The 55,116-nt window shown below is 59.7% G+C and carries 54 protein-coding genes and 4 tRNA genes (2 of these 58 running past the window's edge); 44 read left to right on the forward strand and 14 right to left on the reverse strand.

All coding sequences use genetic code 11. The features are described from left to right. Positions 1-75 carry the beginning of an outer membrane protein assembly factor BamD gene (locus tag MRK42_RS01340; RefSeq protein ID WP_042025307.1) on the reverse strand. It extends 681 nt beyond the left edge of the window, so only the first 75 of its 756 coding nucleotides appear in the window; the start codon lies at positions 73-75; the stop codon falls past the left edge of the window. A gap of 118 nt (positions 76-193) precedes the next feature. On the opposite strand from MRK42_RS01340, the gene rluD reads away from it, so the two are divergent. From rluD to clpB, 3 genes are all read left to right on the forward strand, one after another. Then, positions 194-1,174, forward strand: coding sequence for a 23S rRNA pseudouridine(1911/1915/1917) synthase RluD (gene rluD, locus MRK42_RS01345; RefSeq protein WP_042072517.1), 981 nt, complete (start codon positions 194-196; stop codon positions 1,172-1,174). A gap of 118 nt (positions 1,175-1,292) precedes the next feature. Further along, positions 1,293-2,030 (forward strand): peptidoglycan editing factor PgeF, encoded by a 738-nt coding sequence (gene pgeF, locus MRK42_RS01350; RefSeq protein ID WP_354688786.1) that lies wholly within the window; start codon positions 1,293-1,295, stop codon positions 2,028-2,030. 169 nt (positions 2,031-2,199) lie between these two features. Further along, positions 2,200-4,773: an ATP-dependent chaperone ClpB gene (clpB, locus tag MRK42_RS01355; RefSeq protein ID WP_354688787.1), complete on the forward strand. Its 2,574-nt coding sequence runs from the start codon at positions 2,200-2,202 to the stop codon at positions 4,771-4,773. 296 nt (positions 4,774-5,069) lie between these two features. Here the strand turns inward: clpB and asnA are convergent, their stop codons facing one another. Beyond that, the gene (asnA, locus tag MRK42_RS01360; RefSeq protein ID WP_354688788.1) at positions 5,070-6,062 is read right to left on the reverse strand and encodes an aspartate--ammonia ligase; all 993 of its coding nucleotides are present in this window, start codon (positions 6,060-6,062) and stop codon (positions 5,070-5,072) included. 155 nt (positions 6,063-6,217) lie between these two features. Here asnA and asnC point away from each other — a divergent pair, with 155 nt between their 5' ends. After that, the gene (gene asnC, locus MRK42_RS01365; RefSeq protein ID WP_042025306.1) at positions 6,218-6,679 is read left to right on the forward strand and encodes a transcriptional regulator AsnC; all 462 of its coding nucleotides are present in this window, start codon (positions 6,218-6,220) and stop codon (positions 6,677-6,679) included. 112 nt (positions 6,680-6,791) lie between these two features. Here asnC and MRK42_RS01370 read toward each other — a convergent pair whose 3' ends face one another. Continuing rightward, a complete protein-coding gene (locus MRK42_RS01370) occupies positions 6,792-7,556 on the reverse strand; it encodes a transporter substrate-binding domain-containing protein (RefSeq protein ID WP_042025208.1) in 765 nt (254 codons plus the stop codon). Between the two features lie 86 nt (positions 7,557-7,642). Between MRK42_RS01370 and MRK42_RS01375 the strand changes: the two genes are divergently transcribed. Beyond that, a complete protein-coding gene (locus tag MRK42_RS01375) occupies positions 7,643-8,179 on the forward strand; it encodes a DUF2301 domain-containing membrane protein (RefSeq protein WP_042072510.1) in 537 nt (178 codons plus the stop codon). A 50-nt stretch (positions 8,180-8,229) separates the two neighbouring features. Here MRK42_RS01375 and MRK42_RS01380 read toward each other — a convergent pair whose 3' ends face one another. Continuing rightward, entirely contained in the window at positions 8,230-8,634 is a 405-nt protein-coding gene (locus MRK42_RS01380; protein WP_354688789.1) for a CBS domain-containing protein, read from the reverse strand. Between the two features lie 148 nt (positions 8,635-8,782). Between MRK42_RS01380 and MRK42_RS01385 the strand changes: the two genes are divergently transcribed. After that, positions 8,783-9,487: an SDR family NAD(P)-dependent oxidoreductase gene (locus MRK42_RS01385; protein ID WP_354688790.1), complete on the forward strand. Its 705-nt coding sequence runs from the start codon at positions 8,783-8,785 to the stop codon at positions 9,485-9,487. On the opposite strand, the gene MRK42_RS01390 is transcribed toward MRK42_RS01385, so the two are convergent. Further along, complete coding sequence (locus tag MRK42_RS01390; RefSeq protein WP_354688791.1) at positions 9,413-9,970, reverse strand: 2-amino-4-hydroxy-6-hydroxymethyldihydropteridine diphosphokinase; 558 nt, start codon at positions 9,968-9,970, stop codon at positions 9,413-9,415. The genes MRK42_RS01385 and MRK42_RS01390 overlap by 75 nt on opposite strands. A 123-nt stretch (positions 9,971-10,093) precedes the next feature. On the opposite strand from MRK42_RS01390, the gene MRK42_RS01395 reads away from it, so the two are divergent. The 4 genes from MRK42_RS01395 (at position 10,094) to MRK42_RS01410 (ending at position 13,489) form a co-directional block, all read left to right on the forward strand. Continuing rightward, the gene (locus MRK42_RS01395; protein WP_124239460.1) at positions 10,094-10,186 is read left to right on the forward strand and encodes a YnhF family membrane protein; all 93 of its coding nucleotides are present in this window, start codon (positions 10,094-10,096) and stop codon (positions 10,184-10,186) included. A gap of 101 nt (positions 10,187-10,287) precedes the next feature. Then, on the forward strand, positions 10,288-11,688 hold the full coding sequence (locus MRK42_RS01400; protein ID WP_354689038.1) for an ATP-binding protein: 1,401 nt from the start codon (positions 10,288-10,290) through the stop codon (positions 11,686-11,688). A gap of 5 nt (positions 11,689-11,693) precedes the next feature. Next, positions 11,694-12,212, forward strand: coding sequence for a hypothetical protein (locus MRK42_RS01405; protein WP_026456990.1), 519 nt, complete (start codon positions 11,694-11,696; stop codon positions 12,210-12,212). Continuing rightward, on the forward strand, positions 12,209-13,489 hold the full coding sequence (locus tag MRK42_RS01410) for a sigma 54-interacting transcriptional regulator (protein ID WP_026456989.1): 1,281 nt from the start codon (positions 12,209-12,211) through the stop codon (positions 13,487-13,489). Before MRK42_RS01405 ends, MRK42_RS01410 begins: the two co-directional genes overlap by 4 nt. A 79-nt stretch (positions 13,490-13,568) precedes the next feature. Here MRK42_RS01410 and MRK42_RS01415 read toward each other — a convergent pair whose 3' ends face one another. After that, the gene (locus tag MRK42_RS01415; RefSeq protein WP_042072502.1) at positions 13,569-14,042 is read right to left on the reverse strand and encodes a DUF1097 domain-containing protein; all 474 of its coding nucleotides are present in this window, start codon (positions 14,040-14,042) and stop codon (positions 13,569-13,571) included. Positions 14,043-14,410: 368 nt separating this feature from the next. Here MRK42_RS01415 and msrP point away from each other — a divergent pair, with 368 nt between their 5' ends. Together msrP and MRK42_RS01425 are read left to right on the forward strand one after the other, a co-directional pair. After that, the gene (msrP, locus tag MRK42_RS01420; RefSeq protein ID WP_354688792.1) at positions 14,411-15,415 is read left to right on the forward strand and encodes a protein-methionine-sulfoxide reductase catalytic subunit MsrP; all 1,005 of its coding nucleotides are present in this window, start codon (positions 14,411-14,413) and stop codon (positions 15,413-15,415) included. Between the two features lie 20 nt (positions 15,416-15,435). Beyond that, on the forward strand, positions 15,436-16,062 hold the full coding sequence (locus tag MRK42_RS01425) for a protein-methionine-sulfoxide reductase heme-binding subunit MsrQ (RefSeq protein ID WP_354688793.1): 627 nt from the start codon (positions 15,436-15,438) through the stop codon (positions 16,060-16,062). Here MRK42_RS01425 and MRK42_RS01430 read toward each other — a convergent pair. Further along, positions 16,059-16,307: a PepSY domain-containing protein gene (locus tag MRK42_RS01430; RefSeq protein ID WP_042025202.1), complete on the reverse strand. Its 249-nt coding sequence runs from the start codon at positions 16,305-16,307 to the stop codon at positions 16,059-16,061. The two genes, MRK42_RS01425 and MRK42_RS01430, sit on opposite strands and share 4 nt — an antisense overlap. A gap of 63 nt (positions 16,308-16,370) precedes the next feature. Between MRK42_RS01430 and MRK42_RS01435 the strand changes: the two genes are divergently transcribed. From MRK42_RS01435 to MRK42_RS01450, 4 genes are read left to right on the forward strand one after another with little or no spacing between them, the layout of a single operon-like run. Then, a complete protein-coding gene (locus MRK42_RS01435) occupies positions 16,371-16,706 on the forward strand; it encodes a hypothetical protein (protein ID WP_026458645.1) in 336 nt (111 codons plus the stop codon). A gap of 21 nt (positions 16,707-16,727) precedes the next feature. Then, positions 16,728-17,384, forward strand: coding sequence for a response regulator transcription factor (locus MRK42_RS01440; RefSeq protein WP_042025200.1), 657 nt, complete (start codon positions 16,728-16,730; stop codon positions 17,382-17,384). After that, positions 17,381-18,730 carry a sensor histidine kinase gene (locus tag MRK42_RS01445; RefSeq protein WP_042025199.1) on the forward strand — a complete coding sequence of 450 codons (1,350 nt, stop codon included), beginning with the start codon at positions 17,381-17,383 and terminating at the stop codon, positions 18,728-18,730. The genes MRK42_RS01440 and MRK42_RS01445 overlap by 4 nt, the downstream gene beginning before the upstream one ends. A gap of 41 nt (positions 18,731-18,771) precedes the next feature. Then, positions 18,772-19,233: a hypothetical protein gene (locus MRK42_RS01450; protein ID WP_026457286.1), complete on the forward strand. Its 462-nt coding sequence runs from the start codon at positions 18,772-18,774 to the stop codon at positions 19,231-19,233. Positions 19,234-19,320: 87 nt separating this feature from the next. Here MRK42_RS01450 and torA read toward each other — a convergent pair whose 3' ends face one another. Both torA and MRK42_RS01460 read right to left on the reverse strand, forming a co-directional pair. Further along, positions 19,321-21,801 carry a trimethylamine-N-oxide reductase TorA gene (gene torA / locus MRK42_RS01455; protein ID WP_354688794.1) on the reverse strand — a complete coding sequence of 827 codons (2,481 nt, stop codon included), beginning with the start codon at positions 21,799-21,801 and terminating at the stop codon, positions 19,321-19,323. 23 nt (positions 21,802-21,824) lie between these two features. Beyond that, positions 21,825-22,955, reverse strand: a complete 1,131-nt coding sequence (locus tag MRK42_RS01460) for a NapC/NirT family cytochrome c (protein WP_354688795.1) — start codon at positions 22,953-22,955, stop codon at positions 21,825-21,827. 278 nt (positions 22,956-23,233) lie between these two features. On the opposite strand from MRK42_RS01460, the gene MRK42_RS01465 reads away from it, so the two are divergent. The 3 genes from MRK42_RS01465 (at position 23,234) to MRK42_RS01475 (ending at position 27,790) form a co-directional block, all read left to right on the forward strand. Beyond that, positions 23,234-25,198 carry an ATP-binding protein gene (locus MRK42_RS01465; RefSeq protein WP_354688796.1) on the forward strand — a complete coding sequence of 655 codons (1,965 nt, stop codon included), beginning with the start codon at positions 23,234-23,236 and terminating at the stop codon, positions 25,196-25,198. Positions 25,199-25,257: 59 nt separating this feature from the next. Continuing rightward, positions 25,258-25,752: a response regulator gene (locus MRK42_RS01470; RefSeq protein WP_201942202.1), complete on the forward strand. Its 495-nt coding sequence runs from the start codon at positions 25,258-25,260 to the stop codon at positions 25,750-25,752. 67 nt (positions 25,753-25,819) lie between these two features. Continuing rightward, positions 25,820-27,790, forward strand: coding sequence for a DNA topoisomerase III (locus tag MRK42_RS01475; protein WP_354688797.1), 1,971 nt, complete (start codon positions 25,820-25,822; stop codon positions 27,788-27,790). Between the two features lie 40 nt (positions 27,791-27,830). On the opposite strand, the gene MRK42_RS01480 is transcribed toward MRK42_RS01475, so the two are convergent. Together MRK42_RS01480 and MRK42_RS01485 are read right to left on the reverse strand one after the other, a co-directional pair. Continuing rightward, complete coding sequence (locus tag MRK42_RS01480) at positions 27,831-28,271, reverse strand: DUF417 family protein (RefSeq protein WP_042072494.1); 441 nt, start codon at positions 28,269-28,271, stop codon at positions 27,831-27,833. 13 nt (positions 28,272-28,284) lie between these two features. Then, complete coding sequence (locus tag MRK42_RS01485; protein WP_042025191.1) at positions 28,285-28,818, reverse strand: carboxymuconolactone decarboxylase family protein; 534 nt, start codon at positions 28,816-28,818, stop codon at positions 28,285-28,287. Positions 28,819-28,921: 103 nt separating this feature from the next. Between MRK42_RS01485 and MRK42_RS01490 the strand changes: the two genes are divergently transcribed. Beyond that, on the forward strand, positions 28,922-29,755 hold the full coding sequence (locus tag MRK42_RS01490; protein ID WP_354688798.1) for an AraC family transcriptional regulator: 834 nt from the start codon (positions 28,922-28,924) through the stop codon (positions 29,753-29,755). A gap of 39 nt (positions 29,756-29,794) precedes the next feature. On the opposite strand, the gene MRK42_RS01495 is transcribed toward MRK42_RS01490, so the two are convergent. Both MRK42_RS01495 and MRK42_RS01500 read right to left on the reverse strand, forming a co-directional pair. Beyond that, a complete protein-coding gene (locus tag MRK42_RS01495) occupies positions 29,795-31,150 on the reverse strand; it encodes a TrkH family potassium uptake protein (RefSeq protein ID WP_042025189.1) in 1,356 nt (451 codons plus the stop codon). Then, the gene (locus tag MRK42_RS01500) at positions 31,147-31,800 is read right to left on the reverse strand and encodes a TrkA family potassium uptake protein (RefSeq protein WP_026457411.1); all 654 of its coding nucleotides are present in this window, start codon (positions 31,798-31,800) and stop codon (positions 31,147-31,149) included. The genes MRK42_RS01495 and MRK42_RS01500 overlap by 4 nt, the downstream gene beginning before the upstream one ends. Before the next feature lie 127 nt (positions 31,801-31,927). On the opposite strand from MRK42_RS01500, the gene murB reads away from it, so the two are divergent. Continuing rightward, on the forward strand, positions 31,928-32,965 hold the full coding sequence (gene murB, locus MRK42_RS01505; protein ID WP_354688799.1) for a UDP-N-acetylmuramate dehydrogenase: 1,038 nt from the start codon (positions 31,928-31,930) through the stop codon (positions 32,963-32,965). After that, positions 32,962-33,927 (forward strand): bifunctional biotin--[acetyl-CoA-carboxylase] ligase/biotin operon repressor BirA, encoded by a 966-nt coding sequence (gene birA, locus MRK42_RS01510; RefSeq protein ID WP_354688800.1) that lies wholly within the window; start codon positions 32,962-32,964, stop codon positions 33,925-33,927. Before murB ends, birA begins: the two co-directional genes overlap by 4 nt. Before the next feature lie 74 nt (positions 33,928-34,001). Here birA and coaA read toward each other — a convergent pair whose 3' ends face one another. Beyond that, entirely contained in the window at positions 34,002-34,940 is a 939-nt protein-coding gene (coaA, locus tag MRK42_RS01515) for a type I pantothenate kinase (RefSeq protein ID WP_026457408.1), read from the reverse strand. A gap of 263 nt (positions 34,941-35,203) precedes the next feature. On the opposite strand from coaA, the gene MRK42_RS01520 reads away from it, so the two are divergent. The 22 genes from MRK42_RS01520 to tuf (MRK42_RS01625) all read left to right on the forward strand — a co-directional run. Beyond that, positions 35,204-35,288 (forward strand) — tRNA-Tyr (locus tag MRK42_RS01520). Between the two features lie 38 nt (positions 35,289-35,326). Further along, a tRNA-Gly gene (locus tag MRK42_RS01525) sits at positions 35,327-35,401 on the forward strand. A 4-nt stretch (positions 35,402-35,405) separates the two neighbouring features. Continuing rightward, positions 35,406-35,480, forward strand: a tRNA-OTHER gene (locus tag MRK42_RS01530). A gap of 93 nt (positions 35,481-35,573) precedes the next feature. Beyond that, positions 35,574-36,758, forward strand: coding sequence for an elongation factor Tu (gene tuf, locus MRK42_RS01535; protein WP_061476754.1), 1,185 nt, complete (start codon positions 35,574-35,576; stop codon positions 36,756-36,758). Positions 36,759-36,811: 53 nt separating this feature from the next. Next, positions 36,812-36,888, forward strand: a tRNA-Trp gene (locus MRK42_RS01540). 60 nt (positions 36,889-36,948) lie between these two features. Then, positions 36,949-37,320 carry a preprotein translocase subunit SecE gene (gene secE, locus MRK42_RS01545; protein ID WP_026456245.1) on the forward strand — a complete coding sequence of 124 codons (372 nt, stop codon included), beginning with the start codon at positions 36,949-36,951 and terminating at the stop codon, positions 37,318-37,320. Between the two features lie 9 nt (positions 37,321-37,329). Further along, positions 37,330-37,881 (forward strand): transcription termination/antitermination protein NusG, encoded by a 552-nt coding sequence (gene nusG / locus MRK42_RS01550; RefSeq protein WP_005306318.1) that lies wholly within the window; start codon positions 37,330-37,332, stop codon positions 37,879-37,881. 134 nt (positions 37,882-38,015) lie between these two features. Then, entirely contained in the window at positions 38,016-38,444 is a 429-nt protein-coding gene (rplK, locus tag MRK42_RS01555; protein ID WP_026456244.1) for a 50S ribosomal protein L11, read from the forward strand. Between the two features lie 4 nt (positions 38,445-38,448). Next, positions 38,449-39,150: a 50S ribosomal protein L1 gene (gene rplA, locus MRK42_RS01560; protein WP_026456243.1), complete on the forward strand. Its 702-nt coding sequence runs from the start codon at positions 38,449-38,451 to the stop codon at positions 39,148-39,150. A gap of 258 nt (positions 39,151-39,408) precedes the next feature. Next, a complete protein-coding gene (rplJ, locus tag MRK42_RS01565; RefSeq protein ID WP_005339895.1) occupies positions 39,409-39,909 on the forward strand; it encodes a 50S ribosomal protein L10 in 501 nt (166 codons plus the stop codon). A gap of 51 nt (positions 39,910-39,960) precedes the next feature. After that, entirely contained in the window at positions 39,961-40,326 is a 366-nt protein-coding gene (rplL, locus tag MRK42_RS01570; protein WP_026456242.1) for a 50S ribosomal protein L7/L12, read from the forward strand. A 224-nt stretch (positions 40,327-40,550) separates the two neighbouring features. After that, positions 40,551-44,579, forward strand: coding sequence for a DNA-directed RNA polymerase subunit beta (gene rpoB, locus MRK42_RS01575; RefSeq protein WP_042025333.1), 4,029 nt, complete (start codon positions 40,551-40,553; stop codon positions 44,577-44,579). Positions 44,580-44,670: 91 nt separating this feature from the next. Beyond that, on the forward strand, positions 44,671-48,975 hold the full coding sequence (gene rpoC / locus MRK42_RS01580) for a DNA-directed RNA polymerase subunit beta' (RefSeq protein ID WP_042025334.1): 4,305 nt from the start codon (positions 44,671-44,673) through the stop codon (positions 48,973-48,975). 194 nt (positions 48,976-49,169) lie between these two features. Then, complete coding sequence (locus tag MRK42_RS01585; protein WP_042025337.1) at positions 49,170-49,886, forward strand: transcriptional regulator; 717 nt, start codon at positions 49,170-49,172, stop codon at positions 49,884-49,886. Positions 49,887-49,909: 23 nt separating this feature from the next. Next, on the forward strand, positions 49,910-50,290 hold the full coding sequence (locus tag MRK42_RS01590) for a RidA family protein (RefSeq protein WP_042070366.1): 381 nt from the start codon (positions 49,910-49,912) through the stop codon (positions 50,288-50,290). A gap of 84 nt (positions 50,291-50,374) precedes the next feature. Further along, complete coding sequence (gene tusD / locus MRK42_RS01595; RefSeq protein WP_354688801.1) at positions 50,375-50,767, forward strand: sulfurtransferase complex subunit TusD; 393 nt, start codon at positions 50,375-50,377, stop codon at positions 50,765-50,767. A 9-nt stretch (positions 50,768-50,776) separates the two neighbouring features. Then, positions 50,777-51,136 (forward strand): sulfurtransferase complex subunit TusC, encoded by a 360-nt coding sequence (tusC, locus tag MRK42_RS01600; protein WP_224210837.1) that lies wholly within the window; start codon positions 50,777-50,779, stop codon positions 51,134-51,136. A gap of 7 nt (positions 51,137-51,143) precedes the next feature. Continuing rightward, positions 51,144-51,422, forward strand: coding sequence for a sulfurtransferase complex subunit TusB (tusB, locus tag MRK42_RS01605; protein WP_216993219.1), 279 nt, complete (start codon positions 51,144-51,146; stop codon positions 51,420-51,422). A gap of 182 nt (positions 51,423-51,604) precedes the next feature. Further along, positions 51,605-51,979 carry a 30S ribosomal protein S12 gene (gene rpsL, locus MRK42_RS01610; protein WP_026456685.1) on the forward strand — a complete coding sequence of 125 codons (375 nt, stop codon included), beginning with the start codon at positions 51,605-51,607 and terminating at the stop codon, positions 51,977-51,979. A gap of 93 nt (positions 51,980-52,072) precedes the next feature. Then, positions 52,073-52,543 carry a 30S ribosomal protein S7 gene (gene rpsG / locus MRK42_RS01615; RefSeq protein ID WP_026456684.1) on the forward strand — a complete coding sequence of 157 codons (471 nt, stop codon included), beginning with the start codon at positions 52,073-52,075 and terminating at the stop codon, positions 52,541-52,543. A gap of 75 nt (positions 52,544-52,618) precedes the next feature. Next, on the forward strand, positions 52,619-54,724 hold the full coding sequence (gene fusA, locus MRK42_RS01620) for an elongation factor G (RefSeq protein ID WP_026456683.1): 2,106 nt from the start codon (positions 52,619-52,621) through the stop codon (positions 54,722-54,724). 54 nt (positions 54,725-54,778) lie between these two features. After that, positions 54,779-55,116: the beginning of an elongation factor Tu gene (gene tuf / locus MRK42_RS01625; RefSeq protein ID WP_061476754.1), read on the forward strand. The gene runs 847 nt beyond the window's last position; 338 of the gene's 1,185 nt are visible here — the first part of the coding sequence; it begins with the start codon at positions 54,779-54,781; its stop codon lies beyond the right edge, outside the window.

Here is a 55,116-nt window from a genome sequence, read left to right on the forward strand (position 1 = left end):
TTTGGTGCTGGAACAGCCTGTGATCAAGGTAGCGACCAAGGCGAGCGACATCAGCAGGTGAGACTTCTTTCCCATCAACAACATCCGGTCCATTTCCACGAAATTGGCAAAGTATCCGTTATGCTTGGCTAAAAGAAAAGCTAGAATACCCGGATTATTTCGAATTAACACCCCCCCGCTCAAGAGACCTTACATGAGCCAGCATATTGAACTGACAGGCGAATTCCAGGATCACCAATTCGGGCAGCGACTCGATCAGGCCCTGGCTGAAATGTTTCCAGACTACTCCCGTACTCGTATCAAGGAGTGGATTTTACAGGACAGAGTGACCCTGGATGGTCAGGTTGCCAACACCCCGCGCGAGAAAATTCTGGCCGGGCAGAAGGTGCATGTGAATGTCGAACTGGCAGACGATACCCGCTTCGATGCGCAGGATATCGAGCTCAACATCGTTTACGAAGATGAACATATTCTGGTGATCGACAAGCCGGCCGGCTTGGTTGTTCACCCGGGGGCAGGCACGCCGGATGGCACCATCCTCAATGCCCTGCTGCACCGTTACCCCGGCATTGCCGAGGTGCCCCGTGCCGGCATCGTCCACCGTCTGGATAAAGACACCACAGGCCTGATGGTAGTGGCCAAGACGGTACCGGCCCAGACCCACCTGGTGGAAGCGTTGCAGGCGCGTCAGATCACTCGTGAATACGAGGCGATCGCCATCGGTCACATGACCGCCGGCGGTACCGTCGATGCGCCCATCGGCCGTCACCCGACCCAGCGTACCCACATGGCCGTGGTGCCCAATGGCCGCCCCTCCGTCACCCACTACCGGGTACACGAGAAGTTCCGTGGTCACACCCGTCTGCGTCTGCGTCTGGAAACCGGTCGTACCCACCAGATCCGTGTGCACATGGCCCACATCAAGCACCCGCTGGTGGGCGATCCCGCCTACGGTGGTCGTCTGCGCCCGCTGCGCAACGCCACCCCGGAACTGACTCAGGCACTGCGCAACTTCCACCGTCAGGCCCTGCACGCCACCATGCTGCAGCTGGCCCACCCCATCACCGGTGAGGTGATGCAATGGCACTCTCCCACGCCCCAGGACATGGTGGAGTTGATGGAAGTGCTGCGCGCCGACACCCTGGCCAACCCGGACGAGCTGGTCTGGAAATGATGAAGAGGGCGGGGACGGGCTGACGCCGATTGTCGCGCTGCCTCCTGCCGAAACGGGGCCCCTTGACTTGTAGCCAGGGGCCCCGTTTCTATATGAACGAATGCAAAAGGAGCCACAGATGAAATGGATTGAACCCGACTGGCCGGCACCGGCTCATATCCGGGCCCTCTCGACCACCCGGGACGGGGGCGTAAGTGAAGGGGTCTTCGCCGGTCTCAACCTGGGGGCCCATGTTGGCGATGAAATGGCGCGAGTCGAGGCCAATCGGGCCCGCCTGCAACAGGAGGCCGTGATCCCCGGGCCACTGAACTGGCTCAATCAGGTGCATGGTATCGTCGTTCATCCGGTCAGCCATCAGTATGAGAGTGCGCCAGATGCTGACGCCGCCTGTGCCCATGAGGCGGGGCTGGCCTGTATCGTGATGACCGCCGACTGCCTGCCTGTGCTGTTCTGCGATCGTGCCGGCACCCGGGTGGCCGCCGCCCATGCCGGTTGGCGCGGACTGCATGCTGGTGTACTGGAGGCGAGCATCGCGGCCATGGGCTGCGAGCCTGCCGAGATCCTGGCCTGGCTCGGCCCGGCCATCGGCCCGCAAGCCTTCGAGGTGGGTGGCGAGGTGCGCGAGGCCTTCATGGTGGAACAAGCCGAGGCGGCGGCCGCGTTCGTCCCTTCGCCCAACGAGGGAAAATGGCTGGCGGATATCTACCAGCTGGCCCGACTGCGCCTCGCCCGCGCCGGTGTGACCGCCGTCTATGGCGGTGGCTGCTGCACCTTCAGCGATGGGGAGCAATTCTACTCCTACCGTCGTGACGGCCAGACCGGCCGCATGGCCTCGATTATCTGGCTCGCCGAGTAAAGCTTCACCGGCTCCCTCCTCATGAGGGGGCCGGGATCTTGTTAATCCCTCATTTGAAGAAAAAATAACCACCCCTGCCCCTTGAAATAGTCCGTACGGGCCTCATCTTTCATCTCAGAAAGTTATGTTGTTTGCCGCGCACGCGGCGTCTGTTTGAAGGGGGAGTGCAATGCGCCTCGATCGCCTGACCAGCAAATTCCAGATTGCTATTTCCGATGCCCAGTCTCTGGCACTGGGTCGTGACCATCAATTTATCGAACCCGTCCATCTGATGTCTGCCCTGGTCAACCAGGATGGCGGTTCCATTCGTCCGCTGCTGACCCTGACCGGGATGGATATCAATGCCCTGCGCTCGCGCCTGGGTGAAGAGCTCGATCGCCTGCCTCGCGTCAGTGGTGTGGAAGGGGACGTGCAACTGTCCAATGGCCTCGGCCGGCTGCTCAATGTCTGTGACAAGCTGGCCCAGCAGCGCAAGGATCAGTTCATCTCGTCCGAACTCTTTGTGCTGGCGGCCCTCGACGAGAAGGGGACCCTCGGCGAGCTGCTGCGCGCCCAGGGGCTGACCAAGGAGAAACTGGAAGCCGCCATCGACAAGGTGCGCGGTGGCAAGAAGGTGGACGACGCCAACGCCGAGGAGAACCGCCAGGCGCTGGAGAAGTACACCATCGATCTCACCGAGCGGGCCGAGATCGGCAAGCTCGACCCGGTGATCGGCCGCGATGACGAAATTCGCCGCACCATCCAGGTGCTGCAGCGCCGCACCAAGAACAACCCCGTGCTGATCGGCGCCCCCGGCGTCGGCAAGACCGCCATCGTCGAGGGGTTGGCCCAGCGCATCGTCAACGGCGAAGTGCCGGAAGGGCTCAAGAACAAACGGGTATTGTCGCTCGACATGGGGGCCTTGGTGGCCGGTGCCAAGTACCGCGGCGAGTTCGAGGAGCGGCTCAAAGCCGTGCTGAACGATCTCGCCAAGGAGGAGGGCAACGTCATCCTCTTCATCGACGAGCTGCACACCATGGTCGGCGCCGGCAAGGGCGAGGGGGCCATGGATGCGGGCAACATGCTGAAACCTGCGCTGGCCCGTGGCGAGCTGCACTGCGTCGGGGCCACCACCCTGGATGAGTATCGCCAGTTCATCGAGAAGGATGCCGCGCTGGAGCGTCGCTTCCAGAAGGTGTTGGTGGAGGAGCCGAGCGTGGAGGACACCATCGCCATCCTGCGCGGCCTGAAAGAGCGTTACGAGCTGCACCACCATGTGCAGATCACCGACCCTGCCATCGTGGCGGCGGCCCAGCTGTCCCACCGCTACATCGCGGATCGCCAGCTGCCGGACAAGGCCATTGACCTCATTGACGAAGCGGCTGCCAGCATCCGGCTGCAGATCGACTCCAAGCCCGAGTCTCTTGATCGTCTCGAGCGGCGCATCATCCAGCTGAAACTCGAACAGCAGGCGCTGATGAAGGAGGACGACGACGCCAGCCGCAAGCGTCTGGAGCTCATCAATCAGGAGATCGGCGAAAAGGATAGGGAATACAACGAGCTGGAAGAGGTGTGGAAGGCCGAGAAGGCGGCCCTCGCCGGCACCCAGCACATCAAGGCGGCGCTGGAGCAGGCCCGTCAGGATCTGGAAGTGGCACGCCGCGCCGGGGATCTGGGCCGCATGTCCGAGCTGCAGTACGGCCGAATTCCCGAGCTGGAGAAGCAACTGGATCTCGCCACCCAGGCGGAGATGCAGGAGACCAGCCTGCTGCGCAACCGGGTCACCGATGTGGAGATTGCGGATGTGCTGGCGCGCTGGACCGGGATTCCGGTCGCTCGCATGCTGGAAGGTGAGCGCGAGAAACTGCTGCGGATGGAAGATCAGCTGCACAGCCGGGTGATCGGTCAGGAGGAGGCAGTCGACGCCGTCTCCAACGCCATCCGCCGCTCCCGCGCCGGGCTGTCTGACCCGAACCGTCCCATCGGCTCCTTCCTGTTCCTCGGCCCCACCGGGGTGGGCAAGACCGAGCTATGCAAGGCGCTGGCCGAGTTCCTGTTCGATACCCAGGACGCCATGGTGCGCATCGACATGTCGGAGTTCATGGAGAAACACAGTGTGGCCCGTCTGGTGGGGGCGCCTCCCGGATACGTGGGCTATGAGGAGGGGGGCTATCTCACCGAGGCGGTACGCCGTCGCCCCTATTCGGTGATCCTGCTAGACGAGGTGGAGAAGGCTCATCCGGATGTGTTCAACATCCTGCTGCAGGTGCTGGATGACGGTCGCCTGACCGATGGTCAGGGTCGCACTGTGGACTTCCGCAATACCGTGGTGATCATGACCTCGAACCTCGGCTCGGATCTTATCCAGGAGCACCACAGCGAGAAGGACTACGACGAGATGAAGGCCATGCTGATGGAGGTGTTGACCCGCAGCTTCCGTCCCGAGTTCATCAACCGGATCGACGAGACCGTGGTGTTCCACCCGCTGGGCGAGGAGCACATCAAGTCCATCGCTCGCATCCAGCTCAAGAGCCTGATGGGCCGCCTGGAGGCCCAGGGTTACGAGGTGGAGGTGACCGAGGAGCTGCTGACCAAGCTGGTTCACGCCGGGTTCGACCCCGTCTACGGGGCGCGTCCCCTCAAGCGGGCGATCCAGCACAAGGTGGAGAACCCGCTGGCCCAGGCGCTGCTCTCCGGCCGCATCGTTCCGGGCAAGAAGCTGGTGCTTGGGGCCGACAGCAACGGCCTGACCATGTGTCAGTAACCTCTCCTTTGTCCGTGTTTACAACGCCAGCCCTCGGGCTGGCGTTGTCATATCCATGAAATGGAAATAAAAAAACGGCAATCCTAGGATTGCCGGGAGGAATGTATTCAATGCGACCTGACGTGGGTTGAGCGGGTCGCAGGGGCTAGCCCCGGTTTCGCAGAGGGACAGGATGGCCGCTCTGCTTACAGCCTGCCCGAGATGCGCTCTCTCATCCCGGATGACCACACACCTGTTGAACCTGAACCGTGTCCCGCTTTGCCGCAGCACAAGGTTCAGGTGAAATGACTCTGGCTTTACAGCATGCCCTGAACGGCTGCCTTCATCTCGGCCGGCCAGACACCAACTTGCACCTGACCGATATGTTCCTTTTGCAGCAACAACATGGCCAGACGGGATTGGCCGATACCGCCGCCGATGGTCTGGGGCATCCGCTCTGCCAGCAGATCCTGGTGCCAGTCGTACTGCAGGCGATCCTCGTCGCCAGTGATAGCGAGCTGACGGCGCAGCGCCTCGGCGTCTACCCGGATCCCCATGGAAGAGATCTCGAAGCTGTCTTCCAGCACCGGGTTCCACACCAGGATGTCGCCGTTGAGACCCGCCAGGCCCAGCTCGCTGTGGCTGCTCCAGTCGTCGTAGTCCGGGGCGCGCACGTCGTGGCGCTCACCGTGGGACAGTGCTCCGCCGATGCCGATCAGGAACACGGCACCCAGCTCCTTGGCGATGGCTCGCTCGCGCCCCTTGGCATCGAGATCCGGGTAGCGGGTCAGCAACTCTTCGCTATGCAGGAACTGAATTTCGCTCGGCAGGAAGGGGGTCAGTTCGTGCTCGGCACAGACGGCGCGCTCGGTGGCCTTGATGGCGGCCCAGATACCGCGCACGGTTTCCTGCAGATAGGCCAGATCGCGGCGCTCGCTCGGCATCACCTTCTCCCAGTCCCACTGATCCACATAGACGGAGTGGATGGGGCTGAGTCTGTCTTCGTCCGGGCGCAGGGCCTTCATGTGGGTGTAGATCCCTTCGCCTGGCGCGAAACCGAAGCGACCCAGGGTCTGGCGCTTCCATTTGGCCAGGGAGTGCACCACCTCGTAGCTGTGCTCCGGCAGAGTCTTCACCTTGACCTGCACTGCATTCTCGCTGCCGGACAGGTTGTCCTGGGTACCGTCACCGACCCGGCTCAGGATGGGGGCTTGCACCTCCATCAGACCCAGCTGTTGGGCGAGTTGGCGGGAGAACATCTCCTTGACGAAGCTGATCTGCTGTTGGCTGCGAATGTAGTGCTGTTTCATTGCTGAATTCCTGTTTCAAACCCCGTTGGATGTGGTGATTCTTCAACAGTCAGCAAGCTAAATTCAATATTCGATAATAAAAATAGGTTTTGTATGTTTTTTTCTTCAAAATATGCCGGCTTTTAATGAAAGATCGTCAACGGGAGTAGAAAAAAGTGCCGGAAAATTATCGGATCGATAATCTCGATCAGGCCATCCTCACCGCATTGATGGACAATGCGCGAATCCCATACGCCGAATTGGCCAAGCAACTGGCGGTCAGCCCGGGCACCATCCATGTGCGGGTGGAGAAGATGAAGCAGGCGGGGATCATCGAGGGTACCCGGGTGCAGGTGAACCCCAAGAAGCTGGGTTACGACGTCTGCTGCTTCATCGGCATCAATCTCAAGAGCGCCAAGGATTACCCGTCGGCCCTGGCCAAGCTGCAGGCGCTGGACGAGGTGGTGGAGGCCTACTACACCACGGGCCACTACAGCATCTTCATGAAGGTGATGACCCGTTCCATCGATGAGCTGCAGATCGTGCTGATCAACAAGATCCAGACCATTGACGAGATCCAGTCCACAGAAACGCTCATTTCGCTGCAAAACCCCATTCTGCGGGACGTGAAGCCTTGAGTCGGGTTGCATGAGAGGGGCGTAGAGATCCCTCTCCCGCGTGAGACGCTGCTTTCGCTGTAGAGCCCGATCTTGCGGGATGTGAAGCCCTGATTAAGCTGGTTGGCCGGGATCAGGGCTCGATATAGGGGATACCGTACTTGTTGTAGAGGGCCTTGAGGCGGCCATCCCGCTTCATGTGCAGCAGTTCGTTATCATAGGCGGCCATCTGGGCAGGGGTCTGTGCGTCGGCGCGGGCACGGGCCCAGGTATTGAAGTAGGGGCTGCTCTTGAGCGGCCTTGGCAGGTAATCCACCAGATCGCCGAGTTTCTCCTCATGGATCTGGGCGAAGGCGGTGACCAGCGGCATGGGGACGACATCGATGCGATTGGCGATCAGCTTGCGCAGTTGCAACTGGTTCATGGTGACTTCCTGGAAGTGATAGGCTGGGTCTGCCATGGCTGCGGCCAGCTCGGGGGTGTAGGAGAAGTCTTTGGTGACGCCGATGCGCCAGGGTTTGAGGTCGGCCAGGGTTTCATAACGGATCGTCAGCAGATCGCTCTTGCGCACAAAAAAGTGCCAGCTGTGGCGCAGGTGTGCCTGCTGCGGATAGAGCAGATAGCTCTCTCGTTCAGGCTTGTAGGAGTGGGTCATCACCACATCGCAGACACCGCTCTCGGCATTGCGGGTGAGACGGGCACCGGAGTCGGTCAGTTCTATCTTGATGGGGAGCCCAAGCTTGCCAAAGATGGCGGTCACTATGTCGATATCGAGCCCCTGCGGCTGCCCGGCGGCATTCATGAACTTGAGCGGGGCTTCCAGAGTGCCGCAGATCACCAGCTCTCTGGCGTTAAGCCAGAGCGGGAAGAGTAGCCACAGCAGGGGGATCACGCGCACACTATGCCTCCTGACCCCGCAGGAAGATGATGTTGGGGGCCTGCTCCCAGTATATTGGTTTATAAGGTGTAAAGAGGTGATCCCGCATGGCAAACCCTGAAATCGAAAGCCCGCTCGATGGAGTCGACAAGCTGACGGTGCTGCTCTACCGCATCGGCCTGAGTGGTGCCGCCCTGTTGCTGCTCGGGCGCGGGGCGTCGCTGCTGAGTGGTATCGAGGTCATCGCTCCTGCTCGCTGGTTGAGTCTGTTGGCGCTGACCAGTGCGCTGTGCAGTTTCTCCATCCATCTCTACGACAAGCGTATCCGTCTGATGCTGCAGGGTTTTGGCTGGGGGGCGCTGGCGTTCGCCGCGCTGGGGGCGCCGGATGCTCTGGTGCTGGGGGCGGCACTGGCCACCCTCTCAGGTTTGGCATTCAAGGAGCAGTTCTGCTTCGCCATCCCGGGGATCAGGTTGGTACCCGTGTTGTTGCCGCTGTTATGGTTGCTGGAGTGGGGTCGGCTGGAGTGGGCCGCTGCCCTGGCAGCGCTGGTCAGCGGGGCCTTGTTAACCCTGCTGGCGCTGGCCAAGTGGCGAATGCCCCTGCACTTCGACATCGGTGACAAGGGGCGTTACCAGATTTAGAAGGGATGGTTGGCGCAGCCACTGGAGTTGCGCCAACTTGCCGGCGGTCTTTAGGTCTGCTGGCAGACTTTGAGCTGCTGGTTGAGGGCCTGCATGACCTGGCGACGGCTGATGATGCCGATCACCTTGTCCTGCTGCAGCACGGGGTAGATCTTGGGTTTGGCTCCCGTCATCTGGCGTGCCAGCTCCAGTATGCTCTCGTCTGGGCCCACCGAAAGCGGTGCCCGGTTCATCATGTCTTCCACCCGGGTTCGGGTATCGCAGTGGTAGCTGCCGGTGAGCAGGCTGGGAATGCAGTCTTGTTCCGACAGAAAGCCGATCAGCTGCTTCTCGTCGCCCAGCACCGGCAGGCCGCTCAGGCCCGAGTGATGCAGGCGATCGAGCGCTTCTGCCAGGCTCAGTCCGGCGGTGAGCGAATGGGTCAGGCGGCTCATATGATGGTGAACTTTCAGCATGGTGGTGGCTCCCTTGGTGTGCATGGGGGCTACTATGGCGGAGCCGTGGGGCGGTGCGCCAATGGCTTGTACCGCAGGGATTGATAGGCGGCGGAAATGGCTGCTGAAGCGGTGGGATTGCCGGGGTATTCATGGAAGAGGAGATCTTATGAGGGCATTGGTGACGGGCTGTGGTCGGCGACTCGGCTTCTATCTGTGCGAACAACTGGTGACGGCGGGATGGCGGGTGACCGGCAGTTATCGCAGCGAGCGGCCCGAACTGGCGCGGCTGCGCGAACTCGGGGTCGAACTGGTGCAGGCGGACTTTGGCTGTGAGGAGGAGGTCAGCCGACTGATTGAGGTGCTGGCCACCCACCGCGATCTGGTACTGGTGATCCACAACGCCTCGGCCTTCGAGCCCCAGGCGGCAGATCCTGCCGCACAGCTGGCCCAGTTCGAACAGTACTACCGGGTGCACATGGCGGCCCCCTTCCAGCTCAATCGGGCACTGGCCCCCCAGCTGGCGCGCAACGACAACGCCAGCATCATCCACATCACGGATATCTACATCCATGCCCCGCCCCCGCATTTTGCCAGCTATGTGGCCACCAAGGCGGGAGCCCATTCGCTTGCCATGAGTTTTGCCCGCGAACTGGCGCCGGCCGTGCGGGTCAATACCATAGAGCCCGGCCCCATCCTGTTTCTCGATGAGCATGACGAGGCATGGCGTCAGCAGGTGCTGGCCAGGACGCCGCTGGCTCGTGAAGGGGGGCTTGAGCCCATCTGGCAGGCGGTGCAACTACTGATGCAGAACAGTTACATGACGGGGGCCAGCATCAAGGTGGATGGGGGCCGTGCCCTGGCCACCCTGTGAGGCCAGCAGCAGGGTGACTGGGTGCAGGCCAATCTGCTGATTATGGCCGTGGCCCGCCGCCAGCGGGCTGTGTAGGGAGAGCGCCACCTTGGCGGCGTGCACCTCGCCGGTGCCATACCATTCGGCCAGCAGGGGGGCCAGGTAGCTGTCGACCCCGGCCGTCGCAAAATCAGCGATCGGGCTGCTGGCCAGGATATCGATATCGAGCGGTCGGTCATGCACCTTGCACAGAGGGTCATTGCGATCCCGTCCGTGGGCGACTTCAAGGGTGACAAACCACTGCTTGAGTACTGTGGTTTCCAGCCGGCTTTCAATGACAAACAGGCAGTTGAGAAAATCGTGGCGGGAGTGCATGCCCACCGGTTTGGTCCGGATCACCGAGCTTAGCTGTAGCCAGCCAAACTGGGTGATCAGCTCGTCCAGCGCCTGGCCGACATGGCGCTGGGGCTCGAGATTGGATCCTATGCTGCACAGATAGAACATGCTCACCTTCCCTGGGTTGGGCTCATCTGAAATGTATACGCAGTTCACGGTTATCGTATTAACTATGACGTAACATGGATTTATCTATTGTGATCCGGCACTGATTGGCAGAAGGAGACTTGCATGAGTGTGGAACTGAAATGGGCACTGCTGACGGCTGCAGGCGCGCTGGCGATGATCCTGGTTATCTGTGTGGCCTCCGTCGGTCTGGCGTGAATCACGCTTTCGTTCGTAGCATCAACCGGCCTTTGGGCCGGTTTTGTTTTTTGGGTTGTGCGGCTATGCTGGCGCACCGGTGAAAATGAAGAGAAGAGATGATGGCCAAGGTTCGCCCGCGTTCCCTGCTGCAGGTGGTGTTGATGGGATTTGTGCTGGTACTGATGCCGCTTGGCGGCATGATTTGGCATAACAGCAATGCCCTTTCCCACCTCAGCAAGCTGACCAGCGACGAGATGGAGAGGGCGGTCAAGGATACCCGCCGTGCCACCTTGCTGACGGCGCAGGCCATCGATATCGAGCGAACCCTGCGTCGTTATGTGGTGCTGGGGGATATCAGGAGCCTGGCCAGCTACCGGCAGCAGCTGTCGAGTTACCGCGAGCTGCTGGCGGAGCATCGCCACTCCATCGCCGACAGCGATGTTTACGGCGGGCTTGAACAGGCGATCGAGTGGCTCGGTAGCCTGCAGGATATGGCTCAGGCCAGGGCGGCGGTGGAGAACGACAAGCTCGTCCATTTCAATCAGCTCGGCCAGCTGCTCGAACAGGTTACCCGCAGCCGGGTTGATGAGCGGATGGATCGGGTCCGCCTTACCATCGCCGGGCTGACCCGCGAGATCTGGTGGGTGAGCGGTGTAGTGGCCGTGCTCAGCCTGCTGCTGGTGCTGATCTTCACCTACCTTATTATTCACCCGGTGCGACAGATTGAGTCGCGCATTCTGAGCCTGGGGGCCGGCGTCGAACCGGATGCGGAGCCGGTGGATGGGCCGGCCGAACTGGTCTTGCTGGGAGAGCGGATCGTCTGGTTGCACGGCAAGCTCAAGGAGTTGGAACAGCAGAAGTACCAATTCCTGCGTCATGTCTCCCACGAGCTCAAGACGCCGCTGGCGGTGCTGCGGGAAGGATCGGATCTGCTCTGTGAACAGGTAGTTGGGCCGCTCACGCCTGATCAGCTGGAGATCTGCCAGATGCTGGACGAGAACAGCCGTCGTCTGCAGACCCTGATCGAGCGTCTGCTCGACTTCAACCGCCTCAGCCAGCAGGAGGTGTTCGAGCTGGAGCCGGTGCCGCTCAACCCCATTCTCGACAAGCTGGTCGCCGAATACCGGCTGGCATTGGAGTCCAAGCAGATCCGTGTACACTTGCCGACCGAGCCGGTGAGCCTGCTGGCCGAGCCCTATCGGCTGCAGTTGATCCTCGATAATCTGTTTTCCAATGCCGTCAGTTATGGTGCCAGTGGCGGCAATATCTGGATCCGCGCCGGCGAGGAGGCGCAGGGACACTGGTTGGTGGTCGCCAATGAGGGACCCGAGATCCCCGAGGCCGATCAGCAACGGATTTTTGAACCCTTCGAGCAGGGCAGCACGGTACGGCAAGGCATTCTGAAAGGCTCTGGCATGGGCCTCTCCATTGCCCGCGAGTCTGCCCACAGCTTGGGAGGGACGTTGGTTCTGGTGAAAGATGAACAGGCGGATGTCTGTTTCAGGTTGACGTTGAAATGAGGACTATGAAGATACAACGCGTATTGCCAGCCCTGATCGCAGGGTTGATAGCGGGTTGCTCCTTGCTGCCACAACATGAACAGCGGGAGTCCTCCGATATCGCTTTTGCCAAGCGGATGGAGTTTGCCAACAAGGAGATGCAGGTGCGCCTGCAATACTCCGACTGGTTGCTGGCCAGCCATCCCCAGCAACGGGTCCAGGAGCGTCAGCGGCTCAAGGGGGCCGATGATCTGGAGAGCCGGGTCAGTCTGGCCATGGTGGACTCTCACCCGGCCGAGTCGGTGGCCAATCGCCGCGCCGGTCTGGCCAGACTCAAGCAGATGCTGCCCGAACTCGGTCTCGATACCCAGGCGTTTCTGCGCAGCTGGATTGCCCTCGGCGAGGCGGTACTGGAACGGGATAGCCGGCGTGATGACCAGAGCCAGGAGATCCAGCGGCTGCGCCGCCAGATAGAGCAGCTTTCCGCCATCGACGACCAGCTCAACCAGCGCAAGCTCAACGAACATCGCGAGGTCCTGCCATGAGCCGGATCCTGCTGGTGGATGACGACGTCAGCCTGCTCAAGCTGATGAGTATGCGCCTGCGCAGTCAGGGTTATGAGGTGGATACCGCCGACAGCGCGGAAGGGGCCCTCGATCGGTTGCGCCAGCAACGGGCTGACCTGGTACTGAGCGATCTGCGGATGGCGGGCATGGACGGTCTGGCTCTGTTCGAACGGATCCAGACTCAGTGGCTGGGGCTGCCGGTCATCATCATGACTGCCCACGGCACCATCCCGGATGCGATCCAGGCGACCCGCTCCGGGGTGTTCAGTTTTCTCACCAAGCCCGTCGACAAGGACGAGCTGTTTGCCACCATAGAGCATGCCCTGAGCCTGACTCGTCCCAAGCAGCAACAGGAGTGGCAATCGCTGATCCTGACCCGTAATCCCCAGCTGGAACAGGTGCTGATCCAGGCTCACAGCATGGCTACCATGGAGGTGCCTGTACTGATCATGGGGCCGTCCGGTTCAGGCAAGGGGGTGATGGCCCAGGCGCTGCATCAGGCGAGCCACCGCAGTGACAAGCCGCTCTATACCATCAACTGCGCCGCCATCCCCTGGGCTTCACTGGATCTGCAACTGTTCGGTGAAGACGGTCACTCCGGCCTGTTCGAGCAGGCCAGGGGGGCGACCCTGTTTCTCGACGAGATCGGCGGGTTGTCGGAGTCGCTGCAGGCCAAGTTGCTGCAGGTGATGGAAGAGTACGGTCAGGGAACCCCCGAGGTGCGGGTGCTCAGCTCCAGCCATCAGGATCTGGTGAAGGCGATGGAGGAGGGACGCTTTCGTGAGGATCTCTTCTATCGCCTCAACGTGGCCAACATCACGCTGCCGTCGCTCAGCGCCCGCAGTGAGGACATTCCCCTGCTGGCTCGCCAGGCGCTCGATGAGTATCGCAGCCGCCACGAAGAGTGCGCCGTCATGGGCTTTTCGCCGGAGGCGCTGGCCATGCTGGCCGCTGCCGCCTGGCCCGGCAACGTGCGCCAGCTCTGCAACGTGGTGGAACAACTCGCCAGCCTCTGCTGCAGCCCGGTGATCGGCGCCGCCATGGTGGAGTCAGCCCTGAGTAGCGGTGGGGGCGGCATTCCCTCGTTCAACGAGGCGCGTGCCGAGTTCGAGAAGGAGTATCTGATCCGCTTGCTGCGCACCACCGAGGGTAACGTGACCCTGGCGGCCAACATGGCGGGCCGCAATCGTACCGACTTCTACAAGCTATTGAACCGCCACGGTATCGAGGCGGCCAACTTCAAGTCGAAGGGGTGACGGGGAAGAGACGGGAAAGCGGGCCTGGCAGCAGGCCCGTTTTTTTATCCGGAAAGCCGGCCCGGATCGGGGGAAGGGCTCAGGCCGGATCGGCCACGCCGGCGTCGGTCTGGGTCTTGCGGGAGAGCCAGAGACCGCTTGCCTTCATCAGATAACCGAACAGGGCACCGATCACCAGGGAGGGCAGCACCAGCCGCCACTCACCAGCCGCGCCGAAGGTAGCACAGCAACCGGCAAAGGTGCCGGGAATATAGCCGAGCCACTGTTGCCTGGCCTGCACGCACATCAGGGTGGCCACCACGCCGGTCATCACATACCCCGCCACGCCGGCACCCCACCAGGCTTCGCCATTGAGCAGCAAGAGCGCCCACAGCATGCCGCTGGCATTGCACAGCAGGGTCTGCAGCAGCGCCTTGTAGCCGCCGCTGGAGGCAAAGTAGCTGGTGCAGCCGAGGAAACCGACCCAGGAAAGCAGGCCGAACGCGACGGCAATCCAGCCCCAGAGGGCGGAGAGAATACCTGTGGTGATGGCGATGGCGATCAGTGGGCTCATGGCGCGATCCTGCTGTGGATTTCGAAGAAAAAGCAGCCTACGCCTGACTGGCGGGGCGGCAAGCGGGAGGCGAATTGTGTGTGATCTGCATCACTCTTTGCAACTCGGGAATACGCTTGCGCTCGCGAAAAAAATTCACTGGCGACCGGTCTGGCCCTGTTCCATAGTTAGGGGCCCTGTCCTGCTCATGGAGTGAGTCTGATGGTGCCAAATGTGCTCGTGCCCCTGCTGGTGTGCGTACTTCTGTTTCTGGTCGGAACCATGGCCAAGGCGCTGCCCCTGCACCCCCTCATGTAAATTTGTGTGAAATAAAAATCTGCCGGGGCGGGTCTTATCTGTATCGCCTCTATTCGCCCCGGGAGTTTTTCATGCTGATCAAACGCTCTTCTTCACATCACCCCACCGAACGGGATGTTACCCCGGAAGCCGTCTATCAGGATCGCCGCCTGATCCTCAAGGGATTGGGTCTGGGGGCCGCGACCCTGGCATTCCCGACCCGGGCGGGTGTGCTCGATCTGTTTGGTGCCGACAAGGCATCCCCTGCGCCTGCAACCAAGGCGCTCAACAGTCCGCAGGCCGCGAGACCGGCTGGAATGGTGCTGACGCCGGAAGAGAAAGCCATCAGTTACAACAACTTTTACGAGCTGGGGACCGACAAGGGGGATCCGGCCCGCAATGGTCACAGCCTCAAACCCGAGCCCTGGACTCTGAAGGTGGAGGGGGAGGTGGCCAAGCCCTTCACCCTGGATGTGTGGGATCTCATCAACAATACCGAGCTGGAGGAGCGGATCTACCGGCTGCGCTGTGTCGAGGCCTGGTCCATGGTGCTGCCCTGGAACGGCATCTCGCTGGCGGATCTCATCCGCCGGGCCGAGCCCACCAGTCGCGCCAAATTTGTGGCGTTCGAGACCCTGTTTGACCCGAAACAGCTGCCGGGTCAGGCCTCCCGCAGCCTGGGGGGCGGCATCGATTATCCCTATGTGGAGGGGCTGCGCATCGACGAGGCGATGCACCCGCTCTCCTTCCTGGCGATGGGGCTCTATGGCAAGACGCTGCCGGCCCAGAACGGGGCGCCGATCCGGCTGGTAGTGCCCTGGAAGTACGGCTTCAAGAGCATCAAGAGCATCGTCTCCATCCGGTTGATGGAGGAGATGCCTCCCACCACCTGGAACCTACTGGCACCCAACGAATATGGCTTCTACGCCAACGTCAATCCAGAGGTGGATCACCCGCGCTGGAGTCAGGCCAGCGAGCGTTTCATCGGTGAAGGGGGGCTGTTCGGTGCCAAGCGCCAGCCGACCCTGATGTTCAACGGCTATGCCGACGAGGTGGCCTCGCTCTATCAGGGCATGGATCTGCGCAAGTGGTATTGAGACAAGTTGGAGCAGACACCATGACATTGCGACTGACGGTGCGTCACATCACCTTGCTGCGGGCGCTGGTACATCTGGGAGCGCTCGGCTTTTTGCTCTGGCTGGGGTTTGCCATTCCGGCCGGACGGTTGGGGGGCGATCCCGTCCCCGAGCTGATTCATTATCTCGGCAAGGGGGCGCTCAACCTGCTGCTGCTCACCCTGCTGGTGTCGCCGCTCGCCAAGCGCTGGCGTCAGGGGCAGCTCATCAAACTGCGCCGCCCCCTCGGCCTCTGGTCCATGGTTTGGGCCCTGCTTCATTTCATGGCCTGGCTGGGGCTGGATCTGCAGTTCGACTGGGGGCTCATCGCGGGGGAGCTGGTCAAGCGCAGCTACATAGTGGTGGGCATGGTGGCGCTGCTGTTGCTGATTGCGCTTGGCATCACCTCGCTGCCGGCCCTGCAGCGTGCCATGGGGCCGGCCTGGCAGAAGCTGCACAACTGGGTCTATGCCATCGCCCTGCTGGTACCGGTGCATTACTGGTGGTCGGTGAAGAGCGGCTGGCTGGAGCCCTTCATCTATCTGGCGCTGGCCTGTGCCTTGCTGCTGCCACGGCGGGACAGGTTGCTGCGCCCCTGGCGCGGACGCTGGAAAGCAAAAGAGGCCTAGTCGGCCTCTTTTTGTTTGATCTCGCCGGTGTAGGCATCGACGATGAGATGGACTTTCTCGTCCTGGCGATTGAGGGTGCGGACCTCGAACTTGTCGCCTTCCAGCTCCACTTCCCGAATGTCGTGATACCCTTGAGCCAGCAAGAGTTTGACCAGTCCGGCCATGTCGAGACGGTTGTCGAGCGCCCAGCCTGTGGCACTGAAAAGGCAGAGGATTAGCAGGAAACTGCGCGGGATCATATTCATTCCGGATTCATGGCTGGCAGACTATAAACCCCATTATGTTAGGTTTTTGGAGATGAATCATCCATGAATAGAGCGCTCCCTCTGCTCGGGCTCTTGTTGCCGGTACTGGCGCAGGCGATCACGCCTGATGAGGCCCAGTTGCAACAAGCTGTCCGCGAGGGACGGGTTCGGCCCTTCCAGGAGATGATGGAGGTGGCAGCCAGATTGCCGGTACGGGTGCTGCGGGTGGATCTGGGGGAAGAGGATGGTGTCTGGCTCTATGAACTGCGAGTGATCGACCGGGAGAACAGCGTGCTCAAGGTGGCCTATCGGGCCGACAACCTGGAGATGGTGTGGGCCAAGGGTCACCACCTGGAGCGGCTGTTCGTGCCCAGAGCGGATCCGGTTGACGAAGAGTAATCCCTGTTTGGAAAGCTGCTGATGCGAATTCTGATAGTTGAAGACGAAAAGACCCTGGCGGGCCAGTTGGCGGAACAGCTGAGGCTGTCCGGTTTTGTCACCGATCTCTGCCACGATGGCAACGAGGCGGGCTTTCTCGGCGAGACTGAACCCTATGACGCCATCATTCTCGATCTGGGTCTGCCGGGGCGCGATGGCCTGAGCGTGCTCAAGGAGTGGCGCAGCAAGGGGATCGACACCCCCGTGCTGGTGCTTACCGCCCGCGGCCAGTTGCACGAGAAGATTGAAGGGCTTAATGCCGGTGCGGATGACTACCTCACCAAGCCGTTCCAGGTGGCCGAGCTGGTGGCCCGGGTTCATGCCCTGGTGCGCCGTGCGGCGGGCAATGCCAGCTCGATCCTGGAGATCGGCGGGGTGCGCCTCGACATGGCGGCCTCCCAGGTGTGGTATGAGGGCACCCCCATCAAGCTCACCGCCCACGAGTTCCGGGTGCTGGGCTATCTGATGCAGCACAGGGGCAAGGTGGTTTCGCGCAGCGAGCTCATCGATCACATCTATGCCCAGGATTTCGACCGCGACTCCAACACCGTTGAGGTGTTCATCGGCCGGATCCGCAAGAAGACCCATCCCGATTTGATTGAAACTGTGCGCGGCCTCGGATACCGGATCAACGAATGAGGCTGGTCAGAACCCTGCGGGGACGGCTGGTCGCCATCGCCCTGGTGTGGTGCGGCCTGTTCCTGTTTGCCACCGGCTTCAGCCTGCAGACCATGATGCGCAACTACTGGCAGGAGGCGGAAGCCGACGGCCTGCGTCTGCAGCTCTATGACCTGCTCTCCCGACTGGAGGTGGCGAAAAATGGCCTGCCGGTGGTGAGTGAGCCCTTGTCGGATCCGCGCTTTCGCCAGCCCTATTCCGGCCACTACTGGCAGTTGGAGCTGGAACATCACGTCATCGGCCGTTCCCGCTCCCTGTGGGACACTAATCTCAATACCCAGGGGCTGAAATCCGCCTTTGGCGACCCGGATCTGTTTCTCGGGCGGGGCCCCAACAAGGAACCCCTCCTGATCATGACTCGCACCGTGCTGCTGCCGGGGTCGGACAAGGTGTTCACCCTGGTGATGGCGAAAGACAGCAGCGCCCTGACCCAGACCCTGAAGAAGACCCGGATCAGCCTCTTCTTAGGCCTCGGTTTTGCCGCCGCCGGTTTGGTGCTCGGCTTCATGTTCCAAATTGTCTACGGCCTGCGCCCGCTGCATTTGCTGCGCCGCGAATTGAGCCGGGTGCATCAGGGGCATCAGGAGGGGTTCCGGCTGCGCTACCCGCTGGAGATCCAGCCGCTGGTGGAGGACATCAACCGGTTGCTGCACCACTACAGCGAGCTGCTGCAGCGGGCTCGCTCCCACACCGGTAACCTGGCTCACGCCCTCAAGACGCCGCTGAGCATCATGCGCAATCAGGTAGCCCAGCTGCCGCCCGAGGATCAGGCCGCCATCGGCGAGCAGCTCGACCAGATCCAGCGCCACATCGATTATCACCTCGGCAAGGCGCGGGTGACCGGGGCGGCCAAGATCCTCGGTGTCTCGACCCCGGTGCGGGCCAGGGTGGAGTACATCTGTCGCGCCTTCTCCCGCCTCTATCCGGGCAAGACGGTGGATTTGCAGGTACCCGCCAATCTGGCGGTCGGGGTGGAGGAGCAGGATTTCGACGAGATGGTGGGCAACCTGCTGGAAAACGCTTTCAAGTGGTCCGCCAGCCAGCTGCGCATTTCCAGCGCCGAGCTGGGAGGCTGGATCACCCTGCGCATCGAGGATGATGGCCCCGGCATGAGCGAGGATCAGATCGCCAAGGCGGTGCTGCGCGGAGTGCGCCTTGACGAGAAGGTGCCGGGCTCGGGGCTTGGCCTCAATATCGTCTCCGATCTGGCGGAAGCCTATCGGGGTAGCTTCATCATGGGCCGCGCCGAGCTGGGCGGCCTGGCGGCCTCGCTTTCCCTGCCCAAGGTGGCAAGAGTAGAGAGCTAGGCATAAGATATGGCACTTGTTTCAGCCTGAGGAAGAGAACCATGACTGACGATCCGTGGGCACTATGTCATCTTGACGATTCATTCGATGCCTCTGTGCTGGGCACCAAGGGGGCCCAGATCCAGTGGTTTGAAGACAGGGACGGCCTGATCCAGTTCCTGCTGGAGGATTTTGTCGATCTGCTGGCCGATGTCGGCGAGCTGGACGAGGAGCAGACCGAACAGGCGCGCGAACGCTTTACCCTGCTGGTGGAACAGAGCTTCGATGATCGCACCCTGATGGACGCGATCAACGATCTCGCCTCCGGCCTGCGTCGCATCGCCTGGTTGGGGCCGCTCTCCGAGCTGGCGGAGATCAGCGACGAATTTGCCTCCGGCCTGCGTCGCTACTTTTGGAGCCAGTACGATGGCGACGAGGATGACCCGGATGCCTGGGTGCCGGAAGAGCTCTGGCCCCAGCTGGTGGAGTGCGCTCAGGAATATATGGAGGAAGGGGACTTCTGATCCTGTCCCCGGCTTCTGTTGCAGCAGAGATAAAAACGGCGCCTTGATGGCGCCGTTTTTATTGCACTTTGTCAGGTTCTGGCGTTGTCAGGCACCGGCCGGCACCGCGTGGGCGGTGTTGGGCAGCGCAGGGCCTGTGTACTTCTCGATCTGCAGCTGGGCCATGTGGCCGCAGTTGCCCTGGGCCAGGCTGGAGGAGCCCTCATCGAAGGTGAGGCAGTTGACGTTGCCGTTCTTGCAGATGCTGCCCACGTCACCCGGCTTGGCCGGATCGAACCAGGCCCCTTCGCAGATCCGCACCACCCCCTGGCGAATATCCTCGGAGATGAGCGCCCCCACCAGGATCTGGCCGCGATCGTTGAAGGCGCGTACCAGATCCCCCTGGGCGATGCCGCGAGCCTTGGCATCCGCCGGGTTGATCATGATGGCTTCGCGATCGGCGATGGCGAACTTGTCCCGCAGCGGAGTGTTGTCCAGCTGGGAGTGCAGCCGCTGGGTCGGGTGCGAGGTGTTGAGGGACAGGGGATAAGCGGTCGCCACCTCGCTCTTGATCCACTCTTTCGGTTCATACCACTTGGGATGACCCGCGCAGTCGGCGTAATCCATGCCCGCCACCGTATTGGAGAAGATCTCGATCTTGCCTGACGGGGTGCCGAGCGGGTTGAGCAGCGGGTTTTCGCGAAAATCGGCGTGGCGTACCCACTCGCGGCTCGCCTCGGGCACCGGGAAGCGCACATAGTTGTTGGATTCCCAGAACATGTTGAACGGCGGCAGCGCCACCCGGGCACCGCGCGCCTGGGCCGCCATGCCGTCGTACATCTGCTTGAGCCACAGCATCTCGTCCTTGCCTTCGGTGTACTGATCCTGCACACCCAGCTTGGCCGCGATGGCGCTGAAGATGTCGAAGTCGTTGCGGGCTTCAAACTGGGGCGGCACGCATTGGTGCATCGGGAAGACGTAGCGCTGGGAGTAGTCCCCGCCCATCTCCAGATCGTTGCGTTCGTAGCTGGTGGTCACCGGCAGGACGATGTCGGCCTGCTTGGCGGTGGCGGTCCAGTAGGGCTCGTGGACGATCACGGTCTGCGGCTTGCGCCAGGCCTGGATCAGGTTGTTGGTGTCCTGATGGTGGTGGAAGGGGTTGCCGCCAGCTACATAGACCAGCTTGATGTCCGGATAGGTGACCTTGCGACCGTTGAAGTCGATGGTCTTGCCCGGATTGGCAAGACAGTCGGCGATGCGGGCCACCGGGATCGGCGCGGGGCTGTTCTTCGGTGCGTTGCCGGCGGAGATCCCCGCCAGGATGCCGCCCTTGGCGGTGGGGCTGCCACCTGAGGAGTAGTGGTAGCTGAAGCCGAAGCCACCGCCCGGCAGGCCGATCTGGCCCAGCATGGCGGCCAGGGTGACCAGCATCCAGTTGGGCTGTTCGCCGTGCTGCTGACGCTGCATGCCCCAGCCCGCCATGATCATGGTGCGTTTGCCGGCCATGTCGAGGGCCAGCTGGCGAATGACCTTGGCGTCGACGCCACATACAGTGCTCGCCCATTCGGCGCTCTTCGGCTGACCGTCGTCCTTGCCGAGAAGGTAGGCGAGGAACTTGTCGAACCCGACGGTGTAGCGGTCGAGGAAGGCCTGATCGTGTTTCTTCTCGCTATACAGGGTGTGGGCGACCCCCAGCATCATGGCGACGTCTGTGTAGGCGTTCGGGGCGATCCACTCGGCATTCAGCTGCTTGGCGGTCTCGTTGTAGATGGGGTCGATGCTGATGACGTGTGTGCCCTTCTCCTTGAGCGCCTTGAAGCCGGCCTGACCCTCGTGATCCGGCATGTTCCAGCTGTTCTTCAGGGTGACCTGGGCGTTGACCCCCCACAGCACCACCAGCTCGGCGTTTTCCACCACGTTGGGCCAGGCAGTCTGCTGCTCGTACACCTCGATGGAGCCCATCACGTGGGACATGATCACCTGGGCGGCACCGGTGGAGTAGTCACCGGCATAACCGGTAAAGCCGCCGGCCAGGTTCATCAGACGGTGCAGCAGGGTACGGCTGTTGTGGAACATGCCGACGCTCTTCCAGCCGTAGGAACCGGCGTGGATGGCCTGCGGGCCAAAATCGCTCTGCACCCGCTTGATTTCGCCGGCGACCAGCTCGATGGCCTTCTCCCAGCTCACCCGCACCCATTCGTCGGCGCCGCGCAGTTCGGTCTTGGCCCCCGGACCGTGTTCCAGCCAGCTCTTGCGTACCATGGGGTACTTGATGCGGTTCTTGGCGTGAACTTGGAACGGCGCCATGTCGATGAGATCGTTCGGGGCCGGATCATCGGCCACCGGCTGGACGCGCACCATGCGCCCCTCTTCGACGATGGCCTCAAAGGCCCCCCAGTGGGCGCCGGTGAGGATGCCCTTCTGGGCCGGCACCAGGGTCGGGAACTGGCTCAGCGCCGTGCTGATGGCCTGGGCCAGGGCGCTTTTCGGGAACAGGCCGCCGAGCAGGGGCAGGGCGGCGCAGGCACCCAGACCCTTGAGCAGATTGCGGCGGGACAGATTGGTTTTCTTGTCGTTGTAAAAAGTCATAACGGTTTTCCTCTGTGCCAGCCTTAGTGGGCCGCGCTCATGTCACTGGCGTGTTTCTGGACATACTGGGTCAGCATGCGCGACTGTTCGGGGGTCAGGGAGGTGCGAGATTCCATCCCCTTGATGACGCCGATCCACTGGTTGGCATTGAAGTGATCCAGCGCGGTGAGGCCGTGACAGCCGGTACAGTTGTTGGACATCAGGGTGGAGGCGTATTGCCACAGCTTGCCCTGATCGCCGATGAGCTGGCTCTGGTCAACCCAGGCGGTCAGGCTGACCTGATGCCAGGTGAGGTTGGTGGCGCTGTCGGTTTCGCTCTTGCCGGTGACCAGCTCCTTCTTGGCGGCGTCGCCGACCAGGGCGCTCAGGATCCGTTTGCCGGGGGCGGCGTAGAACACTTCGCTCACGCCATCCTGCTGCCAGCCGTCGATGCGCACCTGGGCACGGCCGTTCTCGTTGGCCAGCACTTCCACCTGGGTGGAGGGCATCAGGGTGCCTTCGTCAGTCTTGGCGTTGGCATTGAGGAACAGCGGGGTGGTGGCGATGGCGTAGCGGGTAGTGACGCTGGCCGGGGTCTGGGCGGCAGCCAGGGCCAGTTCGCTGGCGCCGGCGGCGGCCAGGCCGCTCATGTCGGGCATGATGTGGGCGACGCCGCGGTGGCAGTCGATGCAGGTCTGGCCATCCTTGATGGCGACCGGGTGCTCGGCGCGGGCGTTGGGGCGCTGGGCCAGGATGTCCATCGCCTCATAACTGTGGCAGCTGCGGCAGGTGGCCGAGTCGTTGGCCTTAAGCTCGTCCCATACCGACTGCGCCATGCGCAGCTTGTGGGCCTCGTATTTTTCCGGGGTGTCTAGGGTGCCGATCGCCTCGTGGTAGATATCCTTCACGGCGCGGATCTTGGTCCACAGATAGGAGGTGGGATCCCCCGGAATGTGGCAGTCGGCGCACTCGGCGCGGATCCCCTTGGTGTTCTGGAAGTGAACGCTGCCCTGGTACTCGGCAAGCGGGGTCTGCATCGAATGGCAGGAGACGCAGAATTCGGTAGAGCTGGTCTTGTGCAGCACAGTCACTGTCACCCCCAGTGCCGCGACGCCCAGCAGGGCTCCGAGCAGCAGGAGCCAGAACCAGGTTTTTCGGGTCAGTTTTCCAATCATGACGACATTGTCCTACAGTTATTTTGTACCAATATAGTAGTACCTCCATGGTAGTGGTATCGGTGGTTGTAAGACGTTGACCTTTGTCATGCTTTATATTTTTTGAATGGCGTCACACTTCGTGATTAATTTATTTTTTGGAGTTATTGCTGAATTAAATTCACCGCCTGGATCGCTGCCTGTTTTCTGACTCTTTCCTTTGCAGCTGTTAGCCTCCTCGCAAAACCCCCCCGGATTCATTGATATAGTCATGAGTGAGCCCCCATGGAGCGTCGCTGATGAGCCCCTTCTCCCTGTTGTGTGTTGCCGCCGATGTGCAGATGCTGGCCGAGTTCGAGCAGGAGCTGGCCCCGTTGCTGAGTCACTTCAATCTGGTGGTGGTGGCCGGACAGCAGTCCGCCGAACAGGCGCTGGACGAGCTGGAAGGCAAGGGGCAACTGCCCGCCGTGGTGGTGTGCGACAGCGATCTGGGGGATGGCCGGGGGGCCGACTTCCTCATCCACCTTGGCGATCGCCACGATGCGTGCCGCAAGATCCTGCTGGGCAGCCAGCCGGAGATGAAATCCATCATAGAGGCGGTCAACCTGGGCCGGCTCGACTACTACCTGCAGCTCCCCTGGCGCGATGGCAGTCTGCGCCGGGCGGTGATCGAACAGGCCAGCCACTTCGTGCTGCAGCACCCCGAGGTGGATCTGCTGAGCTATGCCGCCGTGCTCGACAACCAGAAGCTGCTGCGAGCTCACGTCGATCGCAAGATGGCCGAGTACCGCCAGGGCTTCATGGATTACACCCATTGCAGTGATGAAGAGCTCTCCCGGGTGGTGATCGAGGGGCTCTACCAGTTCTTCGAAGGGGATGACGAGGCCAAGGTCTGTCTCCACTACAGTCCGGGCCATGTGCTGACCCGGGAAGGGGAGCCGAACCGCTTTCTCTGGTTCATCGCCAAGGGGGAGGTGGTACTGCGCAAGCGCGATGAGCAGGGGATCGAGCAGGAGGTGGTGCACTATCGTACCGGCTCCCTGGTGGGGGGCATGTCCTTCGTCACCGGCGAACCCGCCTTCACCACGGCGATGACCCTGACCGGGGCCGAGGTGATCAAGCTCGACAAGCTGCAATTCTCCCGCGTCATGCAGGCCCGCAGCGAACTGCTTCCCTCCTTCACCAGCCTGTTGCTGCGCCACTTCAACCGCCGTCTGCAGAACAGCATCCGCACCGAGATCCGGTTGCAGCAGACCCTCAACTCCCTCGATGCGGCCTATGCCCAGCTGGTGGAGAGCGAGAAGATGGCGGTGCTGGGGCAGCTGGTGGCCGGTGTGGCCCATGAGCTCAACAATCCGGTGGCGGCCATCATCCGCGGCAGTGAAACCCTGCGGGCCGCTATCCCCGATCTGGTCAATCTCGAGCTGCCCGCCGCCATCAAGGGGCTGGGCAACCAGACCCTCTGCCAGGCCCTGACGGCCCAACCGGTCTCGACCAGCGAGATCCGCGACAAGACCCGCCAGGCGGAGGGGCGTTTCGGTGATCGCCAGCAGGCGCGGCTGGCGGTGCAGATGCATCTGGATGACGAGCTGAGCTGGCAACGCTGGTTTGCCGGCCGCACTGGCGCACAGCGGGAGGCCCTGCTGGCGCAGCTGGAGTTGTTCCAGCAGACCGGAAGCTTCCTGCGCAATATAGAGGTGTGTGCTCGCCGCATCGGCGATCTGGTCAAGAGTCTCAAACAGTATGCCCGCCAGGATGGGGATGAGCCCTCGCTGGTGGACTTGCACGAGGGGCTGGAAGATACCCTGATGATCTTCGAAAACCGCCTCAAACAGCACGAGCTGTGCAAGGAGTACCAGCCGCTGCCGCCGGTGCGCTGCCATCCCATCGCCCTGCAGCAGGTGTGGACCAACCTCATCGGCAACAGCCTGGATGCCATGAGCGGCCCGGGCCGGCTCACCATCCGCACCGCCCTGCTGGATCCCGAGTGGGTCATGGTGGAGGTGGAGGACACGGGCTGCGGCATTCCTCCCGAACTGCGGGAGCGGATCTTCGATCTCAACTTCACCACCAAGCGAGAGGGCCACTTTGGCCTCGGCATCGGTCTGAGCGTGGCGTTGCAGATAGTGCAGCAGCACCACGGCCGGATCGAAGTGGCCTCCGAACCTGGCCGCTACACCCGGATGCGGGTCTGTCTGCCGCTGGATGGCAGAGGGCATGCCAGCCATGGGGGAGAAAATCATCACAAGGAACACGCGGCCTGATGCGGCCGCCGACATCAACCGGCGGGGCCGTCGCGAGATGCCGCCAAGGAGGAAAAACAATGAAAAACTACCTGATCCTGTGTGTGGATGACGAGCGGGAAGTGCTGGAGGCGGTGATCCACGATCTCGCCCCCTTCCGTACCCACTTCGAGCTGGAAGCCGCCGAGAGTGTCGACGAGGCGCGCGCCGTGGTGGATGAGTGGGAGAGCGAGGGGGGCAAACTGGCCCTGATCCTCTGCGACCACATCATGCCGGGGACGCTCGGCATCGACTTTCTCATCGAGCTGAACCAGCGCGCCAGTACCCGGGCCAGCCGCAAGCTGCTGCTGACCGGCCAGGCGGGGCTGGAGGCGACCGTCGAGGCGGTCAATCGCGGCGGCCTGCACTACTATCTGGCCAAGCCGTGGAAGCTGGAGACACTGCAAGAGGCGGTGCGGGAGCAACTCACCGATTATCTGCTGGCGGAGGATGGCGACAACGCCTTCCATTACGCCTCCCTGCTCAACCAGGCCAGGCTGTTTGCTGCTATTCACGACCATCCGTTCGACGAATAGCGGCGGTTGGGCTTTGCCGCACTGGGTTGTATACTGTCTGCATATACAGTATTGCAGGTAGCCACAGATGCGACTCTTTATCGCCGAGAAGCCCACTCTCGGCCGTGCCATAGCCGATGCACTGCCCAAGCCCCACAAGAAGGGGGAGGGTTTCATCGAAACTGCCCAGGGGGATGTGGTCACCTGGTGCATCGGCCATCTGCTGGAGCAGGCCGAGCCCGACGCCTATGACGCTGCCTTCAAGCAGTGGCGGATGGAACACCTTCCCATAGTGCCGGATCAGTGGCAACTGGTGGCCAAGCCCAAGACCAGGACCCAGCTCACCGTCATCAAACGCCTCATCAAGCAGGCCGACTGTGTGGTCAACGCCGGTGACCCGGACCGGGAGGGGCAGCTGCTGGTGGATGAGGTGATCGATTTTCTCGGCTACCCCAAAACCAAACCGGTGCAACGTTGCCTCATCAGCGACCTCAACCCGCCGGCGGTGCGCCGCGCCCTCGACAAACTCAGGGACAACAAGGAGTTCGTGCCGCTGGCAGTGTCGGCCCTGGCTCGCAGCCGGGCCGACTGGCTCTATGGCATCAACATGACCCGCGCCTATACCCTGCTGGGGCGCAAGGCGGGCTGCAGCGAGCTGCTCTCGGTGGGGCGGGTACAGACCCCGCTGCTGGGGCTGGTGGTGCGCCGGGATCTCGAGATAGAGGCCTTCATCCCCAAGCCCTTCTACGAAGTGCTGGTCCATCTGGTGACCGATGGCAACGAACGCTTCACCGCCAAGTGGTTGCCCTCCGAGGCCTGCCTGCCGTGGCAGGATGAGGAGGGGCGGGTGCTCAACCGGGCGCTGGCCGACAAGGTGGTGAGCCGGATCAACGGCCAGCCGGCGCAGGTGGGGTCGGTGGAAGAGCAGGCTCGCAAGCAGGCGGCGCCGCTGCCCTACAACCTCTCCAGCCTGCAGATCGATGCCGCCAAGCGCTTCGGCATGGATGCCAAACGGGTGCTGGACGTGTGCCAGAGCCTCTATGAGCGCCACAAGCTCATCACCTATCCCAGATCCGACAGCCGACATCTGCCAAGTGATCACTTCAGCCGGGCCTCCCAGGTGCGGGAGGCCATCGCAGCCACGGCCCCCGCTTTGGCCAAGGCGGTGAGCGAGGCGGACGGCAAGATCCGCAGCAAGGCGTGGAACGACAGCAAGGTGGATGCCCACCACGCTATCATCCCCACCGAAAAGCGCGGCAACGAGGGGAGCCTGGGGGCCGACGAGGCCAAACTCTATGGCCTCATCGCCCGCCAGTACCTGCTGCAGTTCTATCCGCCATTCGAGTACAACGACAGCAAGGTGCTGCTGCGTATTGCCGGCGGTCTGTTCCAGGCCAAGGCGCGTCGCATCCTCAAGGCCGGCTGGAAGGCGTTGCTCGGGGTGGAGGAAGATGACGATGAAGAGAAAGCAGGCACTCTGCCCGCCCTGAAGGAGGGAGAGCAACTGTTATGCGAGCGGGGTGAGCTGCTGGAGAAGATGACCCAGCCGCCCAAGTCATTTACCGATGCCACCCTGCTGGCCGCCATGACGGGGATTGCCCGTTATGTGCAGGATCCCGAGATCCGCAAGACCCTGCGGGAAACTGATGGCCTTGGCACCGAGGCGACCCGGGCCGGCATCATAGATCTGCTGTTCAAGCGCCGCTTCCTGGTGCGTCAGGGCAAGGTCATCAAGGCGACCCCCACCGGGCGGGCGCTGATCCAGGCCTTGCCGACCAGCGCTACCACCCCGGATATGACGGCGTTATGGGAGCAGAGTCTCGGCCGGATTGCCGAGCGCCACGGCAGCTACCAGCAGTTCATGGGGCCGCTGACCGAACAGCTGCACGAGCTGGTGGAGGGGGCCAGGCAGGATTCGGGGGCCGGTTTCAGCGCCCTGCCCAAGGAGGCGCTCGGCGCAGCCAAGCGGCGTTTCACCCGGCGCAAGGGGGCGGCCAGTACGACCGGCGGATCCCGACCACGCAAAACGACCAGCAAACGTCAAACCAGGGCGGCATGACGAAAAAAGGCGCCCGTCCTGGGCGCCAAAGGCATTGTTGTCAGGCTGCCCGGGCGGGCAAGCTGGCGCGGATCCTGTGCTGGTAGTGCAGAACCACCCCGAGGAACACCAGATCCTTGAAGATGAAGAACTCGGTGACCGGCACGCCGTCGACCACCTTCCAGACCCCTGTCAGGGTCAGCAGGAAGCTCAGGGTAACCAGGAAGGTGACGATAGCCCCCATGCTGCTCCAGTAACCGATGCGGGGTTGCCACAGACCTACGACCAGCCCGACGGCGATCACTATCTCGGCCAGCCCGATCAGGTTCGATACGCCCTGTTCTGACAGGGGGCCATAGAGCCAGCTCATCAAGGGGTGGCTGGCTACCAGTGGCTTGATGGCGGCCGCCTCGGTCGGGGTGAACTTGAACACGCCGATCCAGAGCAGGGTCAACACCACGCCCGCCAGGGCGATCAGAAAGCCTTTGTCATGTTGCTGCATGGGGGAGCCTCGCTTAAGGGGTCAGGGTGACGGGCGGGAAGTCGATATCGGTCGCCGCCAGATGGTTGCCATAGTTGGTCAGGGTATTGACCACCACCTGTCCGAGCACCTCCAGCAGCAGTTCGTCATCCACACCGGCGGCGCGGGCGCTCGCCAACTGCTCGTCACTGATGACCCCACGCTGGCTGACCAGCGCCGTTGCCAGCTGCAACAGAGCGTGATCGAGGGGATCCGCCGCCTGGCCGAGACGGGCTGCGCGGATCTCCTGGGCCGAGAATCCGGCCTTGCCCGCCAGCAGGGTGTGGGCAGACAAGCAGTATTGGCAGGCGTTGGCCTGGCCGATGGCCAGTGCCAGCAGTTCTCGTTGAGGGGCGGTGAGGCGTCCCTTGCCGAGGGCATCGGCAAAAGCCAGGAAGCCGTTGAGCAGGGCTGGCGAGTGGGCCAGAGTGGCGTAGAGGTTGGGCACCATGCCCAGAGTGCGTTGCAGGGTGGCCAGGGTTGGGGCGGCAGCCGGTTGCGGCTGGGATACGGGTTGGATACGGCTCATGATGTACTCCTGTGTGTTGGTGAAGGTACGGGAGACAGTGTGCCGTCGTTCGTGATACGGTTTATCACTCATTGTCTTTAAATAAATACCATTCGTCTCAAATATGGATCCGCTCTCCACCCTGTTGGCCCATGCCACCCCCGAAGCCAGGCTCTTCTTCGCCGGCAACCTGTGCCAGCACTCCCCCAGCGACGATTACCCGGGCGGCGGACATCTCCATCTGCTGCGCAGCGGTGCCCTGACGCTGCGTGAAGAGGGGGGCGCCAGCCTGCAGCTCGAGGAGCCGACCCTGATCCTGTTTCCCCGGGGGCGCCGGCACAGGCTTGAGCCCCGAAAGCTGGGGGGCTGCGATCTGGTGTGTGCCAACGTGGCGTTTGGGCAGGGGGGCGCATCGCCGTTGCAGCAGGCGTTGCCGGACTCGCTGGTGTTGCCGCTGCGAGTGCTGCCTGCCCTGACGCCGGTGCTGGATCAGCTGTTTGACGAGGCCTTTCACCCCCGCTATGGGCAGGAGCCGGTGCTTTCCCGCCTGCTGGAGGTGCTGTTGATCCTGTTGTTGCGTCATCTGGTCGAACAGGGGGCGTGCCAGCAGGGGATGCTGGCAGGCCTCTCCGATCCCCAGCTGGCGAGGGCGATCTCGGCGATGCATCAGCGCGGAGATGAACCCTGGACCGTGGCCACGCTGGCGCGGGAGGCCGGCATGTCGCGGGCCCGTTTTGCCGCACGGTTTCAGGAGCGGGTCGGCCAGGCGCCGCTCGGTTATCTGACCCGCTGGCGCATAGCGCGTGCTTGCCAGCAGCTGCTGGCGGGGGAGTCCATGGTGCAGGTGGCGCTGGGGGCAGGGTACAGCGGCAGTGTCGCCTTCGGCCGGGCGTTCGAGCGGGAGCTGGGGATGAGTCCGGGGCGCTGGCTCAAGGCACAGCAGGAGCGGGCAGAATAGAAACGGGGCAGCCAGTGGCTGCCCCGTTCTCATGGTCGATCAACCCGTGTAGACACCCTCTTCCGGGTAGCGGATACGAGTCTCGGCCGGGCGAGCCAGCATGAAGGCCAGGGTGAGGGGGCCAAGACGGCCACAGATCATCACCAGTACCAGGATGAGTTTGCCCGGCTCGCTCAGGGAGCTGGTGATACCGGTGGAGAGGCCGACGGTGGCAAAGGCCGAGATGGTCTCGAACATGATTTTGTCGAACGGCAGATCCTCGGTGATCATCAAGAGGAACATGGCCAGCATCAGCCCCATGACACTGACCATGATGATGGCCAGCGAGCGGGTCACGATCTGGGGCGACAGGGTGCGGCCAAAGGCAGTGACGTGGGGGCGCTTGGTCAGGAAGGCCTTGGTGGCGAGCAGGACCACCGCAAAGGTGGTGACCTTGATACCGCCCCCCGTGGAGGTGGCGCCGGCCCCGATGAACATCAGCATCATCATGAACAGCAGGGAGGCGGGCACCATCTGGCCGATGTCGATGGAGTTGAAACCCGCCGTCCGGGCGCTGGCCGACTGGAAGAAAGCTGCCAGCAACTGGCTGCCCAGGCTGGCTTCACCCAGAGTGCCCGGGTTGTTGTGTTCAAGCAGCCAGAACATCAGGGTACCGATCAGCAGCAGGGCAGGCGTCATCACCAGCATCAGTTTGCTGTGGAGCTTGAGCCTGCGCCAGCGGCGGTTGCGCACCAGATCGACGATGACGGTAAAGCCAAGCCCCCCCAGGATCAGCAGGCCGGCGATGGTGAGGCTGATGAGAGGGTCATCTCTATAGTCCATGAGATTGTTGGCAAACAGCGAGAAGCCGGCGTTGTTGAAGGCCGATACCGCATGGAAGAAGCTGACGTAGAGGCCGTGGACCCAGCCCATCTCGGGCACCCAGCGAATGGCCATGATGGCGGTGCCGATCAGCTGGGCGATGAAGGCGAACAGCACGATGCGCTTGACCAGCTGGACTATGTTGACCGATCCCTCCTGGCCCAGCGCCTCCTTGGCCAGCACCTGCTGGCGCAGGCCGACCCGCTTGCTGAACATGGCGATCAGCAGCAGGGTCATGGTCATCTGGCCCAGACCGCCAATCTCCATCAGGATGAGCAGGAAGATCTGCCCCTGCAGGGTGAAGGCGGTACCTGTATCCACGACCCCGAGGCCAGTTACGCTGATGGCCGAGGTAGCGGTAAACAGGGCGTTGATGAAGGTGACCTCGCCCTTGTGGCTGGAGGGCTGCACCAGAAAGATGGTGCCGACCAGCAGGATGATCAGAAAGCTGCCGAGTATCAGCCGGGCTTCGCTCCAGCGGGACTCATCCTTCTGATACAGGGCGAAGGTGTAATTGCTGCGCCAGTTGATCATAGGGTTTCAAGCCAGTGATCGATGGCGTGCTTGTTGCCTGCCAGGATCAGGATGTCTCCCAGCTGCAGTTCCATCTTGCCGGTCAGCACGTTGTGCAGGGTTTCGCCGCGCTTGATGGCGAGCAGCTGGAAGTCGCTCTGTTGCAACAGGTGGAAGTCGCTGAGGGCTTTGCCGTTCAACTGCAGACCGATGACGAACTCGGTCAGCACCATGTCATGGCCCAGTTCCAGATAGTCGAACAGGCGGTTGTCGAGCATGCTCTGGGCGACCCGGCGACCCATGTCCCACTCAGGGTTGATCACTTTGTCGGCCCCCACCTTCTGCAGGATCTTGGCGTGAAATTTGTCGCGCGCCTTGACCCACACCTTCTTCACGCCGGCTTCTTTGAGCACTAGGGTGGTGAGGATGCTGGTCTCCAGATTGTCACCGATGGCGACGAAGACGATGTCGAAGTTGGCCAGCCCCAGCTCGGCCACTGTGGCCTCGTCGGTGGCATCGGCAACGATGACATGGTTGCACAGGGTGGCGATCTGGCGGGTTCTGCTCTCGTCGATGTCGATAGCCAGTACCTCGGCATCCTGTCGTTGCAGCTCTTCGCACAGGGCGCTACCAAACAGGCCCAGGCCGATGACGGCAAACTGGTTGTTCATGAGTGGTTCCTCAACAGTTGGATCTGTCTACTCTAAACCACTGTTATTCGGCCGGAAAGAGCCCAGGTTTTTCGTCATCGACCAACTTGAGGTAGACTGCGCCTTCGCACCAAGCCGGGACAGACCGATGAAACTGAATGCCAACGCCTCCCTGTTGAGTCTCAACACCCTTGCCCTCGATGCTCATTGCCTCTGGCTGGCCGAGGTGGAGCAGGTCGCCGATCTGGGCAACCTGCGCGCCGATCCCCAGCTCGGGTCTTTGCCGCGTCTGACCCTGGGCGGCGGCAGCAATATGCTGTTTACCACCGATTTTCTCGGGCTGGTGATCCTCAACCGTCTGAAAGGGATCGAGATGCAGGATGGCGGCGATCACTGGTTGCTCCATGTGGCGGCGGGCGAGGATTGGCATCAGCTGGTGTGCCATGCCCTGCAGCAGGGGTGGCATGGGCTGGAAAACCTGGCGTTGATCCCGGGTACGGTCGGCGCCGCACCGGTGCAAAACATCGGGGCCTATGGCGTCGAACTGGCCACCTTCTGCGACTATGTGGATGCGTTCAACTGGCAGAGCGGCGAAATGGAGCGGATCGCGGCGAAGCAGTGCCGTTTCGGCTATCGCGACAGCATCTTCAAGCATGAGTACCAGGATACTCACCTGATCACCGCCGTCGGCCTGCGCCTGCCCAAGGCGTGGCAACCCGTCGCGGGTTACGGCCCGTTGGCGGCGCTCGGTGAATCCCCAACTGCCCGGGCCATCTTCGATACCGTCTGCGCGACCCGGATGGCCAAGCTGCCGGATCCGGCTGTGCTCGGCAATGCGGGCAGCTTCTTCAAAAACCCCGTGGTGCCGCCCGAGCTGGCGCAGCGGCTTAAGCTGCAGTATCCGCAGATGCCCAGCTACCCGGCCGGCGACGGTGAAGCCAAGCTGGCCGCGGGCTGGCTCATCGATCAGTGTGGCCTCAAGGGCTTTGCCATCGGTCGCGCCGCCGTCCATCAGGAGCAGGCGCTGGTGCTAGTCAACCTCGGTGGCGCCAGTGCCATGGAGCTGATCGCCCTGGCGGCCCACGTGCGTGACAGCGTGGAGCAGAAGTTTGGTGTGGTGCTGGAGCACGAGGTGCGCTTCATGGGTGCGCAGGGAGAAACCTGGCTGGACGAGGTGCTGGCATGACATTGACACCCATCAGACAGACCCTGATTTCCCTGCTCAGCGACGGTCAGTTCCACTCCGGCGAACAGCTGGGTGAGCAACTCGGCATCAGCCGTGCGGCGGTGAGCAAGCATATGGCTGCCCTCAAGGGGCTGGGGCTGGATCTGTTCAGTCTGACCGGCAAGGGTTATCGATTGGCCGTGCCGCTAGCCCTCTACGATCAGGCCCAATTGCAAGCCTTGGCCCCGATGGCGCCAATCCACTGCTTCCCGGTCATCGACTCCACCAACCAGTTCCTGCTGGAGCGGGTCAACCAGGCCCGCGCCGGCGAGTGTTGCCTGGCCGAGTGCCAGACCGCCGGCCGTGGTCGTCGTGGCAAGCCGTGGATTTCGCCGTTTGGTTGCCAGCTGATCTTGAGCATGTACTGGCGGCTGGAGCAGGGTATGGCAGCTGCCATGGGGTTGAGCCTGGCAGTGGGCGTTGCCGTGGTGGAGGCACTGGAATCCCTGGGTTATCAGGGAGTTGAGCTCAAGTGGCCCAACGATCTCTACTATCAGGGGCGCAAACTGGCAGGGATCCTGGTGGAGATGAGCGGCAGTGCCGGTGCCAGTTGCCATCTGGTGATCGGGGTCGGCCTCAATCTGGCCATGCCTGCCCGGGAAGGGGAGAGGATCGATCAGGCCTGGGCCGAACTGCGCCACATCAACCCCGAGCTGGTTGATCGCAACCAGTTGGCCGCCCGGGTGATAGAACGCCTGCAAACCGCCATGCAGACCTTCGAACAGCGCGGATTGGGGAGCTTCGTCGCCGCGTGGAACCGGCTCGATCATTTTGCCGGTCGTCCTGTCCGTCTGCTGATGGGCGATCAGGAGATCCGCGGCATCGCCAGGGGGATCGACGATCGCGGTGCCCTGCGTCTGGAGACGGAGGAGGGCATCAAGTTCTATCTGGGCGGTGAAATCTCCCTGCGCCGGGGAGACTGAGGGTACAGTGACAGTTATAAACGAAGAGGGGGCCAGTGGCCCCCTCTTCGTTTATCCGTTGTCTGTTCAAGCCGTCACTTGCGCAGTTTGATCTGTTCGATGGCATGCTCCTGTCCCTTGGTCAGGATCAGGTTGGCTCGCTCCCGGGTTGGCAGGATGTTTTCTTGCAAATTCAGATAGTTGATATCTTGCCAGATGTTGCCGGCAATCCGGGTCGCTTCGCTTTCCGCCAGCTTGGCATAGTGGTGGAAGTAGGAGTCCGGATCCGAGAATGCACCGCTGCGAAACTTGAGGAAACGCTCGATATACCAGGTGCGCAGCAACTCGGCATCGGCATCCACATAGATGGAAAAGTCGACGAAATCAGACACGAACACGCGGTGCGGATCCTGCGGGTAGTCCATGCCGCTTTGCAGCACATTGAGCCCTTCCAGGATCAGGATGTCCGGCTGCTCCACCACCTTCTTCTCGTCGGGAATGATGTCGTAGATAAGGTGGGAATAGACGGGGGCCTCCACCTTTTCGTGTCCCGCGCGGATGTTGGCGACAAACTCCACCAGATGACGGATATCGTAGGACTCGGGGAATCCCTTGCGGCGCATCAGGCCGCGCTCCTCCAGCACCTTGTTGGGATAGAGAAAGCCGTCGGTGGTAACCAGCTCTACCCGCGGGTGCTCCGGCCAACGCTCCAGCAGCGCTTGCAGGATGCGCGCCGTGGTGCTCTTGCCGCCGGCCACACTGCCCGCGATGCTGATGATGTAGGTGCCCTTGCCTCGGGACTGGCCGAGAAACTGCTCCAGCACCCGGCTGCGACGCTGCTTGGCCTTGACGTAGAGATTGAGCAGACGGGAGAGCGGCAGATAGATCTCTTCGACTTCCCGCAATGACACCTTCTCGTTGATCCCGCGCAGGGTCTGCAGATCGTGCTCGGTCAGGGTCAGGGGGACCGAATCGCGCAATAACGCCCATTGTTCGCGGGTGAATTGCAGATAGGGGTTATGCTCTGTCGTCATGGTGTCGTCACTGTTTCTTGGGCACGGCGACCATACACCAAGGGTGGGGGAGCGACAAGCGACCTGGCGGGATTGCCCGATTTGTCGCCATGTTTTTGCAAACTCGGCGGCAATAAAGCACTTTTTGCCGGGCTCAATGGTTGCATCCCCCAAATCCTTACAATAAAATGCGCGACGCTTAGATGTCTGTCGTCTATTTGCCGAGCAAAAGCGATAAAAACAACGGGTGCAAGCAGAATTACCGTTGTGACAATCTGGTATTTGGAGGGGTTCCCGAGCGGCCAAAGGGATCAGACTGTAAATCTGACGGCTCTGCCTTCGAAGGTTCGAATCCTTCTCCCTCCACCATATTTCTCTGCGGTTTGAGTTCTTTGGGTTAGAGAAATGCGGGCATCGTATAATGGCTATTACCTCAGCCTTCCAAGCTGATGATGCGGGTTCGATTCCCGCTGCCCGCTCCAAGATGCTGATATGGCTCAGGCGATACCAAGAGCTACACCCTCGGGTGAGGTCGGCAGTCGAATCTGCCTGTCAGCACCAACCTCTCTTCCCCACCAGATTCAAATCCATCATATAAACTGTTCTGTGGTTAGCTTGCCACCGCGTACTCAGCGTTAGTTTAGAGGGACGATCATGTCTAAAGAAAAATTTGAGCGTAGTAAACCGCACGTTAACGTGGGTACCATCGGCCACGTTGACCACGGTAAAACCACCCTGACTGCTGCTATCACCAACGTGCTGGCCAAGCACTTCGGTGGTAAAGCTTTCGCCTTCGACCAGATCGACAAGGCACCGGAAGAGCGTGAGCGTGGTATCACCATCAACACCTCCCACGTAGAATACGACACCGCTACCCGTCACTACGCTCACGTAGACTGCCCGGGTCACGCCGACTACGTTAAAAACATGATCACCGGTGCTGCCCAGATGGACGGCGCTATCCTGGTAGTAGCTGCGACTGACGGCCCGATGCCGCAGACCCGTGAGCACATCCTGCTGGGTCGTCAGGTAGGCGTTCCGTACATCATCGTGTTCATGAACAAGTGCGACATGGTAGATGACGAAGAGCTGCTGGAACTGGTCGAGATGGAAGTTCGCGAACTGCTGTCCGAGTACGACTTCCCGGGTGATGACCTGCCGGTAGTCCGCGGTTCCGCACTGAAAGCGCTGGAAGGCGAAGCTCAGTGGGAAGAGAAGATCATCGAGCTGGCCGGTCACCTGGATTCCTACATCCCGGAGCCGGAGCGCGCGATTGACCAGCCGTTCCTGATGCCTATCGAAGACGTATTCTCCATCGCTGGCCGTGGTACCGTAGTAACCGGTCGTGTAGAGCGCGGTATCGTTAAAGTAGGTGAAGAAGTGGAAATCGTGGGTATCAAAGATACCACCAAGACCACCTGTACCGGTGTTGAGATGTTCCGCAAGCTGCTGGACGAAGGTCGTGCAGGCGAGAACATCGGTGCACTGCTGCGCGGCGTGAAGCGTGAAGACGTAGAGCGTGGTCAGGTCCTGGCCAAGCCGGGCACCATCAAGCCGCACACCAAGTTCGAATCTGAAGTGTACGTACTGTCCAAAGAAGAAGGTGGTCGTCACACCCCGTTCTTCAAAGGCTACCGTCCGCAGTTCTACTTCCGTACTACCGACGTGACCGGTACCATCGAACTGCCGGAAGGCGTAGAGATGGTCATGCCGGGCGACAACATCAAGATGGTTGTTACCCTGATTGCGCCGATCGCGATGGACGACGGCCTGCGTTTCGCCATCCGTGAAGGTGGCCGTACCGTAGGTGCTGGTGTTGTAGCTAAAGTTATCGCTTAATCTTTGGCTTACATAAATAAAGCAAAGCCCCTATAATAGGGGCTTTCTTATGCAGGGGCGTAGTTCGAATTGGTAGAACAGCGGTCTCCAAAACCGATGGTTGCGGGTTCGAGTCCTGCCGCCCCTGCCATATACCTCGTCTCGTACGGGGCTTTTGTGTCTTTGGTTACGTCAGATACAGGTGGGTTGTATGAGTGTTAGTTCTGAGAGCCAGGGCGGAAGCAAGGATACCCTGCTTTGGGGCCTGGTTTTCATTATCCTGGCGGCCGCTGTAGTGGGTAATTATCTGCTGAGTGATGTCATGGTTGCCGTCCGCGCCCTGGGTGTGGTCGTTGTGATTGCTGCTGCTGGTGCAGTGGCCCTGCAAACCACCAAGGGAAAGGCAACACTGGCATTCGCCCGTGAGTCTCGCCTAGAAGTCCGCAAGGTCGTATGGCCGACCCGTCAGGAAGCCATTCAGACAACCCTGATTGTGCTGGCGGTGACTGCCGTGATGGGCCTGCTGCTGTTCGTTCTGGACGGTGCCTTGGTCTGGTTGGTCAACCTGATTACCGGTGTGTAAGGATAAGCCATGACTGAACAACGTGAACAACGTATGAGATGGTATGTCGTGCAGGCATTTTCCGGCTATGAAGGCCGTGTTGCCAAGTCTCTGCGTGAACATATCAAGATGCATGGCATGGAAGACATGTTCGGTGAAGTACTGGTCCCGACCGAAGAAGTGGTCGAGATGCGTGCCGGCCAGAAGCGCAAGAGTGAGCGCAAATTTTTCCCGGGTTATGTCCTGGTCCAGATGATCATGGATGAAACCACGTGGCACCTGGTACGCAATGTACCGCGCGTCATGGGCTTCATCGGCGGTACTTCCGACCGCCCGGCGCCGATCTCCGACAAAGAGGCCGATGCCATTCTGAATCGTCTGCAGGATGCCCACGACAAGCCGCGTCCGAAAACCCTGTTTGAACCGGGTGAGATGGTGCGGGTTGCCGATGGTCCGTTTGCCGACTTCAACGGCACCGTTGAAGAAGTGGATTACGAGAAGAGCCGCGTGAAGGTTTCCGTACTGATCTTCGGTCGTTCTACTCCGGTTGAACTGGATTTTGGGCAGGTCGAAAAAGGCTGATCGAATTCTGTACGTTTAACGGTTGTCAGGGGCAGCGAATATCTCTATAATTCGCTGCCCCTTTATTAGTTGGGGAGCCGTTTGCAGGAGCATGTCTCCGAGGCGCTAGAACCCATATTTGAGGTAATTTCCTAATGGCTAAGAAAGTCACAGCTTATATCAAGCTGCAGGTTGCTGCTGGTGCAGCCAACCCGTCTCCTCCCGTTGGTCCTGCACTGGGTCAACACGGTGTTAACATCATGGAATTCTGTAAGGCGTTCAACGCCCGTACAGAGAAGCTGGAAAAAGGTTCACCGACTCCGGTCGTGATCACCGTTTACAGCGACCGTTCCTTCACCTTCGAAACCAAGACTCCGCCCGCTTCCTTCCTGCTGAAGAAAGCTGCTGGCATCAAGTCTGGTTCTGCCAAGCCGAACAAAGACAAGGTTGGTAAGGTGACCGTTGCTCAGCTGCAAGAAATCGCCAAGACCAAAGAGCCGGATATGACCGGTGCCGATCTGGATGCAAAAGTACGTTGCATCGCCGGCTCCGCTCGTTCCATGGGTCTGGTAGTGGAGGATTAAGACAATGGCTAAACTTTCCAAGCGTATGCGCGTTATTCGCGAAAAAGTTGACGGTACCAAAGAGTACTCCATCAACGAAGCCATTGCCCTGCTGAAAGAACTGGCTACCGCCAAGTTCGTTGAAAGCGTTGACGTTGCAGTCAACCTGGGTATCGACGCTCGTAAATCCGACCAGAACGTTCGTGGTGCAACTGTACTGCCGCACGGTACCGGTCGTGACGTTCGCGTTGCCGTATTTACCCAAGGTGCCAACGCCGAAGCTGCCAAAGCTGCCGGTGCTGACCTGGTAGGTATGGATGACCTGGCCGAGCTGGTCAAAAAAGGCGAGATGAACTTCGACGTCGTTATCGCATCTCCGGATGCCATGCGCGTTGTTGGTCAGCTGGGTCAAATCCTGGGCCCGCGCGGCCTGATGCCGAACCCGAAAGTTGGTACTGTAACTCCGAACGTTGCCGAAGCGGTCAAGAACGCTAAAGCTGGTCAGGTTCGTTACCGTAACGACAAGAATGGTATCATCCATACCACTCTGGGTAAGGTTTCTTTCAACGAAGTTCAGCTGAAAGAAAACTTGGAAGCTCTGCTGGTTGCCCTGAAAAAAGGCAAGCCCTCTTCCGCCAAAGGTCAATTCATCAAGAAAGTCAGCATCTCCACCACCATGGGTGCCGGTGTTGCCGTAGACCAAGCTTCTCTGGAAGCTCAGGCCTAATTGATGGGTTTTACAAGGCGCAAAATTTAATCTATAATTTTGCGCCTTGATTGGTTGGGGGTTTCGACCTCCGTCCAAGACCGCAGGAGGCTGCAAAGCCTTAATATTTCCTGCGTAGACGGTGCCGGAAACCCAGCGAGAAAGATTTCTTTCTCTTCTGGAATCCTGCTACCGCATCGTTCCCCTCTGTTGTTAAAGGTAGGGGGGATGTGTCAGTACTGGGTCTACAGACCCGGATTCAATCCAGGAGTTAAGCCAATGGCATTGGGACTCGAAGACAAAAAGGCAATTGTTGCTGAAGTCAACGAAGCTGCCAAAGGCGCCCTGTCCGCAGTTGTAGCCGATTCTCGCGGTGTGACTGTAGACAAGATGACCGTCCTGCGTAAGACCGCTCGTGAAGCTGGTGTGTACATGCGCGTTGTGCGTAACACCCTGCTGCGTCGCGCGGTTGAAGGTACCGAATACGAGTGCCTGAACGACGCATTTACCGGTCCTACCTTGATTGCTTTCTCCAACGAACACCCGGGCGCTGCCGCTCGTCTGTTCAAAGAGTTTGCCAAAGCGAACCAAAAGTTCGAAATCAAGGCTGGCGCTTTTAACGGTGAGTTTATCGCCGCAGCACAAATTGATCGTCTGGCCACGCTGCCGACCTACGAAGAAGCAATTGCGAAGTTGATGGCTACCATGAAGGAAGCCTCTGCTGGCAAGCTGGTTCGTACTATCGCTGCTGTTCGCGACCAGAAACAAGCTGCTGCTTGATTCTCGCCTATCTAGGCTGTTTGAGTTTATTCAACATCAGGAATTTTTGTCATGTCTATCACTAAAGACCAAATCATCGAAGCCGTTGCTTCCATGTCCGTAATGGAAGTTGTTGAGCTGATCGAAGCTATGGAAGAGAAGTTCGGTGTTTCTGCCGCTGCTGCCGTAATGGCTGGCCCGGCTGCTGCTGAAGCAGTAGAAGAGAAGACCGAGTTCGACGTAGTTCTGACTGCTGCCGGTGCTAACAAAGTTGCCGTTATCAAAGCCGTTCGTGGCGCCACCGGTCTGGGCCTGAAAGAAGCCAAGGACCTGGTAGAAGCTGCTCCGGCTAACCTGAAAGAAGGCATCTCCAAAGACGAAGCTGAAGCTCTGAAGAAAGAGCTGGAAGCTGCCGGTGCTTCTGTTGAGATCAAATAATCTGCATTTATGTAGATTAGCCTGATAAAACAGGCTAGGGCTGGTGAATTTTTGTTCACCAGCCTTTTTGCGCTGTAGACTGAGAGCATTTCACACCGTTTACGACTCTCGGTGCACCAGCAATCCGGACTGTTTTCTTTCGTCCGGGCCAACACAAAACGGTGTTGAGACAGAGCTGTCCCGCGGGACAGAGTGGGTCACTTATCAGCGAGCTGAGGAACCCTATGGTTTACTCTTATACCGAAAAAAAACGCATTCGTAAGGACTTCGGTAAGCGAGACCAGGTACTGGACACGCCTTATCTGTTGTCCATTCAGCTGGACTCCTTCAAGCAGTTCATCGAGGCTGACCCGGAAGGTGAATATGGCCTAGAGGCCGCTTTCCGTAGCGTTTTCCCGATCACCAGTTACTCCGGTAGTGCTGAGCTTCAGTATGTCAGCTATCGCCTGGGTGAGCCGGTATTTGACGTAAAAGAATGCCAGATCCGTGGAGTGACCTACTCCGCGCCGCTGCGTGTCAAGCTTCGTATGGTTCTGTACGACCGTGAAGCAGCTGCCGGCACCGTCAAAGACATCAAGGAACAAGAAGTATACATGGGCGAAATTCCGCTCATGACCGAGAACGGCACCTTTGTTATCAACGGTACCGAGCGGGTAATCGTCTCCCAGCTGCATCGTAGCCCGGGCGTCTTCTTCGACCACGATAAAGGCAAAACACATTCATCCGGTAAGGTGCTCTATAACGCTCGCGTTATCCCCTACCGTGGCTCTTGGCTGGACTTCGAGTTCGATGCGAAAGACAACCTGTTTGTCCGTATCGACCGTCGTCGTAAATTGCCGGCATCCATTATTCTGCGCGCCCTGGACTTCAGTTCCGAAGAAATCCTGGCCACCTTCTTCGAGACCATCGGTTTCGAAGTGAAAGATGGCAAGTTGATGATGGATCTGGTGCCTGAGCGCCTGCGTGGTGAAACTGCGACCTTTGACATCGTGGCCAATGGCGCCGTGGTGGTTGAAACCGGTCGTCGTGTGACCGCGCGTCACATCCGCCAGTTGGAAAAAGATTCCGTCACCCAGATCGAAGTGCCGGTTGAGTATGTTGTTGGCAAAGTTGCTGCCAAGGACTATGCACATCCGCAGACTGGCGAGCTGGTTGTCGCTGCCAACCAGGCCCTGAGCCTGGAAGCCATCGCCAACCTGTCCCAGGCCGGCTTCAAGCATTTCGAGGTTCTGTTCACCAACGAACTGGACCACGGTGCCTACATGTCCGAGACCCTGCGCATCGACTCCAGTACCAACCGTCTGGAAGCGCTGGTAGAGATCTACCGCATGATGCGTCCGGGCGAGCCGCCCACCCGCGAGGCCGCTGAGCAGCTGTTCGAGAACCTGTTCTTCTCCGCCGAGCGTTACGACCTGTCCACCGTTGGTCGCATGAAGTTCAACCGTCGCCTGGGTCGTGAAGACGAAACCGGCGTGGGTGTGCTGACCAAGGACGACATCGTCGAGGTGATGAAGCGCCTGATCGACATCCGTAACGGCAACGATGAAGTGGACGATATCGACCACCTGGGTAACCGTCGTATCCGTTCCGTCGGCGAAATGGCTGAAAACCAGTTCCGTGTCGGTCTGGTGCGTGTCGAGCGTGCGGTCAAGGAGCGTCTCTCCCTGGGCGACCTGGACACCCTGATGCCGCAGGATCTGATCAACGCCAAGCCGATTTCCGCCGCAGTCAAAGAGTTCTTTGGTTCCAGCCAGCTGTCCCAGTTCATGGACCAGAACAACCCGCTGTCCGAAGTGACCCACAAGCGCCGTATCTCCGCGCTGGGCCCGGGCGGTTTGACTCGTGAGCGCGCCGGCTTTGAAGTCCGAGACGTACACCCGACCCACTACGGTCGTCTGTGCCCGATCGAGACTCCTGAAGGTCCGAACATCGGTCTGATCAACTCCCTGTCCGTGTACTCTCGTACCAACGAGTACGGTTTCCTCGAGACTCCGTACCGCAAGGTCATTGACGGTGTGATCACCGACGAAGTGGACTACCTGTCTGCTATTGAAGAAGGCAAGTACGTGATCGCACAGGCTAACGCCGCGACCACCGAAGATGGCCGTCTGAAAGATGAATTGATCCCGTGCCGTCACAAAGGTGAATCCACCTTTATGAACGCCGACCAGATCCAGTATATGGACGTGAGCCCGCAGCAGATCGTATCTGTGGCAGCGGCCCTGATCCCGTTCCTGGAACACGATGACGCGAACCGCGCATTGATGGGTTCAAACATGCAACGTCAGGCTGTACCGACCCTGCGTGCTGACAAGCCGCTGGTAGGTACCGGTATGGAACGCGCTGTGGCCGTTGACTCCGGTGTAACCGTAGTCGCCAAGCGTGGTGGCATGATCGACTACGTCGATGCCTCCCGTATCGTTATCAAGGTAAATGAAGATGAGCTGCTGCCAGGCGAAGCCGGCATCGACATCTACAACCTGACCAAATACACCCGTTCCAACCAGAACACCTGTATCAACCAGCGTCCTTGCGTGATGTTGGGTGAGCCGGTGATGGCTGGCGACGTACTGGCTGACGGCCCCTCTACCGACTTGGGTGAGCTGGCGCTGGGTCAGAACATGCGCGTCGCGTTCATGCCGTGGAACGGTTACAACTTCGAAGACTCGATCCTGGTGAACGAGCGTGTTGTTCAGGAAGATCGCCTGACCACCATCCATATCCAGGAACTGGCCTGTATCTCCCGTGACACCAAACTGGGTCCGGAAGAGATCACTGCCGACATCCCGAACGTGGGTGAAGCCGCGCTGTCCAAGCTGGACGAGTCAGGTATCGTCTACGTGGGTGCCGAAGTGAAGGGCGGCGACATCTTGGTTGGTAAGGTGACTCCGAAAGGTGAAACCCAGCTGACTCCGGAAGAGAAGCTGCTGCGCGCCATCTTCGGTGAGAAGGCCTCCGATGTGAAGGACTCCTCCCTGCGTGTGCCGAACGGTGTGTACGGTACCGTGGTTGACGTGCAAGTCTTTACCCGCGATGGCGTGGAAAAAGACAAGCGCGCCAAAGAAATCGAAGAGATGCAGCTGAAGGAAGCGAAGAAGGACTTGACCGAAGAGTTCAAGATCCTGGAAGACGGCATTTTCGGCCGTTCCCGCAACCTGCTGCTGGCCGCCGGTTACAGCGAAGATCGTCTGAACAAGCTGGAGCGTTCCAAGTGGTTTGAACTGGCCATCGAAGATGAAGCCAAGCAGACCGAACTGGAGCAGATCGCTGAGCAGCACGTTGAGCTGAAAGCCGAGTTCGACAAGAAGTTCGAGAACAAGCGTCGCAAGATTATCCAGGGTGATGATCTGGCGCCGGGCGTACTGAAAATCGTCAAGGTTTATCTGGCAGTCAAGCGTCGCATCCAACCGGGTGACAAGATGGCGGGCCGTCACGGTAACAAGGGTGTTATCTCCAAGATCTGCCCGGTCGAGGATATGCCTCATGACGAATTCGGCCGTCCGGTCGACATCGTACTGAACCCGTTGGGTGTACCGTCTCGTATGAACATCGGTCAGATCCTCGAAGTTCACCTGGGCCTGGCGGCCAAGGGGATCGGCGAGAAGATCGATCGCATGGTCAAAGAACAGCGTGAGCTGCACGAGATGCGCAACTTCCTGCAACAGGTCTATGACCTGGGCGAGAAGGACTCCCAGCAAGTGAACATCGCCGAGCTGTCCGACGACGACGTGCGTACCCTGGTGGGTAACCTGCGTAAGGGTCTGCCGGTCGCTACGCCGGTCTTTGATGGTGCCAAAGAGCGCGAAATCAAGGCCCTGCTGAAGCTGGCCGATCTGCCGGAATCCGGTCAGATTGATCTGTTCGATGGCCGCACTGGTAACCGCTTCGAGCGTAAGGTAACCGTAGGTTACATGTACATGCTGAAGCTGAACCACTTGGTCGACGACAAGATGCACGCGCGTTCTACCGGTTCTTACAGCCTGGTTACCCAGCAGCCGCTGGGTGGTAAGGCTCAGTTCGGTGGTCAGCGTTTCGGTGAGATGGAAGTGTGGGCCCTGGAGGCTTACGGTGCGGCATATACCCTGCAGGAGATGCTGACCGTCAAGTCTGACGATGTGAATGGCCGTACCAAGATGTACAAGAACATCGTGGATGGCGACCACCGTATGGAGCCGGGCATGCCCGAATCCTTCAACGTATTGCTGAAGGAAATCCGCTCTCTGGGTATCAACATCGAGCTGGACGAAGAGTAAGAGCTCGCTCTTATTGTTCGAGAATTGACGTGGGCGCCCCGCTGTTTTGGCAGCCGGGGCGCCGAGGTTAGACTCCTGACAGGGGAAACACGTGAAAGACTTACTCAAGTTTTTGAAGGCTCAGACCAAGACCGAAGAGTTTGACAGTATCAAGATCGGTCTGGCCTCTCCTGACATGATCCGCTCCTGGTCATTCGGTGAGGTCAAAAAGCCTGAGACCATCAACTACCGGACTTTCAAGCCGGAGCGTGATGGTCTGTTCTGCGCCCGTATCTTCGGACCGGTGAAGGACTACGAGTGTCTGTGCGGCAAGTACAAGCGCCTGAAACACCGTGGTGTGATCTGTGAGAAGTGCGGCGTTGAAGTGACCCAGACCAAGGTCCGTCGTGAGCGTATGGGCCACATCGAGCTGGCCAGCCCGACTGCCCATATCTGGTTCTTGAAGTCCCTGCCGTCCCGTATCGGTCTGCTGCTGGACATGACCCTGCGCGACATCGAGCGCGTGCTCTACTTCGAATCTTTCGTGGTAATCGAGCCGGGCATGACCAACCTCGAACGCAGCCAGATGCTCTCCGAAGAGCAGTACCTGGATGCGCTGGAAGAGTGGGGCGACGAATTCGACGCCAAGATGGGTGCCGAGGCCATTCTGGCCCTGCTGCGCGCCATCGATCTGGAAGGTGAAGTCAAGACCATGCGCGAGGAGCTGGATCAGACCAACTCCGAGACCAAGCGCAAGAAGACCACCAAGCGTCTGAAGCTGATGGAAGCTTTCCTGCAGTCCGGCAACAAGCCGGAGTGGATGATCATGACAGTGCTGCCCGTGCTGCCGCCGGACCTGCGTCCGCTGGTACCGCTGGACGGCGGCCGTTTCGCGACCTCCGATCTGAACGATCTGTACCGTCGCGTGATCAACCGTAACAACCGCTTGAAGCGTCTGCTGGATCTGGCTGCGCCGGACATCATCGTGCGCAACGAAAAGCGCATGCTGCAAGAGTCCGTCGATGCCCTGCTGGACAACGGCCGTCGTGGCCGCGCCATCACCGGTTCCAACAAGCGCCCGCTGAAATCCCTGGCCGACATGATCAAGGGTAAGCAAGGTCGTTTCCGTCAGAACCTGCTCGGTAAGCGTGTCGACTACTCTGGTCGTTCCGTTATCACCGTAGGTCCGACCCTGCGCCTGCATCAGTGTGGTCTGCCTAAGAAGATGGCGCTGGAACTGTTCAAGCCGTTCATCTATGGCAAGCTGGAAACTCGCGGCCTGGCGACCACCATCAAGGCCGCCAAGAAGATGGTTGAACGCGAAGAAGCTGTCGTTTGGGATATCCTAGACGAAGTGATCCGCGAACACCCGGTCCTGCTGAACCGTGCACCGACCCTGCACCGTCTGGGTATCCAGGCGTTCGAACCGACCCTGGTTGAAGGCAAGGCAATCCAGCTGCACCCGCTCGTTTGTGCTGCGTATAACGCGGACTTCGACGGTGACCAGATGGCTGTTCACGTACCGCTGACCCTGGAAGCCCAGCTGGAAGCGCGCGCCCTGATGATGTCTACCAACAACATCCTGTCGCCTGCCTCCGGTGAGCCGATCATCGTTCCGTCCCAGGACGTGGTCTTGGGTCTGTACTACATGACCCGTGCCCGTATCAACGCCAAGGGCGAAGGTATGGTGCTGTCCGGTCCGAAAGAGGCCGAGAAGGTTTACCGTGCCGGCCTGGCGGACCTGCATGCGCGCGTCAAGTGCCGCATCACCGAGTACGTGAAGAACGAAGCCGGTGAACTGGTTGCCAAGACCGAGATGAAGAACACCACCGTTGGTCGTGCGATCCTGAGCCTGATCCTGCCGAAAGGCATGGAATACGCCCTGATCGACGAGCCGAAGGTGCTGAGCGCTGCCGAGCAAGCCGATCTGGACGCCAATCCGCAAAACTGGATCAAGTGCGTATCCAACAAGGCGCTGGGCAAGAAGCTCATCTCTCGTCTGCTGAACACCTGCTATCGCAAGCAGGGCCTGAAGGACACCGTTATCTTCGCTGACCAGCTGATGTATACCGGTTTCCACTATGCGGCCCTGTCCGGTGCGTCCGTTGGTATCGATGACATGGTCATCCCGGATGCCAAGAAAGACATCATCGCCGCGGCCGAAGCCGAAGTTGCCGAGATCCAGGATCAGTTCCTGTCCGGTCTGGTGACTGCGGGCGAACGCTACAACAAGGTTATCGATATCTGGGCCAGCGCCAACGAGCGCGTCTCCAAGGCCATGATGGAGAACCTGTCCAAAGAGCGTAACGTCAACTCGCTGGGTGACGAAGAAGAGCAGGCCTCGTTCAACAGCATCTTTATGATGGCCGACTCTGGTGCGCGGGGTTCCGCAGCCCAGATCCGTCAGCTGGCCGGTATGCGTGGCCTGATGGCCAAGCCGGATGGCTCCATCATCGAGACCCCGATCATCGCGAACTTCCGCGAAGGTCTGAACGTACTGCAGTACTTTATCTCCACTCACGGTGCTCGTAAGGGTCTGGCGGATACCGCACTGAAGACTGCGAACTCCGGTTACCTGACTCGTCGTCTGGTAGACGTGGCGCAGGACATGGTGATCACCGAGGACGATTGCGGCACTACCGACGGTCTGTGGATGACTCCGCTGATCGAGGGTGGCGACGTAGTCGAGCCGCTGCGTGAGCGCGTGCTGGGTCGTGTGGTGGCGGAAGACGTCATCAAGCCGGGTACCGAGGACGAGATCCTGGTGGCTCGCAACACCCTGCTCGACGAGCAGCTGTGTGACCTGCTGGAGCGTAACTCCGTTGACCGTGTGAAGGTACGTTCTGCCATCACCTGTGAGACCGACTTCGGTAACTGTGCTCACTGCTATGGCCGCGACCTGGCCCGTGGTCACCTGGTTAACAAGGGTGAGGCTGTCGGTGTTATCGCCGCCCAGTCCATCGGTGAACCGGGTACCCAGCTGACCATGCGTACCTTCCACATCGGTGGTGCCGCATCTCGTGCCGCAGCAGAAAGCAGCATCCAGGTGAAGAACACCGGTAGCATCAAGCTGCAGAACGCCAAGTTCGTTCACAACAGCGAAGACAAGCTGGTTATCACCTCTCGTTCTACCGAACTGACCATCATGGACGACATGGGCCGTACCAAGGAAAGCCACAAGCTGCCTTACGGTGCCGTGCTGGAAGTGAAGGACGGTCAGGCCGTGAACGCTGGCGATACCGTTGCCAACTGGGATCCGCACACTCACCCGATCATCACCGAAGTGGCAGGTCGTCTGCACTTCGAACACATGATCGATGGCGTGACCATCACTCGTCAGACCGACGAGCTGACCGGTCTCTCCTCTATCGTCGTGCTGGACGTCAACGAGCGTCCGAGCGCCGGTAAAGAGATGCGTCCGACCGTGAAACTGGTCGACCTGAACGGCAATGATGTGATGATCCCGGGTACCGATGTAGCCGCCCAGTACTTCCTGCCGGGCAAGGCGATCGTGAACTTGGAAGATGGTGCCAACGTGGGTGTGGGTGACGCGGTTGCGCGTATCCCGCAGGAATCCGGCGGTACCAAGGACATCACCGGTGGTCTGCCGCGCGTTGCGGATCTGTTCGAGGCTCGCCAACCGAAAGAACCGGCTATCCTGGCCGAGATCTCCGGTACCATCTCCTTCGGTAAAGAGACCAAGGGCAAGCGCCGTCTGGTCATCACTCCGACCGATGGTGGCAACGTCTACGAGGAGATGATTCCGAAGTGGCGTAACCTGAACGTGTTCGAAGGTGAAAAAGTTGAGAAGGGTGAAGTACTGGCGGACGGTCCCGAGTCTGCTCACGACATCCTGCGTCTGCGCGGTATCAGCCCGGTCGCCAACTACATCGCCAACGAAGTGCAGGACGTTTACCGTCTGCAGGGCGTTAAGATCAACGACAAGCACATCGAAGTCATCGTTCGTCAGATGCTGCGCAAGTGCGAGATCCTGACTGCTGGCGACACTGACCTGATCGAAGGCGAACAGGTTGAAGTGGCTCGCGTGAAGATTGCCAACCGTAAGCTGGTTGCCGAGGGCAAGACCCCTGCGACCTACCGTCACGTGCTGATGGGTATTACCAAGGCGTCTCTGAGCACCGAGTCCTTCATCTCCGCAGCTTCCTTCCAGGAAACCACTCGCGTTCTGACCGAAGCCGCCGTAGGTGGCAAGCGTGACGAACTGCGTGGTCTGAAAGAGAACGTCATCGTGGGTCGTCTGATCCCGGCCGGTACCGGTTTTGCGTACCACCATGGCCGGATCAACCAGCGTGCTGCCGCAGCTCGTGCTGTTGGCACCCCGCAGGTGACCGCTGATGAGGCTCAACAGAACCTGGCGGATCTGCTGAACGCAGCCGGTAGCTTCGACGAAGAGTAATCTCTTCTCCATGATTAAAAAGGGCTCCTTCAGGGAGCCCTTTTTGTTGGTGTTTTCCTCGTCAAAGTCAGGTCTGGCACGGTTTTCAGGATGATCCAGAGCAAAGTTGTAGAGTAAAAAATCAAAAAAAGTTGACTTTAATGCCCTGCAATTTAAAACTCGGAAAAGTTGAACGGTTATTACAGGGGTAGAACATGACTGTCGGTATCGAGGAGGCCATGCTTCCCGAAGAACAGCTGATCAGCCGCACTTTTACAGATGAAGACAGGGAATTGTTGCGCTCATATGACGGGCTCATCGATGGCTTGGCCGAGTTGTTCGGCAAGCATTGTGAAGTGGTGCTTCACTCCCTGGAGAATCTGCATGAGTCGGTGATCAAGATCGCCAACGGATTCAATACCGGACGCTCCCTGGGGGCGCCCATCACCGATCTGGCCTTGCGTATGCTCAAGGATATCGAGAGCACGGGGCAAGATTACACGCATAGCTATTTTGCCCGCAGCCGCACCGGTGCCCTGATGAAGTCGAGCACCATCGCCATCCGGAACAGCGAGCGGCAGGTGATCGGCCTTATCTGCATCAATCTGCACATCAATGCCCCCTTCCACGAGTTCGTGGCCGAATTTTTCCCGACGCCGCAGCAGGTTGCGCGTCAGTCTCCCGAGACGTTTGCCAACAGCGTCGAAGAATTGGTTGCCCAGACGGTGGACAATACCATCGATGAAATCAACCGCGATCCGACCGTGGCCAACAATGCCAAGAACCGGTTTATCGTGACCCAGTTGTTCGAGAAAGGAATTTTCGACATCAAGGATTCGATCAACCTGGTGGCAGACAAACTGAATATTTCCAAACATACCGTTTATCTCTACATCCGGCAGCGCAAGCAGGGTGAAGACGAAAACGAATAATCATTCCAGAAGGGGATACATGAATGGCTAAAGAAGTTATTGCAACCGACAAGGCACCCGCTGCGATTGGTCCGTATGTTCAGGCGACCAAGGTGGGTGAGATGATCTTTACTTCAGGACAGATCCCGCTTGATCCGGCTACCATGGAGATTGTCGAAGGCGGTATCGAAGCCCAGGCTGAGCAGGTAATGAAGAATCTGGTTGCCGTGCTGAAAGCGGCTGGCGCTGATACCGGCAAGGTGGTGAAGACCACCTGCTTCCTGAGCGACATGAATAACTTCGTGGCCTTCAACCAGGTTTATGCCCGTTACTTTGGCGACGCAGCTCCGGCACGCTCCTGTGTGGAAGTGGCCCGTCTGCCGAAGGATGTGCTGGTTGAAGTGGAAGCCATTGCCCACCTCTGATCGCTCTGGTTGAACAAGCCCCTCCTGGCAGGGGCTTTTTTGTTTTTGGCGTACAATGGACAGGCATCAGCACAGGAGCCTGATATGAGTTTGAGTTTTGCCCTCCTGGTGACCGGACCTGCCTATGGTACCCAGTCTGCCAGTACCGCCTATCGTTTTGCCCGTAGCCTGTTGGCGCAGGGGCATACCCTTTCCCATCTGTTTTTCTATCAGGACGGTGTCTACAACGGCAACGGCCTCCATGCGCCCGCTTCCGATGAAACGGATCTGGTGCGTCTGTGGCGAGAGTTGGCGATAGAGCAGGGGATCCGGATCGATGTCTGTGTCGCCGCCGCCATGCGCCGTGGCGTACTCGATGAACAGGAGGCCAAGGGGGTTGGACATGATCACTTCAATCTGCAGGCCCCCTTCTGCCTGAGCGGTCTGGGGCAGCTGGCCGAGGCGAGCTTGACGGCCGATCGGCTGGTCCAGTTCTAGGAGAGGGTCATGACCAAAAAAATTGCATTTATCTGCCGCCGTGGGCCTCATGGCCATGCGGCCGGGCGAGAGGGACTGGATGCCCTGCTGGCCACGTCGGCGCTTACCGAATCAGTGGCACTCTTTCTGATCGGTGACGGCGTGCTGCAACTGGTCAAGGAGCAGCAACCTGCCGCTATTCTGCAGCGTCACTATGCACCGACCTTCAAGATGCTGGAACTCTACGATATCGAGGAGGTCTATGTCTGTGCTGACTCACTGGCCGAGCGCGGGCTGACCCTCGATGATCTGCTCATTCAGGTCGAGAGCATGCCACGGGAGGCATTGGCTCGCTGCTGGGCACAATGTTCGGCTCACATCAGTTTCTGAGGTCTTCATGTTGCATCTGATTATGAACTCCCCCTTCCAGAGCCAGGCGTTGGCGCAAGCGTTGGCATACTGTCAGCCGGAAGACGAGCTGGTATTGATGCAGGATGCGGTGATTGCCGCATCGGCGTCACACTGGTGTGAACAGCTGGCAGGCATACCGCTCTATGTCATGCAGGAAGACCTGCAGGCTCGCGGATTGTCTCATCGCGTGGGGGCAGAGATCGATATGGCGGGTCTGGTCGCCTTGATTGCACAAAAAGGGTCCCCACTGACCTGGGGGGGGTGACAGGATTATTTTCAATATAATTCAGATGGTTATTATGGATTTCGGTGGTTTTCGCTGCGCCGTCCATGCCACGAATTGTATAAATCTTGACTCCCTAGACAACAGGGCATAAAATTTCGCGTCCCCGTATCTGCGGGGAGGATTTTTCACATGTTTATGAAGTCATTATCAGGAGCCTTTTGATGGCAACTATTAACCAGTTGGTTCGCAAGCCGCGCACTAAGCTCGTTGTTAAGAGCAACGTGCCTGCGCTGGAAGCGTGCCCTCAGAAGCGTGGCGTGTGCACCCGTGTATACACCACCACCCCGAAGAAGCCTAACTCTGCACTGCGTAAAGTATGCCGTGTACGTCTGACCAACGGCTTCGAAGTCACCTCCTACATCGGCGGTGAAGGTCACAACCTGCAAGAGCACTCTGTTGTTCTGATCCGTGGCGGTCGTGTAAAAGACTTGCCTGGTGTTCGTTACCACACCGTTCGTGGTGCGCTGGACTGTGCCGGTGTTAAAGACCGTAAGCAGGCTCGCTCCAAGTACGGCGTGAAGCGTCCGAAAGCTTAATGGTTCTCCGTTAAGTAAGGCCAAACGTTAATTCGTTTCTAGTTAGATAACTTTCTAGTTTTGGGTAACCCCTGAAGTTCACGGAGAATTGAAATGCCAAGACGTCGTGTTGTTGGTCAGCGTAAAATCCTGCCGGATCCCAAGTTCGGATCAGAGCTGCTGGCTAAATTCGTCAACGTAGTAATGGTTGACGGTAAGAAATCTGTTTCCGAAGCCATCGTATACGGTGCTTTGGACATCATTGCCGCTAAATCCGGCAAAGAGCACCTGGCTGTATTTGAAGAAGCTCTGGATAACATTCGTCCGGCGGTCGAGGTTAAATCTCGTCGCGTCGGTGGTGCAACCTATCAGGTACCGGTAGAAGTTCGTCCGGTTCGTCGCAATGCTCTGGCAATGCGCTGGTTGGTTGATGCCGCTCGTAAACGTGGTGAAAAATCAATGGCTCAGCGTTTGGCTGGCGAGCTGCTGGATGCCGCTGAGAACAAGGGTTCGTCTGTCAAGAAACGTGAAGACGTTCACCGTATGGCTGAAGCGAACAAGGCCTTCGCTCACTTCCGCTGGTAATCCGCTTGCGCAGGGTCTTCTGGCTCTGCGCACCTTTAATTATCTAGGGACAAGCGCCTTAGTAAGAGGATGACAATGGCTCGTACAACCCCCATTGAGCGTTATCGTAACATCGGTATCTCCGCTCACATTGACGCCGGTAAGACTACTACTACCGAGCGTGTACTGTTTTACACCGGTGTAAGCCACAAGATCGGTGAAGTTCACGATGGCGCTGCCACCATGGACTGGATGGAACAGGAACAAGAGCGTGGTATTACCATCACCTCCGCCGCGACCACCGCTTTCTGGTCCGGTATGGGTAAACAGTTCCAGCCGCACCGTATCAACATCATCGATACCCCGGGCCACGTTGACTTTACTATCGAAGTAGAGCGCTCCATGCGTGTTCTGGACGGTGCCGTAATGGTGTACTGTGCCGTAGGTGGCGTACAGCCACAGTCTGAAACCGTATGGCGTCAGGCTAACAAGTACAAGGTTCCCCGTATCGCGTTCGTCAACAAGATGGACCGTACCGGTGCCAACTTCCTGCGTTGCGTTGAGCACATCAAGACCCGTCTGAAAGGCACTCCGGTTCCTCTGCAGCTGAACATCGGCTCCGAAGAGAACTTCAAGGGTGTTATCGACCTGGTCAAGATGAAGGCCATCAACTGGAACGAAGCTGACCAAGGCGTTTCCTTCGACTACGAAGACGTCCCGGCCGAGCTGCTGGAACAAGCGCAAGAAATGCGCATGAACCTGGTTGAAGCTGCTGCAGAGGCCTCTGAAGACTTGATGGAAAAATACCTGGGCGGCGAAGAGCTGACCGAGGAAGAGATCAAGCAAGCTCTGCGTCAACGCGTGCTGAACAACGAAATCATCCTGGTAACCTGTGGCTCCGCGTTCAAGAACAAGGGCGTACAGGCAATGCTGGATGCGGTTGTTGAGTACCTGCCTGCTCCGACCGACGTTGCTGCTATCGACGGCCTGAAAATGGACGGCGAAACCAAAGACGTACGTCACGCTTCTGACGACGAGCCGTTCTCTGCTCTGGCGTTCAAGATCGCTACCGACCCGTTCGTTGGTAACCTGACCTTCTTCCGCGTGTACTCCGGTGTGGTTAACTCCGGTGACTCCGTGCTGAACTCCGTCAAGGACAAGCGCGAGCGTTTCGGCCGTATCGTTCAGATGCACGCCAACAAGCGTGAAGAGATCAAAGAAGTTCGCGCAGGCGATATCGCTGCTGCCATCGGTCTGAAAGACGTGACCACTGGTGACACCCTGTGTGACGAAAAAGCGCCGATCATCCTCGAGCGTATGGAATTCCCTGAGCCGGTAATCTCCATCGCGGTTGAGCCGAAAACCAAGGCTGACCAAGAGAAGATGGGCTTGGCACTGGGCCGTCTGGCTCAGGAAGACCCGTCCTTCCGCGTATGGACCGACGAAGAATCTGGCCAAACCATCATCGCCGGTATGGGTGAGCTGCATCTGGACATCATCGTTGACCGTATGCGTCGCGAGTTCAAGGTTGAAGCCAACGTAGGTAAGCCGCAGGTTGCCTACCGTGAAACCATCCGCAACACCGTTAAAGACGTTGAAGGCAAGCATGCCAAGCAGTCTGGTGGTCGTGGTCAGTACGGTCACGTTGTGATCGACATGTACCCGCTGGAAGAAGGCAAAGGCTACGAGTTCGTCAACGACATCAAAGGCGGTGTCATTCCTGGCGAATTCGTCCCGGGTGTTGACAAAGGCATCCAGGAGCAGCTCAAGTCTGGTCCGCTGGCTGGTTACCCGGTTATGGATCTGGGCGTGCGTCTGCACTTCGGTTCCTACCACGATGTTGACTCTTCCGAACTGGCGTTCAAGATCGCTGCTTCCATGGCCTTCAAGGCTGGCTTCATGAAAGCCAACCCGGTTCTGCTGGAACCGATCATGAAAGTAGAAGTCGAAACTCCGGAAGATTACATGGGCGACGTTATCGGTGACCTGAACCGTCGTCGTGGTCTGATCGAAGGTATGGAAGATGGCCCGTCCGGCAAGATCGTACGTGCCCTGGTGCCGCTGGCTGAAATGTTCGGCTACGCGACTGACCTGCGTTCCGCCACTCAAGGTCGTGCCTCCTACGCAATGGAATTCGGTAAGTATGCAGATGCCCCGAACAACATTGCCCAGGCTGTGATCGAAGAGCGCAAATCCAAGTAATTTAAGATTCCCCGCCTACGACGGTAGGCGGGTTTAACCTAGAAGGACTACGTCGTGTCTAAAGAAAAATTTGAGCGTTCCAAACCGCACGTAAACGTCGGCACCATCGGCCACGTTGACCACGGTAAAACCACCCTGACTGCTGCTATCACCAACGTGCTGGCCAAGCACTTCGGTGGTAAAGCTTTCGCCTTCGACCAGATCGACAAGGCACCGGAAGAGCGTGAGCGTGGTATCACCATCAACACCTCCCACGTAGAATACGACACCGCTACCCGTCACTACGCTCACGTAGACTGCCCGGGTCACGCCGACTACGTTAAAAACATGATCACCGGTGCTGCCCAGATGGACGGCGCTATCCTGGTAGTAGCTGCGACTGACGGCCCGAT

Origin of the sequence: Aeromonas sp. 19NY04SH05-1 (assembly GCF_040581895.1) — a bacterium.
GTDB lineage: Bacteria > Pseudomonadota > Gammaproteobacteria > Enterobacterales > Aeromonadaceae > Aeromonas > Aeromonas enteropelogenes.

What these genes read in the sequence shown, in the direction of transcription:
- MRK42_RS01380 (WP_354688789.1), bottom strand. Translation starts at nt 8,634, where the DNA reads ATGCTGAAAGTTCACCATCATATGAGCCGCCTGACCCATTCGCTCACC.
- birA (WP_354688800.1), top strand. Translation starts at nt 32,962, where the DNA reads ATGACATTGACACCCATCAGACAGACCCTGATTTCCCTGCTCAGCGAC.
- MRK42_RS01430 (WP_042025202.1), bottom strand. Translation starts at nt 16,307, where the DNA reads ATGAATATGATCCCGCGCAGTTTCCTGCTAATCCTCTGCCTTTTCAGT.
- MRK42_RS01590 (WP_042070366.1), top strand. Translation starts at nt 49,910, where the DNA reads ATGGCTAAAGAAGTTATTGCAACCGACAAGGCACCCGCTGCGATTGGT.
- MRK42_RS01490 (WP_354688798.1), top strand. Translation starts at nt 28,922, where the DNA reads ATGGATCCGCTCTCCACCCTGTTGGCCCATGCCACCCCCGAAGCCAGG.
- MRK42_RS01415 (WP_042072502.1), bottom strand. Translation starts at nt 14,042, where the DNA reads ATGAGCCCACTGATCGCCATCGCCATCACCACAGGTATTCTCTCCGCC.
- tusC (WP_224210837.1), top strand. Translation starts at nt 50,777, where the DNA reads ATGACCAAAAAAATTGCATTTATCTGCCGCCGTGGGCCTCATGGCCAT.
- MRK42_RS01435 (WP_026458645.1), top strand. Translation starts at nt 16,371, where the DNA reads ATGAATAGAGCGCTCCCTCTGCTCGGGCTCTTGTTGCCGGTACTGGCG.
- tusB (WP_216993219.1), top strand. Translation starts at nt 51,144, where the DNA reads ATGTTGCATCTGATTATGAACTCCCCCTTCCAGAGCCAGGCGTTGGCG.
- MRK42_RS01395 (WP_124239460.1), top strand. Translation starts at nt 10,094, where the DNA reads ATGAGTGTGGAACTGAAATGGGCACTGCTGACGGCTGCAGGCGCGCTG.
- coaA (WP_026457408.1), bottom strand. Translation starts at nt 34,940, where the DNA reads ATGACGACAGAGCATAACCCCTATCTGCAATTCACCCGCGAACAATGG.
- MRK42_RS01425 (WP_354688793.1), top strand. Translation starts at nt 15,436, where the DNA reads ATGACATTGCGACTGACGGTGCGTCACATCACCTTGCTGCGGGCGCTG.
- rpoB (WP_042025333.1), top strand. Translation starts at nt 40,551, where the DNA reads ATGGTTTACTCTTATACCGAAAAAAAACGCATTCGTAAGGACTTCGGT.
- rpsG (WP_026456684.1), top strand. Translation starts at nt 52,073, where the DNA reads ATGCCAAGACGTCGTGTTGTTGGTCAGCGTAAAATCCTGCCGGATCCC.
- MRK42_RS01495 (WP_042025189.1), bottom strand. Translation starts at nt 31,150, where the DNA reads ATGATCAACTGGCGCAGCAATTACACCTTCGCCCTGTATCAGAAGGAT.
- clpB (WP_354688787.1), top strand. Translation starts at nt 2,200, where the DNA reads ATGCGCCTCGATCGCCTGACCAGCAAATTCCAGATTGCTATTTCCGAT.
- MRK42_RS01375 (WP_042072510.1), top strand. Translation starts at nt 7,643, where the DNA reads ATGGCAAACCCTGAAATCGAAAGCCCGCTCGATGGAGTCGACAAGCTG.
- secE (WP_026456245.1), top strand. Translation starts at nt 36,949, where the DNA reads ATGAGTGTTAGTTCTGAGAGCCAGGGCGGAAGCAAGGATACCCTGCTT.
- MRK42_RS01440 (WP_042025200.1), top strand. Translation starts at nt 16,728, where the DNA reads ATGCGAATTCTGATAGTTGAAGACGAAAAGACCCTGGCGGGCCAGTTG.
- rplA (WP_026456243.1), top strand. Translation starts at nt 38,449, where the DNA reads ATGGCTAAACTTTCCAAGCGTATGCGCGTTATTCGCGAAAAAGTTGAC.
- rluD (WP_042072517.1), top strand. Translation starts at nt 194, where the DNA reads ATGAGCCAGCATATTGAACTGACAGGCGAATTCCAGGATCACCAATTC.
- rpsL (WP_026456685.1), top strand. Translation starts at nt 51,605, where the DNA reads ATGGCAACTATTAACCAGTTGGTTCGCAAGCCGCGCACTAAGCTCGTT.
- torA (WP_354688794.1), bottom strand. Translation starts at nt 21,801, where the DNA reads ATGACTTTTTACAACGACAAGAAAACCAATCTGTCCCGCCGCAATCTG.
- MRK42_RS01445 (WP_042025199.1), top strand. Translation starts at nt 17,381, where the DNA reads ATGAGGCTGGTCAGAACCCTGCGGGGACGGCTGGTCGCCATCGCCCTG.
- tuf (WP_061476754.1), top strand. Translation starts at nt 35,574, where the DNA reads ATGTCTAAAGAAAAATTTGAGCGTAGTAAACCGCACGTTAACGTGGGT.
- nusG (WP_005306318.1), top strand. Translation starts at nt 37,330, where the DNA reads ATGACTGAACAACGTGAACAACGTATGAGATGGTATGTCGTGCAGGCA.
- rplL (WP_026456242.1), top strand. Translation starts at nt 39,961, where the DNA reads ATGTCTATCACTAAAGACCAAATCATCGAAGCCGTTGCTTCCATGTCC.
- MRK42_RS01405 (WP_026456990.1), top strand. Translation starts at nt 11,694, where the DNA reads ATGAAGATACAACGCGTATTGCCAGCCCTGATCGCAGGGTTGATAGCG.
- MRK42_RS01500 (WP_026457411.1), bottom strand. Translation starts at nt 31,800, where the DNA reads ATGAACAACCAGTTTGCCGTCATCGGCCTGGGCCTGTTTGGTAGCGCC.
- MRK42_RS01465 (WP_354688796.1), top strand. Translation starts at nt 23,234, where the DNA reads ATGAGCCCCTTCTCCCTGTTGTGTGTTGCCGCCGATGTGCAGATGCTG.
- murB (WP_354688799.1), top strand. Translation starts at nt 31,928, where the DNA reads ATGAAACTGAATGCCAACGCCTCCCTGTTGAGTCTCAACACCCTTGCC.
- MRK42_RS01485 (WP_042025191.1), bottom strand. Translation starts at nt 28,818, where the DNA reads ATGAGCCGTATCCAACCCGTATCCCAGCCGCAACCGGCTGCCGCCCCA.
- MRK42_RS01390 (WP_354688791.1), bottom strand. Translation starts at nt 9,970, where the DNA reads ATGTTCTATCTGTGCAGCATAGGATCCAATCTCGAGCCCCAGCGCCAT.
- fusA (WP_026456683.1), top strand. Translation starts at nt 52,619, where the DNA reads ATGGCTCGTACAACCCCCATTGAGCGTTATCGTAACATCGGTATCTCC.
- MRK42_RS01475 (WP_354688797.1), top strand. Translation starts at nt 25,820, where the DNA reads ATGCGACTCTTTATCGCCGAGAAGCCCACTCTCGGCCGTGCCATAGCC.
- MRK42_RS01460 (WP_354688795.1), bottom strand. Translation starts at nt 22,955, where the DNA reads ATGATTGGAAAACTGACCCGAAAAACCTGGTTCTGGCTCCTGCTGCTC.
- asnA (WP_354688788.1), bottom strand. Translation starts at nt 6,062, where the DNA reads ATGAAACAGCACTACATTCGCAGCCAACAGCAGATCAGCTTCGTCAAG.
- MRK42_RS01450 (WP_026457286.1), top strand. Translation starts at nt 18,772, where the DNA reads ATGACTGACGATCCGTGGGCACTATGTCATCTTGACGATTCATTCGAT.
- MRK42_RS01385 (WP_354688790.1), top strand. Translation starts at nt 8,783, where the DNA reads ATGAGGGCATTGGTGACGGGCTGTGGTCGGCGACTCGGCTTCTATCTG.
- rplK (WP_026456244.1), top strand. Translation starts at nt 38,016, where the DNA reads ATGGCTAAGAAAGTCACAGCTTATATCAAGCTGCAGGTTGCTGCTGGT.
- pgeF (WP_354688786.1), top strand. Translation starts at nt 1,293, where the DNA reads ATGAAATGGATTGAACCCGACTGGCCGGCACCGGCTCATATCCGGGCC.
- rplJ (WP_005339895.1), top strand. Translation starts at nt 39,409, where the DNA reads ATGGCATTGGGACTCGAAGACAAAAAGGCAATTGTTGCTGAAGTCAAC.
- tusD (WP_354688801.1), top strand. Translation starts at nt 50,375, where the DNA reads ATGAGTTTGAGTTTTGCCCTCCTGGTGACCGGACCTGCCTATGGTACC.
- MRK42_RS01400 (WP_354689038.1), top strand. Translation starts at nt 10,288, where the DNA reads ATGGCCAAGGTTCGCCCGCGTTCCCTGCTGCAGGTGGTGTTGATGGGA.
- MRK42_RS01585 (WP_042025337.1), top strand. Translation starts at nt 49,170, where the DNA reads ATGACTGTCGGTATCGAGGAGGCCATGCTTCCCGAAGAACAGCTGATC.
- MRK42_RS01410 (WP_026456989.1), top strand. Translation starts at nt 12,209, where the DNA reads ATGAGCCGGATCCTGCTGGTGGATGACGACGTCAGCCTGCTCAAGCTG.
- MRK42_RS01470 (WP_201942202.1), top strand. Translation starts at nt 25,258, where the DNA reads ATGAAAAACTACCTGATCCTGTGTGTGGATGACGAGCGGGAAGTGCTG.
- MRK42_RS01480 (WP_042072494.1), bottom strand. Translation starts at nt 28,271, where the DNA reads ATGCAGCAACATGACAAAGGCTTTCTGATCGCCCTGGCGGGCGTGGTG.
- msrP (WP_354688792.1), top strand. Translation starts at nt 14,411, where the DNA reads ATGCTGATCAAACGCTCTTCTTCACATCACCCCACCGAACGGGATGTT.